Annotated in this window: 56 protein-coding genes and 3 pseudogenes; 22 read left to right on the top strand and 37 right to left on the bottom strand. The window is 36.0% G+C overall.

Translation table 11 applies throughout. The features are described 5' to 3' along the window. The first annotated feature begins 439 nt into the window (after window positions 1-439). The gene (locus QNJ66_RS21390; RefSeq protein ID WP_300510572.1) at window positions 440-1126 is read left to right on the top strand and encodes a glutathione binding-like protein; all 687 of its coding nucleotides are present in this window, start codon (window positions 440-442) and stop codon (window positions 1124-1126) included. Between the two features lie 7 nt (window positions 1127-1133). Here the strand turns inward: QNJ66_RS21390 and QNJ66_RS21385 are convergent, their stop codons facing one another. Further along, window positions 1134-1703, bottom strand: a complete 570-nt coding sequence (locus QNJ66_RS21385; RefSeq protein ID WP_300510570.1) for a DUF4126 domain-containing protein — start codon at window positions 1701-1703, stop codon at window positions 1134-1136. Window positions 1704-1983: 280 nt separating this feature from the next. On the opposite strand from QNJ66_RS21385, the gene QNJ66_RS21380 reads away from it, so the two are divergent. The 3 genes from QNJ66_RS21380 to QNJ66_RS21370 all read left to right on the top strand — a co-directional run bounded on the left by QNJ66_RS21380 (window position 1984) and on the right by QNJ66_RS21370 (window position 4882). Beyond that, window positions 1984-2724, top strand: a complete 741-nt coding sequence (locus QNJ66_RS21380; RefSeq protein ID WP_300510568.1) for a DUF1995 family protein — start codon at window positions 1984-1986, stop codon at window positions 2722-2724. Window positions 2725-2782: 58 nt separating this feature from the next. Then, window positions 2783-3502: a glutathione S-transferase family protein gene (locus QNJ66_RS21375; protein ID WP_300510567.1), complete on the top strand. Its 720-nt coding sequence runs from the start codon at window positions 2783-2785 to the stop codon at window positions 3500-3502. Between the two features lie 231 nt (window positions 3503-3733). Next, window positions 3734-4882 (top strand): alanine--glyoxylate aminotransferase family protein, encoded by a 1149-nt coding sequence (locus tag QNJ66_RS21370; RefSeq protein WP_300510565.1) that lies wholly within the window; start codon window positions 3734-3736, stop codon window positions 4880-4882. Between the two features lie 118 nt (window positions 4883-5000). On the opposite strand, the gene QNJ66_RS21365 is transcribed toward QNJ66_RS21370, so the two are convergent. The 7 genes from QNJ66_RS21365 to QNJ66_RS21335 form a co-directional block, all read right to left on the bottom strand. Then, on the bottom strand, window positions 5001-5441 hold the full coding sequence (locus QNJ66_RS21365) for a hypothetical protein (protein ID WP_300510563.1): 441 nt from the start codon (window positions 5439-5441) through the stop codon (window positions 5001-5003). An 81-nt stretch (window positions 5442-5522) separates the two neighbouring features. Next, window positions 5523-6713: a glycosyltransferase family 4 protein gene (locus QNJ66_RS21360; RefSeq protein ID WP_300510561.1), complete on the bottom strand. Its 1191-nt coding sequence runs from the start codon at window positions 6711-6713 to the stop codon at window positions 5523-5525. 49 nt (window positions 6714-6762) lie between these two features. Continuing rightward, on the bottom strand, window positions 6763-7494 hold the full coding sequence (locus QNJ66_RS21355) for a 2-phosphosulfolactate phosphatase family protein (RefSeq protein ID WP_300510559.1): 732 nt from the start codon (window positions 7492-7494) through the stop codon (window positions 6763-6765). Between the two features lie 222 nt (window positions 7495-7716). Next, entirely contained in the window at window positions 7717-7971 is a 255-nt protein-coding gene (locus QNJ66_RS21350; protein ID WP_300510557.1) for a NifU family protein, read from the bottom strand. A gap of 103 nt (window positions 7972-8074) precedes the next feature. Beyond that, window positions 8075-8719 (bottom strand): ribonuclease D, encoded by a 645-nt coding sequence (locus tag QNJ66_RS21345; protein WP_300510556.1) that lies wholly within the window; start codon window positions 8717-8719, stop codon window positions 8075-8077. A gap of 206 nt (window positions 8720-8925) precedes the next feature. Next, window positions 8926-9576, bottom strand: coding sequence for a lysophospholipid acyltransferase family protein (locus QNJ66_RS21340; protein WP_300510554.1), 651 nt, complete (start codon window positions 9574-9576; stop codon window positions 8926-8928). 73 nt (window positions 9577-9649) lie between these two features. Continuing rightward, window positions 9650-10057 carry a metalloregulator ArsR/SmtB family transcription factor gene (locus tag QNJ66_RS21335; RefSeq protein WP_300510553.1) on the bottom strand — a complete coding sequence of 136 codons (408 nt, stop codon included), beginning with the start codon at window positions 10055-10057 and terminating at the stop codon, window positions 9650-9652. 172 nt (window positions 10058-10229) lie between these two features. On the opposite strand from QNJ66_RS21335, the gene QNJ66_RS21330 reads away from it, so the two are divergent. From QNJ66_RS21330 to rpoD, 4 genes are all read left to right on the top strand, one after another. After that, entirely contained in the window at window positions 10230-10946 is a 717-nt protein-coding gene (locus tag QNJ66_RS21330; RefSeq protein ID WP_300510582.1) for a pentapeptide repeat-containing protein, read from the top strand. 94 nt (window positions 10947-11040) lie between these two features. Beyond that, window positions 11041-11415: a DUF5684 domain-containing protein gene (locus QNJ66_RS21325; protein WP_300510551.1), complete on the top strand. Its 375-nt coding sequence runs from the start codon at window positions 11041-11043 to the stop codon at window positions 11413-11415. A gap of 245 nt (window positions 11416-11660) precedes the next feature. Continuing rightward, complete coding sequence (locus QNJ66_RS21320) at window positions 11661-12176, top strand: DUF2752 domain-containing protein (protein ID WP_300510550.1); 516 nt, start codon at window positions 11661-11663, stop codon at window positions 12174-12176. Between the two features lie 509 nt (window positions 12177-12685). Beyond that, window positions 12686-13972, top strand: a complete 1287-nt coding sequence (gene rpoD / locus QNJ66_RS21315) for an RNA polymerase sigma factor RpoD (protein ID WP_300510580.1) — start codon at window positions 12686-12688, stop codon at window positions 13970-13972. A gap of 82 nt (window positions 13973-14054) precedes the next feature. On the opposite strand, the gene QNJ66_RS21310 is transcribed toward rpoD, so the two are convergent. Then, window positions 14055-14753: a DUF4079 domain-containing protein gene (locus QNJ66_RS21310; RefSeq protein WP_300510548.1), complete on the bottom strand. Its 699-nt coding sequence runs from the start codon at window positions 14751-14753 to the stop codon at window positions 14055-14057. Window positions 14754-15046: 293 nt separating this feature from the next. Here QNJ66_RS21310 and QNJ66_RS21305 point away from each other — a divergent pair, with 293 nt between their 5' ends. Beyond that, window positions 15047-15517, top strand: a complete 471-nt coding sequence (locus tag QNJ66_RS21305; protein ID WP_300510546.1) for a PAM68 family protein — start codon at window positions 15047-15049, stop codon at window positions 15515-15517. Window positions 15518-15596: 79 nt separating this feature from the next. Here QNJ66_RS21305 and QNJ66_RS21300 read toward each other — a convergent pair whose 3' ends face one another. Beyond that, entirely contained in the window at window positions 15597-15998 is a 402-nt protein-coding gene (locus tag QNJ66_RS21300; RefSeq protein ID WP_300510544.1) for a hypothetical protein, read from the bottom strand. A 37-nt stretch (window positions 15999-16035) separates the two neighbouring features. Then, window positions 16036-16218, bottom strand: coding sequence for a DUF4278 domain-containing protein (locus tag QNJ66_RS21295; RefSeq protein WP_300510542.1), 183 nt, complete (start codon window positions 16216-16218; stop codon window positions 16036-16038). Between the two features lie 218 nt (window positions 16219-16436). On the opposite strand from QNJ66_RS21295, the gene QNJ66_RS21290 reads away from it, so the two are divergent. Continuing rightward, window positions 16437-17774 (top strand): hemolysin family protein, encoded by a 1338-nt coding sequence (locus QNJ66_RS21290; protein ID WP_300510540.1) that lies wholly within the window; start codon window positions 16437-16439, stop codon window positions 17772-17774. Between the two features lie 60 nt (window positions 17775-17834). Here the strand turns inward: QNJ66_RS21290 and QNJ66_RS21285 are convergent, their stop codons facing one another. After that, complete coding sequence (locus QNJ66_RS21285; RefSeq protein WP_300510538.1) at window positions 17835-18254, bottom strand: hypothetical protein; 420 nt, start codon at window positions 18252-18254, stop codon at window positions 17835-17837. A gap of 292 nt (window positions 18255-18546) precedes the next feature. On the opposite strand from QNJ66_RS21285, the gene QNJ66_RS21280 reads away from it, so the two are divergent. Continuing rightward, on the top strand, window positions 18547-19089 hold the full coding sequence (locus QNJ66_RS21280) for a transposase (protein WP_300510578.1): 543 nt from the start codon (window positions 18547-18549) through the stop codon (window positions 19087-19089). Between the two features lie 253 nt (window positions 19090-19342). Here QNJ66_RS21280 and QNJ66_RS26275 read toward each other — a convergent pair whose 3' ends face one another. Beyond that, window positions 19343-22786, bottom strand: coding sequence for a CHAT domain-containing tetratricopeptide repeat protein (locus QNJ66_RS26275; protein ID WP_366146306.1), 3444 nt, complete (start codon window positions 22784-22786; stop codon window positions 19343-19345). Between the two features lie 389 nt (window positions 22787-23175). After that, window positions 23176-23841 carry a hypothetical protein gene (locus QNJ66_RS21265; RefSeq protein ID WP_300510536.1) on the bottom strand — a complete coding sequence of 222 codons (666 nt, stop codon included), beginning with the start codon at window positions 23839-23841 and terminating at the stop codon, window positions 23176-23178. 516 nt (window positions 23842-24357) lie between these two features. Here QNJ66_RS21265 and QNJ66_RS21260 point away from each other — a divergent pair. Continuing rightward, window positions 24358-24516, top strand: a complete 159-nt coding sequence (locus tag QNJ66_RS21260) for a hypothetical protein (protein ID WP_300510535.1) — start codon at window positions 24358-24360, stop codon at window positions 24514-24516. A 127-nt stretch (window positions 24517-24643) separates the two neighbouring features. Here QNJ66_RS21260 and QNJ66_RS21255 read toward each other — a convergent pair whose 3' ends face one another. Both QNJ66_RS21255 and QNJ66_RS21250 read right to left on the bottom strand, forming a co-directional pair. Next, window positions 24644-25417 (bottom strand): UbiA family prenyltransferase, encoded by a 774-nt coding sequence (locus QNJ66_RS21255; RefSeq protein WP_300510533.1) that lies wholly within the window; start codon window positions 25415-25417, stop codon window positions 24644-24646. 224 nt (window positions 25418-25641) lie between these two features. Beyond that, entirely contained in the window at window positions 25642-25878 is a 237-nt protein-coding gene (locus QNJ66_RS21250; protein WP_300510531.1) for a DUF2283 domain-containing protein, read from the bottom strand. A gap of 90 nt (window positions 25879-25968) precedes the next feature. On the opposite strand from QNJ66_RS21250, the gene QNJ66_RS21245 reads away from it, so the two are divergent. The 3 genes and pseudogenes from QNJ66_RS21245 to QNJ66_RS21235 all read left to right on the top strand — a co-directional run bounded on the left by QNJ66_RS21245 (window position 25969) and on the right by QNJ66_RS21235 (window position 26881). After that, on the top strand, window positions 25969-26217 hold the full coding sequence (locus tag QNJ66_RS21245; protein ID WP_300510529.1) for a hypothetical protein: 249 nt from the start codon (window positions 25969-25971) through the stop codon (window positions 26215-26217). Beyond that, window positions 26204-26620, top strand: a pseudogene (locus tag QNJ66_RS21240) (putative toxin-antitoxin system toxin component, PIN family). Before QNJ66_RS21245 ends, QNJ66_RS21240 begins: the two are co-directional and overlap by 14 nt. A gap of 36 nt (window positions 26621-26656) precedes the next feature. Continuing rightward, window positions 26657-26881 (top strand): hypothetical protein, encoded by a 225-nt coding sequence (locus tag QNJ66_RS21235; RefSeq protein ID WP_300510528.1) that lies wholly within the window; start codon window positions 26657-26659, stop codon window positions 26879-26881. A 5-nt stretch (window positions 26882-26886) separates the two neighbouring features. Here the strand turns inward: QNJ66_RS21235 and glmS are convergent, their stop codons facing one another. The 11 genes and pseudogenes from glmS to QNJ66_RS21185 form a co-directional block, all read right to left on the bottom strand. Next, window positions 26887-28773 (bottom strand): glutamine--fructose-6-phosphate transaminase (isomerizing), encoded by a 1887-nt coding sequence (glmS, locus tag QNJ66_RS21230; protein WP_300510526.1) that lies wholly within the window; start codon window positions 28771-28773, stop codon window positions 26887-26889. A 306-nt stretch (window positions 28774-29079) separates the two neighbouring features. Next, window positions 29080-29277, bottom strand: a complete 198-nt coding sequence (locus QNJ66_RS21225) for a type II toxin-antitoxin system HicA family toxin (protein WP_300510524.1) — start codon at window positions 29275-29277, stop codon at window positions 29080-29082. Beyond that, window positions 29270-29503, bottom strand: coding sequence for a type II toxin-antitoxin system HicB family antitoxin (locus QNJ66_RS21220; RefSeq protein WP_300510522.1), 234 nt, complete (start codon window positions 29501-29503; stop codon window positions 29270-29272). Before QNJ66_RS21220 ends, QNJ66_RS21225 begins: the two co-directional genes overlap by 8 nt. 202 nt (window positions 29504-29705) lie before the next feature. Then, window positions 29706-30102 (bottom strand): annotated as a pseudogene (locus QNJ66_RS21215) (VapC toxin family PIN domain ribonuclease). Between the two features lie 5 nt (window positions 30103-30107). Beyond that, window positions 30108-30392, bottom strand: coding sequence for a hypothetical protein (locus QNJ66_RS21210; protein ID WP_300510520.1), 285 nt, complete (start codon window positions 30390-30392; stop codon window positions 30108-30110). Window positions 30393-30657: 265 nt separating this feature from the next. Continuing rightward, window positions 30658-31074 (bottom strand): PIN domain-containing protein, encoded by a 417-nt coding sequence (locus QNJ66_RS21205; protein WP_300510518.1) that lies wholly within the window; start codon window positions 31072-31074, stop codon window positions 30658-30660. Further along, window positions 31075-31320 carry a hypothetical protein gene (locus QNJ66_RS21200; protein ID WP_300510516.1) on the bottom strand — a complete coding sequence of 82 codons (246 nt, stop codon included), beginning with the start codon at window positions 31318-31320 and terminating at the stop codon, window positions 31075-31077. A gap of 62 nt (window positions 31321-31382) precedes the next feature. Next, a complete protein-coding gene (locus tag QNJ66_RS26270) occupies window positions 31383-33110 on the bottom strand; it encodes a TaqI-like C-terminal specificity domain-containing protein (protein ID WP_366146305.1) in 1728 nt (575 codons plus the stop codon). A 96-nt stretch (window positions 33111-33206) separates the two neighbouring features. After that, a complete protein-coding gene (locus tag QNJ66_RS26265; RefSeq protein ID WP_366146304.1) occupies window positions 33207-35165 on the bottom strand; it encodes a hypothetical protein in 1959 nt (652 codons plus the stop codon). Window positions 35166-35169: 4 nt separating this feature from the next. Further along, window positions 35170-35586 (bottom strand): putative toxin-antitoxin system toxin component, PIN family, encoded by a 417-nt coding sequence (locus tag QNJ66_RS21190; protein ID WP_300510574.1) that lies wholly within the window; start codon window positions 35584-35586, stop codon window positions 35170-35172. Beyond that, entirely contained in the window at window positions 35576-35797 is a 222-nt protein-coding gene (locus QNJ66_RS21185) for a hypothetical protein (protein WP_300510515.1), read from the bottom strand. The genes QNJ66_RS21190 and QNJ66_RS21185 overlap by 11 nt, the downstream gene beginning before the upstream one ends. Window positions 35798-36094: 297 nt before the next feature. Here QNJ66_RS21185 and nifJ point away from each other — a divergent pair, with 297 nt between their 5' ends. From nifJ to QNJ66_RS21155, 6 genes are all read left to right on the top strand, one after another. After that, on the top strand, window positions 36095-39733 hold the full coding sequence (gene nifJ, locus QNJ66_RS21180) for a pyruvate:ferredoxin (flavodoxin) oxidoreductase (RefSeq protein ID WP_300510513.1): 3639 nt from the start codon (window positions 36095-36097) through the stop codon (window positions 39731-39733). 69 nt (window positions 39734-39802) lie between these two features. Then, window positions 39803-40081 (top strand): hypothetical protein, encoded by a 279-nt coding sequence (locus tag QNJ66_RS21175; RefSeq protein ID WP_300510511.1) that lies wholly within the window; start codon window positions 39803-39805, stop codon window positions 40079-40081. Then, a complete protein-coding gene (locus tag QNJ66_RS21170) occupies window positions 40059-40235 on the top strand; it encodes a hypothetical protein (protein ID WP_300510509.1) in 177 nt (58 codons plus the stop codon). Before QNJ66_RS21175 ends, QNJ66_RS21170 begins: the two co-directional genes overlap by 23 nt. A 150-nt stretch (window positions 40236-40385) precedes the next feature. Then, window positions 40386-40571 carry a hypothetical protein gene (locus QNJ66_RS21165; RefSeq protein WP_300510508.1) on the top strand — a complete coding sequence of 62 codons (186 nt, stop codon included), beginning with the start codon at window positions 40386-40388 and terminating at the stop codon, window positions 40569-40571. Further along, window positions 40556-40852: a type II toxin-antitoxin system RelE/ParE family toxin gene (locus tag QNJ66_RS21160; protein ID WP_300510506.1), complete on the top strand. Its 297-nt coding sequence runs from the start codon at window positions 40556-40558 to the stop codon at window positions 40850-40852. Before QNJ66_RS21165 ends, QNJ66_RS21160 begins: the two co-directional genes overlap by 16 nt. Window positions 40853-40876: 24 nt before the next feature. Beyond that, window positions 40877-41671 (top strand): Rpn family recombination-promoting nuclease/putative transposase, encoded by a 795-nt coding sequence (locus tag QNJ66_RS21155; RefSeq protein WP_300510504.1) that lies wholly within the window; start codon window positions 40877-40879, stop codon window positions 41669-41671. A 111-nt stretch (window positions 41672-41782) separates the two neighbouring features. Here QNJ66_RS21155 and QNJ66_RS21150 read toward each other — a convergent pair whose 3' ends face one another. The 4 genes and pseudogenes from QNJ66_RS21150 to QNJ66_RS21135 form a co-directional block, all read right to left on the bottom strand. Continuing rightward, a complete protein-coding gene (locus tag QNJ66_RS21150; protein ID WP_300510502.1) occupies window positions 41783-43642 on the bottom strand; it encodes a restriction endonuclease in 1860 nt (619 codons plus the stop codon). A gap of 161 nt (window positions 43643-43803) precedes the next feature. Further along, a pseudogene (locus tag QNJ66_RS21145) lies at window positions 43804-44136 on the bottom strand (XisI protein). 101 nt (window positions 44137-44237) lie between these two features. Beyond that, a complete protein-coding gene (locus QNJ66_RS21140; RefSeq protein WP_300510500.1) occupies window positions 44238-44819 on the bottom strand; it encodes an HMA2 domain-containing protein in 582 nt (193 codons plus the stop codon). A 26-nt stretch (window positions 44820-44845) separates the two neighbouring features. Further along, complete coding sequence (locus QNJ66_RS21135; protein ID WP_300510498.1) at window positions 44846-45403, bottom strand: YqeG family HAD IIIA-type phosphatase; 558 nt, start codon at window positions 45401-45403, stop codon at window positions 44846-44848. A 384-nt stretch (window positions 45404-45787) separates the two neighbouring features. Here QNJ66_RS21135 and psbA point away from each other — a divergent pair, with 384 nt between their 5' ends. Then, window positions 45788-46849 (top strand): photosystem II q(b) protein, encoded by a 1062-nt coding sequence (gene psbA / locus QNJ66_RS21130; RefSeq protein WP_300510496.1) that lies wholly within the window; start codon window positions 45788-45790, stop codon window positions 46847-46849. Window positions 46850-46941: 92 nt separating this feature from the next. On the opposite strand, the gene QNJ66_RS21125 is transcribed toward psbA, so the two are convergent. The 6 genes from QNJ66_RS21125 to QNJ66_RS21100 all read right to left on the bottom strand — a co-directional run. Beyond that, window positions 46942-47328, bottom strand: coding sequence for an SET domain-containing protein-lysine N-methyltransferase (locus QNJ66_RS21125; protein WP_300510494.1), 387 nt, complete (start codon window positions 47326-47328; stop codon window positions 46942-46944). Window positions 47329-47342: 14 nt separating this feature from the next. Then, the gene (locus tag QNJ66_RS21120) at window positions 47343-48212 is read right to left on the bottom strand and encodes a formyltransferase family protein (RefSeq protein ID WP_300510492.1); all 870 of its coding nucleotides are present in this window, start codon (window positions 48210-48212) and stop codon (window positions 47343-47345) included. A gap of 60 nt (window positions 48213-48272) precedes the next feature. After that, window positions 48273-48956 (bottom strand): LapA family protein, encoded by a 684-nt coding sequence (locus tag QNJ66_RS21115; protein WP_300510490.1) that lies wholly within the window; start codon window positions 48954-48956, stop codon window positions 48273-48275. Window positions 48957-48972: 16 nt separating this feature from the next. Continuing rightward, on the bottom strand, window positions 48973-49434 hold the full coding sequence (gene aroQ / locus QNJ66_RS21110) for a type II 3-dehydroquinate dehydratase (RefSeq protein ID WP_300510489.1): 462 nt from the start codon (window positions 49432-49434) through the stop codon (window positions 48973-48975). An 11-nt stretch (window positions 49435-49445) separates the two neighbouring features. Then, window positions 49446-49589 (bottom strand): hypothetical protein, encoded by a 144-nt coding sequence (locus QNJ66_RS21105; RefSeq protein ID WP_300510487.1) that lies wholly within the window; start codon window positions 49587-49589, stop codon window positions 49446-49448. A gap of 281 nt (window positions 49590-49870) precedes the next feature. Further along, on the bottom strand, window positions 49871-50381 hold a 511-nt coding region (locus tag QNJ66_RS21100), incomplete at its 5' end, for a transposase (RefSeq protein ID WP_300510485.1).

Genomic DNA, 50381 nt, shown 5'->3' with positions numbered 1-50381 from the left:
TGGCTCCTCTATTTTAGCACAAACCTTGATTCAACTGTCTCCCTACGGTCGATTTATTTGATTGGCAAAAATTCATCTCACCGTTAAGCTGTCGCTGTAACGGGAGTCCTCTTTTTGCATTTAAGATAGGGGTTAGGGGAGGGTAAAGCTTTGACCGTTTGGGAAACGATGGTGAGTTGTGCGCCCAAACCAAAGGAAATTAAAACTAACAGGGAAACTGTCTTAATCATCGAAATTTTAGTACAAAGTGGTGTAACCGAGACTAAAAAATAGTCCCTGTTGAGTTATCAGGAAACAGCACCCATCAATCCGTATTTCTTAACAAAACTTTACGAGGTGCTAATAACTTCAACTACAAGTTTCTGACATTGTACTATTGCGCAACAGGTAAAATCATTATATATATGTGATATTCAGTCTGCAAGAAAAATAAAAAGTTATGATTGATCTTTACTATTGGACAACCCCTAATGGTCATAAAATCACCATTTTTTTAGAGGAAGCTCAATTAAACTACAATATTAAGTTAGTTAATATTGGCAAAGGAGAGCAATTTGAACCAGAATTTCTGAAAATTTCTCCTAATAACCGTATTCCCGCTATTATTGACCGTTCACCTGTTGATGGTGGTGAACCCATTAGTATTTTTGAATCGGGGGCAATTTTACTATATTTAGCCAAGAAAACAAACAAATTTTTACCTACAGATATACGGGGTGAAATGGAGGCTATGCAGTGGTTATTTTGGCAAATGGGAGGACTCGGACCTATGTTAGGTCAAAATCATCATTTTAGTCACTATGCCCCCGAAAAAATACCCTATGCTATTAACAGATATGTGAAAGAAACAGGACGACTTTATGGGGTTCTAGATAAACGTTTACAAGATAGAGAATACATAGTAAACGATTATTCAATTGCTGATATGGCCGTTTATCCTTGGATAGTTCCTCATCAACAACAGCAGCAAAACTTAGGAGAATTTCCTAATCTTAAAAGATGGTTTGAAACTGTACAAAATCGTCCGGCTGTACAAAAAGCTTATGAAAGAGCTAAAAACTTGAAAACGGGAGCAACTATTACAGAAGAATCTAAAAAGATTTTATTTAATCAAGGCAGAAGATAAAGTTAAATCAGTTATCATTATCAGAAATTTGGCTGCTTTGGTTATACCATTTGCGCCAAGCAGTTGAACTTCTGATAGCTATCCATAACAACATCAAAGCAATTAAACCTCCATTTTGTGGGGCATCAAAAGCAAATAAAACTAATAAAATACAAATAATATCTTCAATAAAAATAACCCAAATAGGTAACCCTTTTAAACGAAAGAACCAACCCACTTGAACTAATTTTAAAACAAAAGCTAATGACCCTCCGATGACTCCAATTAACCATAAAGGACTCATTTCTAAATTAGATATTTTAACCACAGTTACTGCTAATAAACCGCCCACTAAAGGACTAAAAATTAATTGTATAATCTGTAAAATTCGCTGTCCTAATAACTTTTTTGAGCCAAATAATTCAAACAAAGACCAACTGGTTAAAACTCCAATTAAAACTGGAGGAGGAATGGCAGAAAGTAAAGGGACTTGTGACCATAAATCACTACGAAGGAAGCCAACAATTAATAAAGGTAATGCAATTCTCATGCCGGCTGCTGCAGATGCAGAAAGTATCGCTAAAATACCGATAATCATATTATTTGACTCTTACTCTCAAGTTGTCTATTTTCCATTGTCCCTCATTCTTGTACAATAATGATAGTAGCGATCGCCTTTTATCAATGGATAATTAATTAATAATTAAAACCTCGTCATTAACCACAGGGTCTTCCGTTAAAAACCTCTCCTTTTATTTAAGAATAAAAAACAATCCATTTCTTTGTTTTTAATCATCTTATGTTTTAGGAATAGCTAATTATCCATTATCCATTGTCCATTATCTATTGTCCATTATCCATTATTGAAAAACCCCATCATGGTTGAAGTTCCCGACAGTTTAGAACAAGCCGTTTCCCAAGGCAAAGAAGCAACGAAAATTGCCCTAGAATCAGGGGTAGAACGTATTTGTATAGAAATTGTTATCCCAGAAATCGCTCTACAAGCCCAAGCATTAGCTCTAGAGTTTATCAGCTTATTTGAAGGACAACAATCGGGTTTAAAAGTGATTTTTCCCGATACTGGGGCTGCGGCCTTAGCTAGAAGAGACTGGGGAGAAACTCCTTTTCAGGTAACAGACTTAGGCAGTCGAGCAACTGGGGTGGAAAGAAAGATTTCTGAAGCAGACGAAGCCTTTTTATTAGTATGTCCCTCTTCGGTGGAAGTGGAAACCGTAGAAAAATTCTGTAACCTAGCCGGCAATCGCCCCGTTATTCTACTCATTCCTCAATTAGAAGATGTGTCTATTGTGGGCATCGGTTATGCTGCTAGGCAACTGCGAGAAAGATTTATCAGTACATTAGAATCAGTTTATTATTTTCGGCCGTTGGATGGGGTGGTGGTATTCCGTTCCTATCCCTCCCCTTGGTTGGTATTTTTAGAAAAAGAAGAGGGTTACGAATTAATTGCTGAACAAGGTCAAAAACCCATGGGACAAGCCTTAGACATTTTAATTAATAATGCCTTGCAGGGGGAAGAAGATGATAGTAATCAACCTCAAGCCAAAAAGTCAGGAATTTTTGCTAGTATGCAAAGTTTCTTGAAGGCTTTAAGCCAGTAAAATTAAACGAATCAAACTCATTTGCTATTAATTTTTAGTGGCAAAAAAAGAGAGAAAAATGAACAAAAATCTGAGTCTATTTTATTTCAACGATGGTAAAGGTAGAGCCGAACTAACTCGTCTTATTTTGGTTTATGCTCAAATTCCTTTTAATGATCACAGACTTTCCTTTGCTGAATATCTTTCAATGCGAGATAAGGAAAAACTACCCTTTGATCAATTACCAGTTTTGATAGTAGATGATCAGATTATTGGTCAATCTTGTGCCATGGCTCGTTATGCGGCTAAATTGACCGGTTTGTACCCATTACATGACATTGAAGCGGCTTTATCCGATATGATTGTTGATGCTTGGCGAGACTTATTAGACCTATTTTATAGATGTTATGTTGATCGAGTGACCAAAGAAGGCAAGTTTGTCATGACTATGCGCTCTGATCAAGAAAAAATAGACAAACTTAATGAATTTTTTGCAGTTATTTTACCATCACATTTTAACACCTTTGAGCAAATAATTTCTAATAATAAAAAATTACCGTTTTTGATTAATGATTCAATCACCTGGGCAGATTTAGCTGTATTTGATCTACTAGATACTTTAGATCCTCATGCCTCCCATTGGACCGATGAATCAGTATCTTTCTACATTAAAGAACCCTTTGGTCCCTTTCAGCCGCCACAAGATATATTCAAAAATTATCTTCAATTAGAAGCATTGAAAACTATTATTAGTCAAACTCCACAAATTGCTGCTTGGCTGTCTTCTCATCCTTCGTAATTCTAAATTGTACATTCTGAATAGTTAGGGTTCTATACTAAAACTTTCTACCTTCGGAAGTAACCGAACCTCGGTGATCAAATATGAATTAATGCTTAAAAAAACCCATAAGAGACGAAGATTTTTTTAGTGTGGAAAGGAACCAGATAAATTAATTGTTCACAACAACCTATCTCTGTCGAAAAAACAGGGGTTTATCTATCGAGAAAAAAGAAGCAGGAGAAAAACTAAATGCAAGATAAACATATGCTCATGATTCCAGGGCCAACCCCTGTCCCTGAAAGTGTCCTTTTAGCCATGGCTAAACATCCCATTGGACACCGTAGTGGAGATTTTAGTCAAATTATTGGGGAAATTACCGAAAATCTCAAATGGCTGCATCAGACTAAAAACGATGTCCTCATGTTAACCGCCAGTGGTACTGGGGCCATGGAAGCCGGAATTATAAATTTCTTGAGTGCTGGCGATCGCGTTTTAGTTGGGAATAACGGTAAATTCGGGGAACGTTGGGTAAAAATTGCCCGGGCTTTTGGCTTAGAGGTAGAAGAAATCACCGCAGAATGGGGTAAACCCCTCAATCCCGAAGCCTTTAAAGCCAAGTTAGAAGCCGATACGGACAAAACCATCAAAGCGGTTATTATCACCCATTCTGAGACTTCTACAGGGGTTCTCAATGACCTTCAAACCATCAATGGCTATGTTAAGGCACACGGAGAGGCTTTGATCATGGTAGATGCTGTTACCAGTTTAGGTGCAGTCAGTGTACCAGTTGATGAATGGGGGTTAGATATGGTAGCCTCAGGCTCTCAAAAAGGCTATATGATACCTCCCGGACTAGGATTTATAGCCGTTAGTCCTAAAGCCTGGAAAGCCTACGAAACTGCTACTCTACCTAAGTTTTATTTAGATTTAGGGGCTTACAAAAAAGCCACAGATAAAAACAGTTCCCCCTTTACTCCTCCTGTTAACCTAATGTACGGGTTACAAGTAGCCTTAGAAATGATGAAAGCAGAAGGGTTAGAGGCCATGTTTACCCGTCATCAACGCTTAACCCAAGCCACCCGCGCTGCTGTGAAAGGGTTAGGGTTATCACCCTTTGCTGCCGATGAAGTGGCCAGTTGTGCTGTTACTGCCGTTATGCCTTCTACTGTTGAAGCAGAAGCGATTCGTTCTACCATGAAGAAAGAATTTGATATTGCTTTAGCTGGTGGACAAGATCATCTCAAAGGCAAAATCTTCCGCATTGGTCATTTAGGGTTTGTCCATGAGCGAGATATTTTAACTGCGATCGCTGCTCTAGAAGCGACATTACAAATTTTAGGTCATCAGGGAGCGACTTCTGGGGCTGGTGTTGCCGCTGCGTCTCAAGTTCTAGGATAACGGGAGGGGTGACTGGGGGACTGGGGGACTGGGAGAGCTAACTCCTGTCTCCTGCCCTCTGCCTCCTGCCTCAAAGCGATAACTTCTGTGGCTCACAAGTATGAGAACTGCTGTAGTTTTACCAAGTACTAAATTCATAATAAATATTACCACGGCTACTATGACGATTACCTCTTAATTCTTTGAGTTTTTCGTTTAAATATTCTTGGGCTTCATGGGAAGAGAGTTCTGTGGCTTGCATAAAGGTTAAGATACTAATTCTTCCCTGGCTTTGTTTTAATAAATCATAAAAAATAGTTTCAACATCTTTTCTTAGAGATTTTAAATAAATATAAATAGAAAGTGAGTAGATAAATGATAATAATAAACCAAAAATATGTAATAAAAAATTGCTAAAAATAGACTCAACAAAAACAAATTCAAAGACAATAAAAAAAATCAAAGTATTCCAAAAGATAGAAGCTTCTTTAACTTTTTCTCTCTGTATTTTTACTTTTAACTTAGTAATTACAATAATATAAACAATGACGGTTATGGCAAAATAGACAATCCACTTCATTGATCACACCTAAAAAGCTCCTGATAAACCCTATTCTATCTTCTCATTGCTCACTGTTCACTGCTTACTGTTCACTGTCAACTATTCCCAATGAATTTGCGATCGCTGGTCACGCACCAGTTGATAAACCTTCTCCGTTTGTTGAGCCAACTTTGGCCAACCAAAACGCAAGGCTAACTCGTGGTAGGCTTCTTCCACCAACCGTTGCCCATAGTCAGGGTTTCTTAATATTTCCAGGATGCCCCAGGCCAGAGAGTCAGAGTTATTCACCTCAGTAACAATCCCAGTTTTTTCATGATGCACAACTTCAGGTAAACCCCCTGTACTCGATACCACCACAGGGACACGGGCGGCAAAACTCTCTAGAGCGACAATACCAAAGGGTTCATATAAACTAGGAAATACGGCACAGTCAGCGATAGTTTGAAAGCGATCTAAATCTTCATCGGACATAAACCCTGTAAAACAACAACGATCAGCAATACCCAAATTATCCGCTTCTGCTTGTAAATTTTGAGTATTACCGCCACCGATGATCACTATTTTGGCATTCCTCTCTAACTCCGATAATACTTTTGCTGCTGCGTGCAAGAGAAGAGAAACCCCTTTTTCACGGGTCATTCTTCCCACATAATAGATAATTTTTTCGTGATCTAAGGCAAATTGACGACGAAAGGTTTGATAGTCAAAAGTGGGATCTTTGCGCTTTTTCTCGGCTCGGATGCCATTATAAATCACATCCATTTTATCCAAGGGTGTTTCAAAGGCTCGTTGTAACTCGTGACGCATATAATCACTACAAACAATCACTCGCCAAGCATCATAGATCAACTTTCTCTCTTTCTGAGAAATGTAGCGTTGGGTATCGTTATGAATACCGTTGTAACGACCATATTCTGTGGCGTGAATGGTAGCAATAAGGGGAATTTTAAATAAATGTTTCAGGGCGATCGCAGCATCCCCTACTAACCAGTCATGGGCGTGAATTAAATCAAATGACCCTTTTTCTTGGATTAATTGTCCGCCATAATGACCCATGCTATTATTCATGTTGACAATCCATTGAAAAAAGTCGTGAGCTTCTTGCACTGGTACACGATAAACATGAACCCCGTCGATTAATTCATAAGGGAGACTATCACCAAACTCTACGGTGATTAAATGTATTTCGTGGCCTAAATTAGCAATTTCTGGATATAATTCCGCAACATGACGGGCAATACCTCCCACAATACGGGGGGGGAATTCCCAAGTCAATACCAAAACTCTCATAAGTGTGCGTTCCTCAACGATGCAGGGAAACTAAACCAGCTTAGGATGGTTAGGAGAATTTCACCAAAACTCCTGGTTCTTTTTGTATCGGTAATATATCTATAATGTCACTTTTGGCACAGTATTGTAAATCTTCATGACCGTTTAAGCGTAACAATCTTTGACCGTGAGTCGAAAGTTTGAACATTTCTAAGAGATTATCTTGCCATTGAGTATATAAAGCTGTGGCTGCAATCACTTCGTCGTTACTCACTTCTACGGTTTGCGTGTCATCCTTCATTAAAGCATGAGCGATCGCTCCGGCACAAACGGTATCCTCTAGGGAATAACCTCCTTGCCATCCCGACCCTACTAACCAAACGGTTTCTGGTTGGGTTTTGAGGATATAGTTAACAGCAGTTTGTCGATTGATCATCGCTGCAGTGATCACCGTTGGAGCATTTTCTACTCGTTGTAGGGCGCGAGTCCCATTTGTGGTAGTTAAAAAGAAACGTTTACCGTCTACAGTTTCGGGGGTACAATCCAAAGGAGAGTTACCCAAATCAAACCCTTCTACTTTTGCCCCACCCCTTTCTCCTGCTCGAATACGTTTTTCTGGCAGCCATTTTTCACTGACTGTCATTAATTTGTCAATATCGCTGAAGGTTTGCACTGCCTCTGCACCAGCTTCCAAAACAGTGGCAATAGTAGTGGTAGCTCGCAAAACATCGATCACCACAGCACAGTCGGGTAAATGGTCTGTGGGTGTTAGTTCAGGGGTATGATAGACAAATAGCTTCACGTTTATTTTTCAGCGCAAGTTGATTATTGGGGATGACTTCTATCTTATCTGGGTGATGTCATCCTGGCAAAATTATTTCTCAATGGATAAGACCCCGTCTTTAACGACGGGGTTCAAAATTGACTTCAAGGAGAAATAAGAAGTTAGAAATGGGCAAATGTAGAATTTAGACTTGATTTTTCGGCTGATTCTACATTTTACTCCTCCATTATCCATTCTCCATTACTGCATTTGTTCTACTACTTGTTGTACCTCGTCAATTTCAGGGATCATCTCTCTTAAGCGTCTTTCAATGCCCATTTTCAGGGTCATGGTTGAGCTAGGACAAGACCCACAAGCCCCTTGTAAGCGTACTTTGACGATGGGGCCTTCTATTTCTACTAATTCAACGTTGCCTCCGTCTGCCATTAAATAGGGGCGCATTTCGTCTAGGACGTTTTCCACATTATCGGGGGTCAGAGCTAGTGCTTCTGTCATGATTTACCTCTAGGTCAAATTGATTGAAACGACTTTATTTTTATCCTACCTCGAAGTTTTGTAATTATCCATGATTAATTATCAATGGTTAATGTTCTATTATTCAATGCTCAAAAATATCTTTGTAATACATTAAGTCTAATTCTACAAAGATGGGAACGACTTTCATGCACTTTTGCGCAATTTCCCATCTTTCTTCTCTTTGCAACATGGTGATTAATTGTTCTCTCAGTTGAATTAAATATCTGACATCATTTGCTGCATAACTTAATTGTGCTTCTGATAAGTTTTGACTATTTCCCCAATCAGAACTTTGGGAACTTTTATCTAGTTCTACTCCTTCTAATTCTTGTACTAAGGACTTTAAGCCATGAGAACCTGTGTAAGTTCTCGCTAATTTACTGGCTATTTTTGTACAAAAAATGGGTGTAGTTTCAACAGAAAAATTATACTTAAATTGACCCACATCAAACCGAGCATAATGAAATATTTTGACAATATTTTCATTGGCTAATAATTGTTTTAAATTCGGGGCTTCTGTTTGTCCTCTTTCAATACGAATTGCTGTTACATAACCACTGGGATCACATAATTGTACTAAACAAAGTCGATCTCTTTGGGGAACTAATCCCATAGTTTCTGTATCAATGGCAATAGCATCGGCTTGTAAATAACGTTCAAGTGTTTCTGAAGAAAGATCGCGATCGCATACTTGAAAATTGTTACTTTTTTCTGAAGATTCGGTCATTATTCTTTTATTCTAATTGTTCGATATTAACCTACCTTATTTTGCTTAATACACTCTAAAACAAAACAATATCTTAATCTTGCAACTCTATTTCTTTGAGTTTTTTTGAATTAAACTTTTGTATTTATCAGTGATTTATACAGTCTAGAAGTTGTGTTACTATTGATATCTAAAATAATTAATCACTGGTTAAGTAATAATTAAATCTATCTTCCTAACTCATGGAGTTGATTAATAACTGTAGCGCATTTTTCGGTGACAGTTTCTAGAGCTTGACGTTTATTAGACTCAGGGGGTGGAATGACTTCCCCAATGCGAATGGTTAAGGGAACGGGACGGGGAATAGGTGAGCCTTTTTTTAAGATTTTTTCTGTTCCCCATAAGGAAACGGGTAAGAGGGGAACTTGTGCCTTAGCTGCGATCATAGCTGCCCCTAGTTTGGGATCATCAATACAACCATCAATGGTACGGGTTCCTTGTAAAAAAATGCCCACTAACCAACCATCTTTTAAGGCCGTTAAAGCGGAACGAATGGCACTGCGATCACCGGCTCCTCGTTTGACGGGATAAGCTCCATATAAGCGTATACCTTCTTTGAGTAAAGGTACTTTGAATAACTCTTCTTTGGCCATAAAAGCCACGGGACGACCGATACAAGATGCTAATAAGGGTGGATCAAAATAACTTGCATGATTACTTACTACCACTAAAGGATACTTTTTAGGTACATTTTCCTGACCATAAACCCGTCCCCGAAAGTAACCGTAACACATGGGGGCAATAATAGTCCCTTTAAATAAATAATATAGGATTAAACTAGAAATAGGTTCTCTTTCGTTGAATTCGCTATTTTCCATAATTTTTGACAAGATTACTAGATTACTATTTTAGAATATAAATGAAGAAAATTTACGAGTCTTAGAAGTTAATTTAAAATAACTTTTTAAAACTTTTTAGTGACTCTAATTGTTGATTTTGTTGTTCTAATTGTGTAGCGATAGAATTACAAACTAGATCACATAAAGAAAACACTAAAGGATTAGCGATCGCATAAAAAACATTGACACCTTCTTGAGTTCTAGTAACAATTCCTGCCTGGGTTAATACTTTTAAATGTTTAGATACATTTGCTTGTCCCAACTTAGTTATTTCAATGATTTCAGAAACATTTTTTTCCCCATCTTTTAAAGCACAAATAATTTGTAAGCGACTCATTTCTGATAACACTTTAAAAAAATCAGCAACCATGGCCAACGCAGCAGGAGATAAGTTACAAATCTCTTCGTTTGTTAATAATGTCGTCTTTATAGGGTATTTTGACGTGGTTATTTTTGCCATATTGTTATCTAGGTAACCAACTATGTGGACATATTATGATTTTTAATTATACCTTAATTAATGCTATGTTCTTATATTACGAAATAGTTGTAAATTAAATGAAGTCAAAGAAAACTCTGGTTTCAACTCGGTTAAGATTACAATCAAAAAAGAATAAAAAGGGAGATAAATGATGCAATTAAAAGAATTACTGGATAAATATCGTCTTGGGATCAGAAAATTTCAGAATATTGTTCTCAGAGAAGCAGATTTAATTGATATTAATCTTTCAGGTGTGGATTTTCAAGGAGCCGATTTACGACAATCTCGGTTAGGAAAAAGTGTTTTTTGTCAAGCAAACTTTAAAAAAGTTAACTTGAGCGAGTCTATTCTCTGGGGAACCGACCTAAGAGATGCAGACTTATCTGAGGCTATATTAAGAGATGCCGATCTCAGTGGGGCCAAACTGGTTGACGCTAACTTAACTAATGCTTATTTGAGTAAGGCTAGTTTATGTGGGGCAAATTTAACAGATGCCTTATTATTAGGGGCTATTTTATATGAAGTGGATCTGCGTCCCACTTCTGAGAGAAGAACCAATTTAGGACAAGCAAATTTAAGCCAAGCAGACTTATCTTATGCCAACTTAAGTTCAGCTTTATTGTATCAAACAAATTTATCAGGGGCAAGATTATGCCGAGCAAAATTAACACCAGAACCCTATAAATCACCCTTTCCCACTGATTTAACAGAAGCCAATTTAGAAGAGGCTGATTTGAGTTATGCTGACCTTAGTAATGCTATTTTAGTTAACAGTAATTTAAGGAATGCAGACTTAACTGGAACGATTTTAACCAATGCTGATTTAAGGGGTACAATTATGCCAGACGGAAGTATTTATAGTAAATAGGTTTTAATCTTTAAAGAAGATAAATTTTCAAGTATGTTACCAAAAACTACATTTACTATGTGTAAGTCGTCTTAATTAATGAAAAGTTAAAATAATGTTACCTTTAATTTTAGCGCAATCCTCATCGGGTTCTGATGGTTCTTCTGCATTGTCCGGTATAATTTCTATTATTATCTATTTTGCAAGTGCTTTTTTCTGTTTTAAAATTTATGAAAAATGTGGGGTTGAAAACCCGTGGTTTGCTTTTATTCCTATTCTGGGAACCTATGCAAACTTTCAGGCAGGAGATGAAGAAAATCCCCTCCTATGGACAATTTTGGCTTGTATTCCTTGTGTTAATATTGTTGCTGTCGTTAAATTAATTATCTCTTGGGTGAACATTTGTAAAAAGATAAACAAATCCCCTTGGCTATTACTACTTTTGCCTTGTTTTAGTGTATTTATCTTAGGATATTTCGCTTATGGTTAATTGTTATTCAATTATTATATCGAGGTCATTTATGATGAAATTAAAGTATAGAAAGGTCATTTTTCTTATTCTAATTGCCATCTTAGCAGGGGGATCAATGGCAGCCTATTCTCAATCTGAAGTAAACTTTTTGCTCAGAACCATTCAGTTAGTTTTCTTTCAACAATTAATGACTGTTATTATTTATTTGACTTGTTTTGGTCAGGACTTGTTTAGCAGTAGACACTAGATTATTTTTTGAGAAAATGACATCTAAAAAAACAAAAAATTATAGATGCTTATCTGCTAAAGAAAGAAGAGGAAAGGTGATTCAATTATTAGTTTTATTTATTCCAATTTTAGTCAGCTATTTAAGTAGTTTGGGCATAAAAATACCCTTGCCAGGATGTCCATTGTTATATTATTTGGGAGTTCCTTGTCCTGGTTGGGGACTAACTCGCTCATTTAAAGCAATAGTTCAAATAAATCTCTCAAAAGCTATCGAATTTAATTTATTTGGACCTATTTTTTTTATTATCTTTTTGACTTTAACTTACCATTTAATCAAAGAAATTATTAGCAATAAAGAGTTATCAAACCCTTATATAAAAATCATTAAAAACCCAAACTACCAAACATTTTTTTTGTTAATTGTATTAGGTTATCATGGAACTAGACTACAAAGCTTATGGGAAAGAGGAGAATTATCCCAACCTTTCCTGAACTCTCCTGTTATACAGTGGATTTTAACTGGTAACTGGTCACTGTTAGTTGGTAACTGATAGAAAAATTTTATATTTAACAGATCGTCATCAAACTTTGATATTTAATCCCTGTTTTTTGGATTAAAAGAGAGCGATAGCTGAAAAACTTTGCTAACGTATGAGTAAAAGGACTAAATTGCACTCTCTCTAAAAAACAAAAGTACCACTTTTGCTTAATCGACCAAACTGATCATTACTTAATGTTTGGGAGAAAATCGGCCTAGAATAGTATAAGGTTTAAACTCTGAGTTAAACTGTTTAACCCTGGATTTAGGCTGATCTCAGTCAAGATTTACAGAATCTTGATGACATTAAAGCAAAAACTGTCCCCGATTTTTAGTAATCGAGGCTACAATCGGATAAGTATTTCATTTTCTTGAGTGAGAATTGTTAGGTTTTGATGACAATGGAGTGAACAAACACCCATGGCCAAGAAACTCTACGATCTCGCACTATTCAAGAAAATTGACTCTATCCTGAAAATGGTTGGTGAAGACTCATCCAACTAAATCAACTGATAATTTACCATCACTTCTAATTTTGCATCGAAGGAGCAAGAGGAAAACGGCATGACGCAGGCTAACGACCTATTAACCCTTAATGAATCCCAGATAGAAGTACCATTCTTTATGGACGAAGACCTAGACACATCTAGCAATGATATTGTTGAACCAGAAACCAAAAAAACGCGCAAGATAAGTGCTTCTCGTCGTCGAGATCCCAGTAAGAAAAAACCTTACACCGAGGATTCAATTCGGGTTTATTTACAAGAAATAGGTCGAATTCGACTTTTAAGAGCAGAAGAAGAAATTGAACTGGCTCGAAAAATTGCTGATTTACTGCAACTTGAGCGCATCAGAGAGGCGTTATGGGAAGAATTAGATCAAGAACCCAATGACGATCAATGGGGCCAGAGAATTTTTCAATGGGAACAGATTGAGCAAATGCTTTGCGCTCAAAAAAATAAAGAGCCAAAATGGTCTGATATTGTTGCTGAGTTGAACAAGGCAGAAATTATCTCGGACTTAGAAAAGACCTGGAAACAACAGTCTAAAGCCTATCTGCCGAAGTTTAAGCGTCGATTATATCTGGGACGCAGGGCAAAGGATAAGATGGTTCATTCTAACCTCCGGTTGGTGGTGTCCATCGCCAAAAAATACATGAATCGTGGTTTATCTTTCCAAGATTTGATACAAGAAGGTTCTTTAGGTTTGATTCGCGCGGCGGAAAAATTTGACCATGAAAAGGGATATAAGTTCTCTACTTATGCCACTTGGTGGATTCGTCAAGCTATTACCAGAGCGATCGCCGATCAGTCTCGTACCATTCGCCTTCCTGTGCATCTCTACGAAACAATTTCCCGTATCAAGAAAACCACAAAACTCCTCTCTCAAGAAATGCGTCGCAAACCTACTGAGGAAGAAATTGCCACTCGCATGGAAATGACTATTGAGAAGTTACGTTTCATCGCTAAATCAGCACAACTCCCCATATCTCTAGAAACCCCCATCGGAAAAGAAGAAGATTCCCGTTTGGGGGATTTTATTGAAGCGGATGGAGAAACCCCAGAAGATGAGGTTTCTAAAAACCTGTTACGGGAAGATTTAGAGAATGTTCTTGATACTTTAAGTCCTCGGGAAAGAGATGTTTTACGGTTACGTTATGGTTTAGACGATGGACGGATGAAAACCCTAGAGGAAATCGGTCAGATTTTCAATGTTACCCGTGAACGCATTCGTCAAATCGAAGCCAAAGCGTTACGGAAGTTACGTCATCCTAACCGTAATAGTATTCTCAAAGAATATATCCGTTAGGGAGACACCGGAGACTGGGAGACTGGGAGACTGGGAGACTGGGAGAGTTATCTTATTACACCCCGTCACCCCTACCCCTGTCTTATCCTCCCAATTTATATTTGCCAATTTCCAGTAAATCCCTAGCTCCGGTTATACCCTGTCCCATAAATAGTAAAAGGGCAAAACAATTAAGAATAATATGAGCATTTCGCCAACGGTTTGACTTATCTGTATAAATTTCGTTAATAACTGCCAAGGAAATAATCATTAATAAAGAAGCAATTATCCCGTAATAATAATGGGAAACATACCATTCATTAGTCCGACGAAACACCCCATCTTGACACCCTAAAATAATAATTCCCATGCTGGTTAAAGTGGCAAAGGTTCCTCGCCATTTTGCTTCTCTAGCATTATGAAGAAAATAGAGAGAAACAGCCGTTAAAACAAACATTAAGATTAAGAAAATAATTAGGAAAACAAATTTTATAAATTGTATAAAATTAGCAGACCACATCTGATTTTCAATAATATTTGTCCCAATTTTAATAAGATTTTCCCCAATGGGACGAGCGAGTCCAAACAAGGTAACTGCTACCACTGCACTCGATAACCAACGGCCTATTTTAACGTGTTCTGGTCCGACAATAGGAGGTATTTTACTTTTCTGTTTATTAGCAACAGCTAAACGTCTTTGACGGGTTTGCCAGGAATAATAAGAAACAATTCCAATCAAAGGAAAAACAAAAATAACGGCTAATGCGGGATGAATAATGATGAGAAAATCGACAGGTGTCATAATTGATCCGACTATCAATACTTAATAATTAACTGTAGCATAAACGAGGGACTTGTACAGGTTAGAAACCTCTGTTACCGTAAAAACTACATACTCTAAACTATAAGAATATTGGCTTAAAATTTTATGAGAAAATAATAAGCAGTTGATTATATAGCTAACAGAACTAACAAGGATATTTTGAGATACCACAGCTATAGTCGCTACAGTGGGTTAAAATTAACACAGGTGTGTTGTTAATCACATTTTGATTAACAACACACCTTATAATCTATAATTTCATTTTAAAACTTATGCCAGATAATTCCTCAAGAAACACCCTTCCCTTTGAACCTGGTCAGAAAAAAAAGAAGAAACAACAGAAAACCAAAGAAACTGTTAAAAAGTCTGTTAAAAGTTCTCAAAGAACCAAAAAACGCTCCGATGATGCCAGTTTAAGTGTTATACCTGACAGCGTTAGTCAAAGAATGATCAAACGTATGGCCATTTTTTCAGGTATTCCTACTGGGTTAGGAATGTCCTCATTTTTTGTTTTCTATTGGGTTGTTAGTCATGACTTGTTAGATATTCCTAATTCTGTTGTGGGTGCAATTAGTCTAGGATTATTTGGTTTAGGAGTCTTAGGATTAAGTTATGGTATATTTTCCGCCTCTTGGGATGAAAACCAGGTTGGGAGTTTATGGGGATGGCAGGAATTTACTGAAAATTTAGGCCGTACCCTTAAAGCATGGCGTAACGCTAGACAAGAAGCTAGAAAAAATTAATTAATTAAGCATTCAGCCTTCAGTTTTCAGCATTTAGTTAATCCAGAAACTAAGCTGATAGCTGATAGCTGAATAGTTACTAAATAATACATAATTCGCCCATTTGTTCAACTTTTTTTTCTAAGAAACTAATTAACCATTCATCTCTTTTAAATTTGGCGTTTTTTAGTCTTCTTTCTAAGTTTCGACAAAGGTTTTGTAAGTGAATTTTGTTAACTTCATTAACAGTCAATTTTTCAGTAGGTTTTGCGGAAATAGGACAAATTTGACCTTCTGAAACTTGGGGAATGATAACTTGAGATTCAAGAGCATAATTAGTCATTTTTTCCTGTTTCGATAAACTAGAAAAATGGGGTCTAATATGTCTAGGATATTGATATTGCCATTTTTGCCTATTGTGTCTTTGCATTACGGTTTCATAACTGAGGTCCAAAGCATTTGATTGATTATGTTCCACAAAACCACGTTCTGAAAATTCCATATTCATCTTTCCCCAAGAAATTTAGAAAATAAAAAAATTAATTTTGTAGATAATGGATACCCCTATAGGTCATACGTTTAATTCCATGATCATGACGAGATGAAGTACAAGGATGATTTTTCCAGTGGATACCCCTATAGGTTCCTTCAAACTCTGTGTTAGTGGTTTTTAAGGTGACATGGTCATGATTATAGCTGATTCCACGAAATGACAGTTTCATAATTGATTTTCCTCCGATCGCTTTTTCTCCATCTTTCCCTAGTTGGACGAGAAAGTTGAGAAATTTTTAAATACTTTCTGTATCTATTGTTACTTTTTTTTCAGAGAAATGTCAGGACTTCATAAAAATTTAACTGAGAATCACCCTGTTTTTCGGGGATTAATAGTTAATACTAGAAATGGTCAGCTATCTTGAACCCAAGCTGAGATCAAGTGTCTATGGTTGCGATCGCAAGCGAACTTCTGGTTATCCTTCTGTTGATTTTATTAAATGCTATCTTTGCCCTGTCGGAGATAGCCCTAGTTTCCTCTCGAAAAATTCGTTTAGAACAAATGAGTCTCCAAGGCGATCGACGGGCAAAAATTGCTCTAGAATTAGCTAATGACCCCAACCAGATTTTATCGACGGTACAAATTGGTATTACCTTGATTGGTATTTTAGCAGGGGTTTATGGTGGGGCCAACCTATCGGCACAGCTAACGGTGGTTTTACAGCGTGTTCCTGGGTTAAACGTTCACAGTGAAGCCATTTCTATCACCTTGGTTGTCCTCTGTTTAACCTATTTATCCCTGGTGATCGGAGAATTAGTTCCCAAACGTTTAGCTTTGAGTAATCCGGAGAGAATTGCTAGATTAATGGCAGTTCCCTTGTTATATATCTCTCGTTTAGTTGCTCCAATTGTTAATTTATTGGGGGTGTCTACGGATTTTATTTTGTCTTTATTGGGTGTTACTACCACCATCAGTGAACCCCCTGTTACTGAAGAAGAAATTAAAGTGATGTTGAGACAGGGTAAAGAAGCAGGAATGTTTGAAGAAGTCGAACATGAGATGGTGGAGAGGGTTTTGCAATTAGGCGATCGTCGGGTTCGCAGTTTAATGACAACTCGTCCTGAAATTATTTGGTTAAATTTAGAAGATTCGGCTGAGATTAATCGTCAGAAAATTATTAATAGTACCCATACTCGTTTTCCGGTTTGTCAAGGCAGTTTAGAGGAAGTATTAGGTATTGTGAATGTAACAAATTTATTATCTAATTGTTTAGGTTGTCAGCAGTTTGATTTAACAGCATCTTTAGGACAACCTTTGTTAGTTCCTGATAGTACGTTGGGATTAAAAGTCTTAGAATTATTTCAACAAACGGGAAATCATATTGCTTTGGTAGTAGATGAATACGGGATTATTCAAGGATTAGTAACTATTAATGATATTTTAAAAGCGATCGTTGGGGATATTCCTCGCGTTGATGAAACTATTATTCCTTCTATAGTACGTCGAGAGGATGGTTCTTGGTTAATGGATGGAACCGTAGCAGTGGACGAGTTTAAAAAAGTATTTAGACTGAAAATGATTCCTGGAGAAAAACAGGGCAACTTCCATACTCTGGGGGGATTTGTTATTACTTATTTAGGTAAAATTCCAAAAGCTGCCGATAGTTTTAATTGGAAAGGTTTAAAGTTTGAGGTGATGGACATGGATGGGAATCGTGTTGATAAGGTTTTGGTTATGCCCATTAGTCAACCTTTATTTAATCAAACAACCAATGATATTTATTAATAGAAATTAGGAAGAAAGAGGTAAAAATCTTACCTCTATTTGTCCGTTTTTTGATCAATTTTAAAAGTTGCTCCCATTGGGATAGAGTCGATCAATTTCTTGTTGTTGAAGTAACCGTTGGTCAATGACAGCATCTTGTTGATTGAGGGTTTCAATGCGATCAAGATACTGATTACAGTTAGTATTAATAGCTGGGGGAGGAGTGGTCATAGTCCTCTCTAAACAAGCTCTTTCCGTGCGTTCCCGATGAAAATGTTGCAAAATCTTTTCAGGGGTCTGAAAATAGATTTGACGATTATGGCGCATATTTTCGCGGTGAATCTCTGCACCGCAGTTGACTGCCCCAGGAATACATTGTCTAGGGGGAACGGAAATATTAGGACCAATATTACGCAGTTGAGCATTAGCCTTTACAGGCATAATTAAACCGAGTCCTATGGTGGTTAAAGAGATGAAAACAAGACTGGGACTAAGCTTCATAGAATTACCTATTAATATTCCTCTCGACGCTGATATAGCTTTGTACAGCGTCGGCTTCCCTACCTCAAGATAGGACGTTTCTACTTCAATTGTATCCAATAATATTATAGTTTTACGTTTTTATACTGAGATGAGTTTCTTTAGTTTGTTTTTAGAATTTAGTTAAATATATTTGCATCAAAATGCTATGATTTCTACCAATAAACTCACTAATTATATAAAGTAGGTTGGGTTGAGGAACGAAACCCAACAATATAAATATAGCAACAAAACCCATTTCATTAATTATAATATGCAATATCGTCGGGCAAAAACACCAGGAGCGACCTATTTTTTTACTCTTGTTACTTATCGTCGCCGTCCCATTTTAGGTGAGTCGGAAAATATAGATTTGCTAAGGGAAGCGTTTAGGTATGTAATAAAACAACATCGCTTTAAAATTGATGCAATTGTTATTCTCCCTGAGCATCTTCATTGTCTTTGGACATTACCCGAAAATGACGCAAACTTTTCCACTCGGTGGCGATTAATTAAAAGTTATTTTAGTAGAAAATGTCGGGCTTATTATCAAGGGAATATGACGTTATCAAGGAGAAAAAAGGGAGAAAAAACAATTTGGCAACGTCGCTTTTGGGAGCATCAAATTAGGGATAATCGAGACTTTATTAATCATGTTGAATATATTCATTATAATCCTGTTCATCATGGATTGGTAAATGCACCGAAAGATTGGTCATATTCGAGTTTTCATCGTTATGTGGAAGCAGGGGTTTATGATGTTATGTGGGGTGCAGAAAAACGGTTAATCTTTGATAATAATATTGGACATGAATGACCTAAAATGATCCATAAATTGGGTCAAGGAGGGTGCAAATAATATATAGCACTTCTCATACTTGTGAGGTACATAGGTTATCGCTTTGAGGCAGGAGGCAGGGGGTAGGAGTTAGGTGTACCTCGTGAGTCCGAGAAACGCTATAAAACCAAATAATCCAAATGATCAAATGATAGGTATTTGTTGGGTTTCGTTCCTCAACCCAACCTACACTCTGAATTTTAGGAAGGTAAACTTAATTTAATAGCTGCATTTAATCTAACAGGTTTTGGCAGATCCATCCACTCCAAAAGTAAGGATGGGAGAGGGGATAAATTGTGTCTTGACTAATAGTATTATTTATGTTAATACGCTTAATATTAATCAATTCTTGAATTATTTGATTGCCGATTTCGCTTTGTTTCAGGTCTGTTAAGGAGAGGTTTTGAATGGTGTTTTGTGCTTTTTCTAAGGCGAGATGGGGACTCATTCTAGCCTTACGATTGTCGAAGAATAAGGTTAATAATAACACGGTGGCGTGTGCCGGAACACTCCATAAACTCATTAGAAGGGTTTTTGTTCCAGCAACAACAAAAGCACGTCTTAAACCGAAGATTCCTTCTCCTGCGTTGACGTTTCCTATTCCTGTTTGACAAGCGCAAAGAACGGTTAAATCATTCTCCCATAAGTCTAATCCAGCGACATCTTTTGCTAATAAATGACCCGTTCCTGCTTCGTTGGGAATTTGTCCCCCTTTGCGCCATGTATTTGCACCTGCGAAGGCTAAAACTGAGGTTAACATGGGGTCAGGGTTAATGTTTTGTTGAAAGCGGTCTTGGGTAAAGTCGGAAGTATGAAATCGGAGGTTGGAAGGGGGTTCTTTAGGAGGAGAAAAGAAGACTCCATGTGTTCCAATTAGTAAAACAAGGGGACATTTTTCGGGGGTTAAGTGACTGGTTAAGGCGTTTTTATCTAAGTAGGGGGTGACGTTGTAATAGGTGGCTACTTCTTTGGCTAAGATGTCTGTTCCTTCAGCACGTTTAAGTCCTTTTTCACTATCATCTAAAGTGGATAAGAAAGTATTAAGTTCACCAGAATTTGTCAGAGAAGAACTACCTATTTCTGACTTCATACTTCCGACTTCTAAATTATAGTCTGGGTCTGCAATAATTAAGGGTTCAGATGGGGTTCGGTTGGTTTTAATTTGTTTGCGTAAAATATCTCGTCCAGTAGTTAGGTAGGAGATAGAATAAATGTCTCTTAGTTTTTGGGTTTCATCTAGGGGTAAGACTTCAAAGGGTATCAGGTTTAATGCGTGGTCTGCTGCGATGAATAAACGGGGTTTGGTGTCTGTTTCAGGGGAATTTGTGACTTTTGATTTTTGACTTTTGACTTCCACGCAGTGGTTAATAGGTTTCCATAACTTTTCGCTTAACAATAACCCTCTATTTTGATGGGTTGGGGTAGGGTCTTTACCAAACCCTATTGCATAAGTAGAGACTGTTTGATGGGAAGTTTTTTCAGGGGTATAAACTTCAATGGGACAATGGGAAATTTGAACATAAAAGTCTATCAATAAGGTGTTAATATCATTTGCATTTCCTAAGTCTATCATCGTTACTTTGTCGGGTTGGCCAGCAGGTAAGACGAAAGCGAGATAACGGGGTTCTGTCCATTTATCTTGGTCAAAGTCTCGGTAGTTAATGTAAATAAACTCTACCAGAAAACTGTTATCAGGTAAGGCGTTGGCGAGTTGTTCACAGGTGACTTTTTGTTCTTTTAAAGCCATTTCGGGTATTTGTTTGGCGAGTTGTCTTTCTATGTCGTCATAGCGGTTTTGCAGTTTGGTTAAACGGGGTTTATATTCGGGTGAATAGGGAGAGTAGGACGCATCAATAATCTCTTTACTGACTTGTTGGAGTTCTTGGAAAGTGGGGAGAAGATGGCTATAGTTACCGCGATAAACGGCGAAGTTTTGGGTTGCTTGTGCAGCAAGGGTTAAACATTTACGGTTTAAGACGGTGGTTAATGCGGTTTGAATGTTACTCTTTTCTTCCCCATTAAAATAAGTGGTTACTAAGGATAAATAAGCATCTAAGGTGAAACGATTTTGGTTAATATGTTGGATGCGTTGACTTTCGGAACTAGAGGTGAAAACCCGTTGGATAATTTTCTCTTCCACTGCTAAGGAATGGAGGAAATAAGTTAAAGCGGTTTCTACTTTTCCTTGGGAGTAATAAAGTAAAGCTAAATTATTGAAACTGGTAGCGACATCAGGGTGTTCTTTCCCTAACAATTTCTTGTATAAAGCTAAAGCATCTTTGCATAAGGGTTCTGCTTCTGTGTATCTTCCTTGGGAGTAATAAAGTGCTGCTAAATTATTTAAACTGGAAGCGACATCAGGGTGTTCATCCCCTAACAATTTCTTCCTTAAAGCTAAAGCATCCTTGTATAAGGGTTCTGCTTCTGTGTATCTTCCTTGGGACTGATAAAGTAAAGCTAAATTATTGAAACTGGTAGCGACATCAGGGTGTTCATCCCCTAACAATTTCTTCAATAAAGCTAAAGCATCCTTGTATAAGGGTTCTGCTTCTGTGTATCTTCCTTGGTAACGATAAAGTTCAGCTAAATTATTGAAACTGGTAGCGACATCAGGGTGTTCATCCCCTAACAATTTCTTCCTTAAAGCTAAAGCATCTTTGAATAAGGGTTCTGCTTCTGTATATCTTCCTTGGGAACGATAAAGTTCAGCTAAATTATTTAAACTTTCTGCAACAGAAGGATGTTCATCCCCTAACAATTTCTTCCTTAAAGCTAAAGCATCTTTGAATAAGGGTTCTGCTTCTGTGTATCTTCCTTGGTCACGATAAAGTGCTGCTAAATTATTTAAACTGGTAGCGACATTAGGGTGTTCATCCCCTAACAATTTCTTTGTTAAAGCTAAAGCATCTTTGTATAAGGGTTCTGCTTCTGTGTATCTTCCTTGGGAGTAATAAAGTGCTGCTAAATTATTTAAACTGGAAGCGACATTAGGGTGTTCATCCCCTAACAATTTCTTTGTTAAAGCTAAAGCATCTTTGTATAAGGGTTCTGCTTCTGTGTATCTTCCTTGGTACTGATAAAGTAAAGCTAAATTATTTAAACTGGTAGCGACATTATTATCTTCGTCTCCATATAACCCTATTGCTACCTGTAACGCTTGTTCTGCGATGAGTATCGCTTCCTCATATTTTCCCTGTTGATATAAAGTGGTAACCCTTTGCATTAATTGTTCCCAAGGGTTAGTTAATGCTTGTTGGAAATGTTGCGATAACCCAGATAAAAAGTCTGCTTTGTCTCCTTGTCCTTGTTGTTGTAAAAACTCAGCATATTGTTCCATTACTGTGATTAAGGTTTCATTCACCAGAGATTGATTATTTTGTAGCGTTTCCATCAACTCCTCTTGGTTGGAACAATTAAGCAGCATCTTAATCAGATTAAGGTAGGGACTAACGCTTAACTGTTGCTGTAAGAATTGGACTAATTGAGTCAACTTATCTGCGGTGTCCTGTTGTCCTTGTTCAGCGAAGAATTTAGCATAGTTTTCCAGAAAGATGATAAACTCCTTATCAATAATTGCAGCATTATCTTGTAAGATTTTTTCCATTTCTTCCTCATTGTTACAGTAGAGGAATAAACCTATAAGTTGGGTGTATTGATTAATTTGTTGTTCGTTCATAGGGATTGTCCTTACAGTAAATAGTTATCAGTTATCAGTTATCAGTTGTACTAATTGATTATAGAAGAGTGTTAAGGGTGAGGGGAGTGAGACGGTTAAACAATTTGGTATCTTGTCCAGAAAACCTGTGTTTCCGATTGCATATTCACCATTGTTATCAAACTTTGTAAATGCTTCTCCGTCAAAGACAAGGGTTTATCTTGTAAAGTTGGTAACCAGTCTAACTTAGGTTTAACGGGAGTAATAACCGCTAAAACCTCTTCAATACCGGTTGACCCTTCAACGGTAAAATGATCTTTAGAATAATATAGCAGTCGCCAAAGCTATTAGGACATTTTTCTGTTCCCTGTTCCCTGTTCCCTGTTCCCTTAAAATATAATTTATGTGTCCTAACTAGCCTGTCTATTGCTATACTTTGTTTTCTGAGGTAGAATAACCTCCCCTGTATCAAACTCAAACGATGGACTCACACAAGACGGACATAAACAATATATATCCGTACTGTTACTAAACTTTTCTAAAAACAGTAAATAACCCCCTTGAGATAACTGAATTTGATAGTGAATCAAACTATTAAGGGGAATTTGCTTAATAGGGTTTTCCTTTTTTTCCCATCCCCCAATAGCTAACTCACTTAGGGGAGGTTGTTTCAAAATAATAGGATTAATTACCCTCCTATTCTCTGCTTTTTCTTGTAACCATCGCCAAGAATCTAACAAATTTAAAGACGAAACTTGTTGATTTTTCCAGATAGGATACTTAGTATTAATTAACCATTGTCTAGCTTCTTGCCATTTATTTTCCCCTTGATAACCCTCATCTTTTAGCTTGGGGAAAATACCATTACGCCAACTGTCTCTGAAAATAACTTCAGGTGGTGATTTTAGCTTACCATTATCCGTTAACTCACGTTCTAAAACCTCTGCTAACTGTTTATTATTAAGGTCAGAATTATTAGATAATAACCGTTGAATAAACGTTAATTCTATCTTACCTGAAAAATTAAATTCTATAACCATATCGTTAAGGAACGCTTTTTCATCATATTTATCCATAAGTTAATTCTCCCCTAAAAATAATCAATAACTGTTAACTATTTTTATGCTAACTATCATAATTTATTTCGTCAATAGCGATTCTACTAAATTCTACTTAATTCTACGAAGGGATGAAAGATAAAGTAGGTATAGTTAATAGTTCATAATTTCTTATAGCGTTTCCCGGACTAATGAGGTACACCTAATATCGCGCCTCCGAACTCCGAACTCCGAACTCCGAACTCCTAAAACTAGAAAACTGTGTACCTCACAAGTATGGGAACTGCTATATTTATTTTTCTACTTAATTCAACCCAACCATATATCAAAATCATTTATAACAAAAATAAGCAATTAAATGAAATATCTTAGTAGAGAATAACATTATGTGTGACCGAAACAAGACCCGTTTATTTTCAAAAGTACCCAACGTAACCGTAATTAGTGTTATTGCGATTTCATTTGTAACTCTTATTATCTTAACTGCTATAATCACCGATTTCATAGGGGTAATTGATATTAAACTGCAACCTAATGCAGTACAAATTCAAATTGATACACGAAAATGATACTAAGTCCACCTGCTACTATTTCTATTTTCTCAAAGGTTTAGAACAATTAAAAAGGGTCGATAAGGTTGATGGTGAAGTTGTTATTGCTCAATTAGAAGCAAAATTTCAGCGTATGATATAGGTATTTGTTGGGTTGAGGAACGAAACCCAACCTACAAGATCAGCGATCGCACTTTTATCCAAGTTAGAAAAACCTTGTAATTTCTGAATTCTAGAATCCTTACCCAGACACCGATGGAACTATTAATCTAACGCAGTATTTCTAAAACCTTACTACTGTTGAACAATAGCCCAATTGTGCTTGTAACACTTAACATTATCAGCACCCAATTTCCTAAAATCCCTGCTACCATTGTCGCAGCAAGAATAGTAAACAGGGAGAAAAAGAAGGCTATCCTCACACCAAAAATCACTGGAATTGTGGGAACACCGGCAACACGATCACCTTGTGCATCTCTGATGTCATTGAGATTGGCAATTGATGCTATCATGAGACTCTCATAGAGCATTCCTCCGATGATTCGGAAGCTCCAATGGACACCACTTACTGTCATTGGCACAATAAAGGTAAGAATGACCCAGAGGACGACTATAAGAGCCGTTTTAACCCCTGGTATTTTTTTAAGGCTTCTACCATTGGGAAGAATTGGCAGACTATAGGCAAATGCGAGTCCGATGGTACTCATAATAGGAAAGATTGCCGCTGGTCGTAACAGCATTGCGATGAAACTGATAACCACTGCGATCGCACACGAGTAAACCATGAAAGTATAATGCGTTCGCAACCAATTAGTCCGTTGTGGCGCATTGATGATATCTGATTCCTCATCTAAATCGTGCATACGGTCATAACTGTAAGTCAAAAACCCTAATAGACCAGTCAGGACGAGAACCACACTATCCGGCTCACATTCTGCCAAAGAGTAGAAGAGCAGAGTGTATACTACAGCCGAGACGATGACAAACCCATTGCCATATCGTAGAAAATCCCTAATAAATGTTCCACTGCTTCTAAAATTCATGAACCTTTGTGAAAACAAATTTAACCTTCGCTCAAATTTCTGAACTATTGATAATTATAATGGCTAAAAAGCTTCGGCTAAAAGTTCATAATTAATCTATTTTCCGATTCTTCCCTCCATATATCATTCAAATTCTTGCACGCGTCATCATTTAATTTTCCATCTGATAGTGCGATCGCTGATCTTGTAGGTTGGGTTGAGAAACGAAACCCAACACCGATAATCTATTGTGTCCTAACATTAAGAATACTTAATCCAATAATTTCATTTCTTTGATAACGAATAATAATATCATCATCAGTTAACTCGCTATCATCAGCAGGTAAAGCAGGTTGATGAAAATTGATATAAAGAACATCTGCTTCTGCATCATAAGCTGTCCAAAAATCTTGTTTAGGAATATCTTTAACAATTTCAACAAGTTTTAGATAAGATTGTAGATCAAGCTCAGTTACGGTCATAAACAGCGATCACATTAGAAAAAAATCTGTACACAATTTAGTATAATATATTGAGTAAGATGTATTAGACGATCTAAAGGAAATATAATTATGATTAATAATCAAGCAGAAATTTACATAAAAGTTCCCTTAGATGTTGCTGAAAATTACTGGAATGCAACCGAAGAAGAACGGCATAAAATAGAGGCAAAAATTGCCTTTTACCTTCAATCTTCAACCATATCGAGACAAGAATCCCTAGATAAATTATATAAAACAATGGATACTATTGGACAAAAAACGAAAGAGAGGGGATTAACACCAGAAATATTAGAATCTCTTTTAAATGAAGATGAATAGACGATTTGTTTTGGATACTAATATCATTATCAGTTCAGTGTTATCCACCAATAGTAAACCTTATAAGGCTTTAAAAAAAGCTCAAAAACTAGGAATTATTATCGTATCCCCTGCTACTTGGCAAGAACTAGAAACTGTCTTATTTCGTCCTAAATTTGACCAATATATTACCTTTGAAGAACGACGACAATTTTTGTTGGATTTATCTCAAACCGTTTAATTTATTCTAGAGATGAGTTTTGTTACCGATATTTGTCGAGATCCTAAAGATAATAAATATCTAGAATTAGCGGTTAATGGTCGAGCAGAATCTATCATTATAGGTGATCAAGACTTATTAATTTTACATCCCTTTCAATCAATTAATATTGTGAAGGTTAATGATTTTTTATTGGGCAATTAGGTTAAATCGTAGCATTAAACATTCAGAAAATTAACGATGAAAACTCAATCTGAAGTTATCAAAAAAGGGTATCAAGCTTTAATCGACTCTCTAGGAGTTGTTGATACCCTGTGTTTTATTCAATATTTAAAATCGGGAGAAGGTGACTATACAAAAGAACGTCATCAATGGTTAGAAAATCAGTCAGTTGATGATATCTTTAAAGAGATAAGACAACTTCCCCAAGACGATTTAAATGAATACAATGAAATAATAAAATAGCTTTATTATTCCACTGTAACACTCTTAGCTAAATTCCGAGGTTGATCGACATCTAACCCTCTTCTTGCAGCAATATGATAGGCTAATAATTGTAAGGGAATGACGGCAATAATGGGAGATAAAAGTTCATCTACATGGGGAACAAATAACAAGTCATCAAAGGTTGCTCTCGCCTCATTATCATCAACAGGAGTAACCCCAATTAACCTTGCATCCCTGGCTTTTGCTTCTTGTGCATTGGATAATACTTTATCATGAACATCTCCTGGCATGGCAATAGCAACTACAGGAACTTTAGAATCTAATAAAGCAATGGGACCGTGTTTCATTTCCCCTGCTGGATAGCCTTCTGCATGAATATAACTGATTTCTTTTAATTTTAATGCCCCTTCTAAAGCAATAGGAAAATTAATCCCTCTGCCTAAGAAAATAAAGTCTTGAGTATCAATAAATTCGTGTGCTAATTCTTCGATTTGTTTTTCTTGTTGGCTTAAAATTAGTTCGATTTGATTGGGTAATTCTCTTAACCCTTTAACTAAACTTTCTAACTTATCGAAACTTAAATGTTTACGACGATAAGCTAACTCTATTCCTAAGCAATAAAAGCCCATTAATTGTGCAATAAAACTCTTAGTTGCAGCAACTCCAATCTCAATCCCTGCTTGAGTATTAATAATCCTATCTACCATGTGAGCAAGGGTACTTTCGGGACGGTTAGTAATGCCTAAAATTCGTGCATTGTATGGAGATTCTAAGCCCATTCTGCGCTGTTTTTCCATCTCTAATGCAGCTAAAGTATCGGCGGTTTCTCCTGACTGTGTTACACCAATAGTTAGGGTATTTCTTAACATCGGTGCAGGAGAATAACGAAACTCTGAAGCATACTGTACCATTGTGGGAATACCTGCTAACTGTTCCAGCAAATATTTACCTACCATACTAGCATTCCAACTGGTCCCACAAGCAACAATTTGAATATAATCTACGTTGTCACAAAGTTCACCGGCTAAACCTAAATTAATAGGGCTTTTTTCTTCTGCTTTTTCAACACTCCAACTCGCATCTAAATAGGTTTCTAAACAACTTCTAACCACGGAAGGTTGCTCATATATTTCTTTGAGCATGAAGTGACGAAACCCTTGTTTTTCAACAGTAGTAAAGTTCCAGTCGAGGGTTCTAGGTAGCTTTCTCAGACGTTTTAGGTCAAAATCGTAAACTTCTACGCCGAGGGGGGTTAAACGGGCAATTTCACCGTTTTCCAGGGATAAAACTGCATGGGTATGAGGGACTACTGCAGTCACGTCGGAAGCGCAGAAAAATTCCCCTTGGCCAAAGCCAATAATTAAGGGTGCTTGATGTCGTGCGACAATGATTTCATCGGGGTAATCTGCACAAATAACGGCGATCGCAAAGGACCCATTGAGACGATGGATCGCTTTTTGGACAGCTTCTAATAAGCCATCATAATCGAAGGTTTCGGGTAGATATTGGGCGATTAAATGGGGTATTACTTCTGTATCGGTTTCGGAGGCAAACTCACACCCATTATTAATTAATTCCTCCCTTAATTCTTGATGATTTTCGATAATACCGTTCTGCACAACGGCCAATCTTTGGCTATTATCACGATGAGGGTGGGCGTTATGTTCTTCGGGTTTACCGTGGGTGGCCCAACGGGTGTGACCAATACCCATTTGCGAGGGGTTGACTTCTCGTTCTAATTTTTCTCGAAGGTTATAGAGTTTGCCTTTGGCTCGAGTACAGTGGATATTACCTTCTAATACTGTAGCAATACCGGCTGAGTCATAGCCTCTGTATTCTAGTCGTTCTAAACCGTCGATTAAGACATCGGTTGCTGTTTTTGTGCCAATATAGCCCACAATTCCACACATAATTTTATATATAGCTTAGATGATTAATTGATTAATTTTCGATGATGATGCTGACAATGACCAGGGTTCGATGATTAATAGATGACTTATCTGATGGTCATAGGCTACATAAGACGTGATTTATGTCTTTTCTGTTTCAATATCAAACTATTGCGCAATAGTTGGGCAAGACTGATGATAAATTAATGTTAAAAATGCTTGCTTTTGCTTGACTTGACATGATATTCTTTGCATGGTGGAAAAAGTGTGCGCTTACAAACTCTGTTTGTGAGTCAAGGAAGAGAAGAAATAAAACAGTACCCAAACTCAAGAATTTTCAATTGCATTTAAGACTTGCTTAACAATTTTGGGGTGTAATATTTTTCCTGAATGAAAAGGGATAACAACTCTGATATTGTCTTTAAAATAGATCCGATGACTTCCTTGACTTCTTATTTGGACAAAACCTGCATCTAACAACAGTTTTTCAGCTTCTTTTGCAGTTAATCTGGGAAGTTTAGGCAACTTTTACCTCCATCGTCATTGTTATAATTTCTTGACTTAATCTTTCTGTTTTTTCTTCCTCGGACAAAGTGGATAAATAAAGTTCTATTGCTTCAGTTATATTAGTTTTAACTTCTTCTATGGTGTCTCCTTGGGTTTGACACCCTTCTAGTTGTGGACAATATGCGTAATAACCATATTCATCTTTTTCGATGACAACATTTATTTTATAAGAGTCTTCAATCATGATTATTATCTCTATTTTGTTGACCTTAGTTACTTTACTATAGCGCAACAGTTAGGTAAGACTGATGATAAATTAATGTAAAAAATGCTTGCTTTTGGTTGACTTGACATGATATTCTTTACATAGTGGAAAAGGTGTTCGCTTACAACCTCTGTTTGTGAGTCAAAGAAGAGAAGAAATGAAACAGTCCCCAATTATGGAGTTATCGCTGAGGGAAAAATACTCGATTAAAAGGTTTTTTGCGATAACGTCGATAAACATCAAAGTCTTTATCTAAAGTAGCAATCTCTGATATGTTTAATCTTTCGGAGATGACAATAAGGGATAAGTCAGTAAAATTGACTAATTCTTTGATAATCTGATGGAAGTAAATGTTCACAAATAAATGCTTCTTTTTCTAATGCTAGTAAAAACTCATTTTGTACTTGAATATTAGGTGATAGTAACCACATAACTTCTGTGACACAAGCAATAGTAGTAATTAGTTGACTGTTACAAGTGTTAAAAAAATCCAGAACTTGTTGATGATAATAATCTTGAATATCATAAAAAGCAACTATAATTCCTGTATCTATTAAAATAAAAGGATAGTTATTCATTATTTTTATTTATGTCTTTTTTGGTGTTTTTCTTTGATTTTATCTGCTATTATTTTTTTACGAATATCTCTATCTGATAAATTTCCAGAACTTTCTAGTAAAAAGTTAGGATAACCTCCGATTTTTTCTAGAACTGTTTTTTGTTGTTTTTTATTTGTTTTTACTGAATTATCCATTGTTTCAGGTTCTATTTTTGATTGTATAAACTCGATAAAGTCTAAAACTTGTTGTTGTTTATCAAGGGGGAGTGTATCTATTTTTTCTGATGCGATTTCTGAGATTTTCATCATATTGACACTATTTCCTCTGTAACTACAATTTATCATATTCGTTATTGTGGGCGATCGCTGTTTGTTTTGGCAACTTTAGGGATGATGGGTTCATAATACTATAGCGCAACAGCTAGGCAAGATTGATGATAAATTAATGTTAAAAATGCTTGCTTTCGGTTGACTTGACATGATATTCTATACAGAATGGGAAAGGTGTGCGCTTGTAACCTCTGTTTTTAAGTAATAGAAGAGACGAGATGAAACAGTCCCAACAACATTGCAGTTATTTGAGTAAACGAATAAATCCAGCTTGTTCAAAATGATGATCAGTTGTTAATGCTTCAGAAAGTTTCATTTCTTGCATAAGTACAAAACTAGAACAATCTACTAAACTCCACTCTTTATCGACACGATTTATCAATAGTTCCCATGCTTTTGTATCTAAGTCACTACTAATATGAATGACTTCTATATAGGGTGATGACTTAAGACTTTGAATCAAGGAAATTGTTGTTTTTCTAGGAATGCGTAAAGGACTTGTCAATAATGCAACTAATTCAGTAATAATATAGTTAGTTGTGATTATCTTCTGCCCATTTTGACGAGCTATTTGATATAATTGTACAGCTAGAGGGTGCAATGGTTGAGAACGATCTAAAATATTTGCCCAACCAGACGTATCAGCAAAAATAGGTGTCATTTATTGATTATTATTGTTATCTAATACTGCTTGTCCTAAATATTGATCGTGTTTTTCAGACCAATCTGACCCTTGACTATCAATTATACCAATGAAGGGTTCTAAGGGGTCATTCTCTAGAGAAACGAATGAGTTTTCTACACATTCCATAATTAAGCTTTCTGAGGTTTGACCTTTATTTTTGGCAATTTTAGTTATGGTTTCATATAAGTTATCGGGAATGGTAAGACTGACTATTTTACTCATGATGTTTTTTAGCTTTTATTATCTATTATAAGCATTTTTTGTTAATTTGTCTTTGATTTTGCTTATTTTGTTAAACCACCGTCTACTATAGCAATCTCTTCGGGGGTTAATCCATATAATTCATAGACTATTTTATCTATTTCTGACTCTAAGTGACTGACATCTGTATCAGGGTTATTATTTTTTATTTTGATTATTTTATTGACTATTTCTGTAATCTCAGTGTCTTGCTTATTTGTTGCTTTTGGGATAGGAAAATGTTTCATAAAGATTCTACTGGGTTCATAAAAATCATTTTGTAATTTTGCTAATAATTGAGTAAATAACCACATAACAACATTTGAATTTAAAACTCCTAATAAATATTTTGAATCACTAGAGATAATAAATGCTTTTTGATTAACTAAATAATTATGTTCATCCCAAGCAAATTCATTTTGTTTGCAAATATTAGGATATATTATTTTGTTATTTTCAAATTCACTATAATAACTTGCTGCATATCTTTGTAAAGCATACCATTCATATCTAATACCTGTTTCTGCTTTATTTCTAGCTGATAGTTTATCTTTAAACTGATAAAGATGATTATAAATAGCAGGATATTGATATTGAAATGCTTCTTCTGCTTGCATAGAAGCACCAACAATACTATTATCTTCATGTAGTGGAAAATGCCAAGGAATAAAAATTAACCATAACTCAGGATTATTAATAACCCATCGTTTAACATCTCTTCCTCTTAAAAACGGTTTTAAAACCTCTGCGGAAGAAGAATGTTCAGTAATTAATCTATTTCTAGTTTCTTTGTTAATAACAAAAGCTTCATTAAACCCTGTTTTAATACCATAATAAAACCTCCCGTCAACATATTCCCCTAATGGTATTCCTGCATTTCTCAACTTATTTAATAACTGTAAAACGTCTGAAGATTCTAACCTCCATCCTTCTGACATTAAATCTTGTTGCTGTAGAGTAAAACTATCTTGATCTAAAATAGTCACAAAATCATCAATAGAATTATCTGTTTTCCAGTTTAAAACATTAATAGTTTGACTTTCTTTTAACAAGGTTTCAGCTTGTGTTACGATGATACTAGGATAAGCGATCGCTTCTTCAAATACTGGTGCATCACCAAAGTCTATTAAAGTATGAATAGTGGTGTTTGTTGTTAAAAATGAGCGCAATTTTTCCCCATATCCTGAGCGAAAGTATTTATTAGAAGAAATATAAGTTAATATCCCTTGTTTCTTGAGAATATTATAAGCTTTTTCATAGAAATAAACGAATAAATCAGCAACTCCTGTGTAACAGCTATATTGTTGTTTCAAATAAGGTTTAAACGCTTTAATTTCTTCTTGACGAATATAAGGAGGATTACCAATAATGATATCAAAACCAACAAAATCACCTTTATTATTTAACACTTCTGGAAATTCAAAACGCCATTCAAACGCATTTTGATATAACTTACCGCTTTCTATCTCTTCTAACTCAACGGTTAACTTATCTATGTCATTTTGTAACTTGGTCATCTTCTTTTCTTTCTTTTTCTTCTCTGTCTTTGTTTCTTCAAATAATGCAGTTTGATTCTGTAATAAATATAAATCAGATTCTAACTTTCTCAGTTTAACCTTTTTAGGATCAGTACCATATAAAGTTGTTTTAAAATTCTCCTTTATTTTTGTAATCAATCCTTCCATTTCTCGCTTTTCTTGCTTACTTTTTGCACTGCGATAAGTTTGTACAGCATTTTGATAAGTATTAATGTCTGACTTACTCTTACTCAATGCTACTTTTAAATCTGAATCTAAAGGAAAACGACTAATTAAAGAATTACCGCATTTAATATTAATGTCAATATTAGGTAAAGTTTCTAACTCATTTTACCCTTTATAATAAGCATTTTTCAATAACTCTATCCATAACCGTAACCGACAAATTTTAACCGAGTTGGGATTAATATCTACCCCAAATAAACAATTTTCGATAATAGTCTGTTTCTCATGAAATAAAGTTTCTTGTACCCGTTGACTTTCCTTATTCTTAGGATTATATTCAAACAAACTTTCGTTATCATCTTCAATGACTAACTCATCATTAACCACTTCTATCCTATAGTCTCGTAAAGTCTTACCCTCTTTATCTTGTAATATTTTCAATTCACTTTTTATTGCAATAATTTCATTCAAAGCAGACACCAAAAAATGACCGGAACCCACCGCAGGGTCACAAATTTTTAGACTATTTATAATCTCGTTTGCTTCTGCTTTATCATCAATCCTATTATAAAGATCATTAATGGTGTTACAGTTCCATTTTTTCACCTCATTAAACTTGTCAACAACTCCCCGTCTTATGGTTTCTCGACACATATACATAGTGATGAAACCAGGAGTAAAAAATGAACCATCTTTATAACCGTTTATCTTCTCAAAAATTAAACCCAAAACCGACGCATTAATTAACCGTTTATTATCTTCCTGTATTGCTTCGGAACCCTCACTACTAAAATCATAAGCATCTAAAAACTCAAATAAATATTGTAGTGCATTTAAGTTTCCTGTGCGTTTTTTTCCTGCCTTATCTTTTAATACTGTCCCCGAAAAAATAGGTAAATTTTCTTGTTGAAGATTACTAATAACAATGGTTTCGTGTTCTAAGTTTGTTGGTTCAAATAAAGAACTATTGAGATAGGGAACCTTACCAAAATTTTTCTTGATATCATCATTTCTTTGACTATTTTCGCAAGCTAAGACATTAAAAAAGAGAAAATTTAAGTCAGAATAGTCTTTAATCTTCTCTAAACTTAAAAAAGCAAATGACTTATCTCCTTGATGATAATTAATAAGTTGTGCTTCTAATAACTTTAAAAAGAGAATACGGTTAACCCAAGTAATCACCAACTCTAAACTAACATTAAAAAGTTGTTCGTCTGTACCGTCTCCAAACTGTTCAAGATCACTAATTCTTGAGAGTTTATCTAACCCTTGTAGTTGAGTGATTGTATTTTCTATTAATGATCCACTGTTTCTTTTTGCTGCTTTATTTCGTTTAATTAACTTCTTATTTTTCTCCTTAACCTCGATCAAACCAATAATATATAGTAACTCGTTATAAAATTCTTTGTCTAAACTATTACTATCATTGAGAAAGGGTAACTTTAATAAATGTTCAGGAGAGAATAACTTATATAAGTCCCGTAACTGTTTCTCATTGTCTATACCTTCCCGTAGATTAACATAAACAAATTTTAATTCTTTTTCTTTTTCACTGATAGCAGGTTTAGCAATATCTTTATAGAAAAAGTCCGTACTTGTACCGCTTAACTTTTTATCGATAAACTCATTAAACTGTTTAACTAAAGCTTTATCATCATAAAATAATTTTTCAAACTCTTGTGCATCAAAAATGAACCACTCATAAACATTAGTAATAATTAAATGTTTGACATGAATATTATTTCCTGTAATTCTTTCTCGAAAGAAATATAAAACCAACTGCTGTAATGCTTTGACATTAAGCTGCTCTAAATTTGGCATTTCATTGATATTATTGGTTTTCTTACACTCTATAATAACCCCAACTGTACTGGTATCACTTTTATCAGTGTGAATCACTAAATCATTACTAAATTTAGTATTAATAAAATAATTATCTTGATAATAAGTATCTTTGAGAAAGTCTCGCAGTAAATTTTTATTATATTCTTCTGATTCTGTGTCCTTGATATTATCTAGTAATTGGTTTAAATTACGTTTAAACTGCTCGAAATGTTGACGAGTGGGTTTAACTTTGAGGAATGCTTTATTTAATGATTGATGGGGGGATAAGAAGTTAGACATCGGGTTACTCATCATAAAGTTTCAAGAAGTGGTTAACAGTAATAATAGGAATGCTTCTAAAAGGATTTAAGATCAATAAATCTTCATCTCCTGTTATTATACAATTAGCTTTACCACTTACAGCCAATTCTAAAAATTGATTATCTTTTGAGTCTCGACAAATATTAATAGAGTCTGTGACTGTAACTAATTCTGATTTTTCTATAAATTTAAGAATAAACTCTTGTCTTTCTTCTATGGTGAGATATTTATCAAACTTCTTTCTTTGTAAAACTTGGGTTATTTCGTCTAATGTTTGCTCAGAATATAGAGTAATTCCAATATTTTCTACTATTTTAATAACTTTAAAAGCAGAAGATTTTTTAATCAGTAATGCACTGACTAAGACATTAGTATCGATCACAAAACGTTTATAATTCATCATTTAAAATATTTTCTAAAATTTCAGGAGTCAAGCCTCGTTTTTCTGCTTGGTCAGCGATTTCTTCCATTACTTCACTAAGACTTTTTTGAGAAAAATCCTTATTCAAAAATAGTTTAATAATTGTACTTATTTGTTCTTGCTTTTTACTATCAGACTCCCGATAAGCTTTAGCGATTTCTTGATCAACCTTAATATTAATTGTTTCCATAATGGGCTTCTTAATTTTAGATGATTTTTGTACTTATTATTATAACAAAACTAATGGCTAAAATAACTGTATTAAAAAAAGATAATAAATTGTTCTTTCTCTTGGATTATGTTCGATCATAAAAGTAGAAGTCTCATCATTAACCCCCATGACAAAACCCGTTCAAAAATAACCACTATGTTGTATTAATCATCCCCCAGAAATTAATCGTTTTCTGATATTTCTTCCCAAACTTGTCAAGTCTTTGCAACAAAAATTACCACTTCAACTGATCGATCGCTAAATAGAGAGAACACCATGAACAGTAAAACCTACGCTACCATCGATGGCAACGAAGCAGTTGCCAGAGTTGCCTATCGTCTCAACGAAGTGATCGCCATTTATCCCATCACACCCTCATCACCTATGGGAGAATGGGCAGACGCTTGGGCCTCTACAGACAAACCCAACCTTTGGGGAACTGTCCCTTCCATCGTGGAAATGCAAAGCGAAGGAGGGGCAGCCGGGGCAGTCCACGGATCGTTGCAAACAGGGGCCTTAACGACCACATTTACGGCCTCTCAGGGCTTATTATTGATGATCCCCAACCTCTACAAAATAGCCGGGGAACTAACCGCAACAGTGATCCATGTAGCAGCGCGATCGCTCGCATCTCAAGCCTTATCTATTTTCGGAGATCATGGAGACGTAATGGCCGCCCGGAGTACCGGTTTAGCCTTGATCGCCTCTGCATCCGTGCAAGAAGCCCAAGACTTCGCAGCCATCACCACCGCAGCCAGTTATGAGTCAAGAGTAGCTGGAATACACTTTTTTGATGGGTTTAGGACATCCCACGAAGTACAGAAAGTAGAATTATTAGATGATGGGGTACTGCGATCGCTGATCAAAGACGAATGGGTGATCGCCCACCGCAATAGGGCCTTAACCCCCGATCGCCCCGTTATTCGGGGAACAGCACAAAACCCTGATGTTTACTTCCAGGCCAGGGAAACAGTAAACCCCTTCTATGCAGCTTATCCCGACATTTTACAGACAGCTATGGATAAGTTTGCCCAACTCACAGGAAGGCAGTATAAGTTATATGAATATTATGGAGATCCTGAAGCAGAAAGAGTAATAATTTTAATGGGTTCCGGTTGTGAAACAGTCCACGAAACCGTAGATTATTTATTGAGTCAAGGGGAAAAAATAGGAGTCTTAAAAGTTCGCTTATATCGTCCCTTCGCTGCTGAAAAATTAATTGCAGAGTTACCCAAAACAGTAAAAAAAATTGCTGTATTAGATCGTACAAAAGAACCTGGAGCAGCAGGAGAACCTTTATACGTAGATGTCATAACAGGGTTCATGGAAAATTGTCAACAAATGCCCCTACCAAAAATTGTTGGAGGTAGATATGGTTTATCCTCCAAAGAGTTTACCTCAGCTATGGTTAAAGGAGTATTTGATAACCTAGCATTAGATAACCCAAAAAATCATTTTACTGTTGGTATTAAAGACGATCTAAGCAATACCAGTATTGATTACGATCCTAACTTCTCCACAGAACCAGATAACGTTGTCCGAGCAATCTTTTATGGTTTAGGATCAGATGGAACAGTCGGTGCTAATAAAAACTCAATTAAAATTATTGGAGAAGAAACCGATAACTATGCTCAAGGATATTTCGTTTACGACTCCAAAAAATCAGGCTCAGTTACCGTATCTCACCTAAGGTTTGGAAGCGATCCCATTCGTTCAACCTACTTAGTTAATAAAGCCAACTTTGTTGCTTGTCATCAGTGGGAATTTTTAGATAAATTTGATCTCTTAGAACCTGCCATAGAAGGATCAACCTTTCTCATTAATAGTCCCTACAAACCCGAATACGTCTGGCAACAGTTACCCCGTCCTGTGCAAGAACATATTATTAACAAAAACATCAAAGTTTATGTTATAAACGCCTACGAAGTAGCCAAAAATGCAGGGATGGGAGGCAGAATAAACACAGTAATGCAAGTATGCTTCTTTGCCCTTGCTAATATCCTCCCCAGGGAAGAAGCGATCGCACAGATCAAAAAATATATCCGCAAAACCTACGGCAAAAAAGGAGAACATATCGTCGAGATGAACATGAAAGCAGTTGACGCTGCCTTAGACCATCTCCATCAAGTAACTATTCCCATCACCGTAGATAATAACGCCCCCAATATCGATCATCCCATCCCAGACACAGCCCCCGCTTTTGTCCGAGATGTCTTAGGTAAAATGATGGCCCGACAAGGAGAAGACATCCCCGTAAGTGCCTTACCCTGCGATGGAACTTACCCTAGTGGCACCGCAAAATGGGAAAAACGTAATGTTGCCCAAGAGATACCCGTCTGGGAGGAAGATGTCTGCGTTCAATGTGGTAAATGTGTTTTAGTTTGTCCCCATGCCGTTATTCGTTCTAAAGTGTATGAAGAAACAGCCCTTACTAATGCCCCGGCCAGCTTCAAAAGCGCGCCAGCTAAAGACTTAGACTGGAAGAAAACAGAACTCAAGTTTACCATCCAAGTCGCTGCCGAAGACTGTACCGGTTGCGGTGTTTGCGTTGATGTCTGTCCCGCCAAAAATAAATCCCAACCCAAACTAAAAGCCATTAATATGGCTCCACAGTTACCTATCAGGGAACAAGAACGGGAAAACTGGGACTATTTCCTATCTATAGCCAATCCAGACCGCAATACCCTGAAACTCAATAAAATAAGCCATCAACAGATGCAAGAACCCTTATTTGAGTTTTCTGGTGCCTGTGCAGGATGTGGTGAAACCCCTTATCTGAAGTTAGCCACTCAGTTATTCGGCGATCGCATGGTAGTGGCCAACGCAACGGGATGTTCTTCTATTTATGGCGGTAACTTACCCACCACTCCCTGGACTCATAACCAAGAAGGAAGGGGTCCAGCATGGTCTAACTCTCTATTTGAGGATAACGCAGAATTCGGTTTAGGGTTCCGAGTTTCCATTGATAAACAGGCAGAGTTTGCTATGGAGTTGGTGAAAAGTTTAGCCTCTGATATTGGAGAAACCCTAGCGCAAGAGTTATTGGAAGCAAAACAGAGAGATGAAGCAGACATCTTTGAACAACGGGGACGGGTTGCTATCCTTAAACAACGGTTATTAGAACTGTTGCGCAACAGTAACTTAGATGAGTCTGGCCAAGCTAAAATAACCATGTTGCAGTCCGTAGCAGACTATTTAGTTAAAAAGAGTGTTTGGATCATCGGTGGTGACGGTTGGGCCTATGATATTGGTTACGGTGGGTTAGACCATGTGTTAGCCAGTGGACGCAACGTTAACATTTTGGTCATGGACACCGAAGTTTATTCCAATACAGGGGGACAAGCTTCTAAAGCCACACCTCGCGCTGCTGTTGCCAAGTTTGCTGCTGGAGGTAAACCGGCACCCAAGAAAGACTTAGGGTTAATGGCCATGACCTACGGTAACGTTTATGTTGCCAGTGTTGCTATGGGTGCAAAGAATGAGCATAGTATCAAAGCCTTTTTAGAAGCAGAAGCTTATGAGGGTGTATCCTTGATTATTGCCTATTCTCACTGTATCGCCCACGGTATCAATATGACCACTGCTATGAGTTATCAGAAGGAGATTGTAGATAGTGGACGCTGGTTATTGTATCGTTATCATCCCGACTTAATAGGAGAAGGAAAGAACCCCTTACAGTTAGATATGAGAAGTCCCAAGATTCCCATTGAACGAACAATGTATCAAGAAAACCGTTTCAAAATGTTAGCCAGAAGTAAACCAGATGCTGCCAAAAAACTACTAAAAGAAGCGCAAGCAGATGTTAATACTCGTTGGCAAATGTATCAATATTTAGCTGCCAGGCAGTTAGAAATAAGTAACGGGAATGGACACAGTAAGGCCGCCAATATTGAGGCTGAAACTTCTGTCAAGTAGGTTTCGTTTCTGATGGTTTAGGGTGGGTTTTTATAACTCACCCTATTATTAACTATTTTTCGGTAAATTATGCGTTTCGACTGGGATGATCGAAAAAGTAAACTTTTGGAACAAACAAGAGGCTATGCTTTAGAAGACATTATCAGCCTCTTTACAGGTTACTATATTGAAAGAATAAAAAATGATAATCCTGAACAATTTATCGCTATTGGTTATCTAGGAAATACCCTCTTGTCTGTTATCTATGAGATTCGCTATGATGAGGAGGGAGAATATATTTGGTTAATTACCTATTGGAAAAGTACCAAACAGGAGAGAAAGCTTTATGAAAAAGATTTCAATCGATGAACTTGAACAAAAAATTGAAGCAGGAGAGGAAGTCATTGATCGTTATTTTGATGCTTCAACTACTAGAGTAGGAAAAGTTTATACAAAAGTTTCTAGGAGAAAACACAGTCAAAACAAACAAGAAAATAAAGTCAAAGTGAATGATCTTAAATGATTTATGATTTAGCTGATCTTGTAGGTTGGGTTGAGAGACGAAACCCAACATAACTTATTCTTGTCTTTTATATTTATAGGTTGGGTTGTACTTCTTTTTGAATTTAATGCTAGAATAAAGTTCATACTGTTACCTAATGTGTAAAGTGTCATGAGTAACAAAGAAGCCGTTATCGAACTGGTAAAACGTTTACCATCAGATGTTTCCTTAAGAGAAATTGCTCAAGAAATTGAATTTATTGCAGCAGTACAAGAAGGACTGGAGCAAATTGATCAAGGAAAAGGTATTCCCATAGAAGACGTTGAAAAAATGATAGATTCATGGACTACCAAGTAATTTTTTCCCCCAAAGCAGTTAATGATTTAGAGAAAATTGTTGGTTATATTTCGATTAATAATCCTGAAGCAGCAAAAAGAATAGGCCAGCAATTACTCAGTAAAGCTAAAGAACTAAGTAACTTTCCATTGAGAGGTCAAATAGTACCTGAATTGAATAATCCTAACCTACGTCAATTAATTCTTAAACCCTATCGTATTATTTATCGAGTCGAAGAATCTAAGAAACAGATTAGTATCGCTAGATTTTGGCACTCATCAAGAGAAAGTTTAGAATTATGATAAAGTGCGATCGCTTGTAAAACTATGTACGACAATATTTGTAAATTTATAGTTGAAGAATTTTCCGAAGATATCGCCACTTGGCTATTAGGAGAACCTATTGAGTTAGTAGAATTAAGTCCTAAAGAACTATCTCTCGAACCAATACGGGCCGATTCTATTATTTTACGTCAATCTAATGATCTTGTACTACACACAGAATTTCAAACTAATACTGATGTTAATATCCCCTTTAGAATGGCAGATTATCGGTTAAGAGTCCATCGTCGTTATCCTAACAAAATAATGACTCAAGTAGTCATTTATCTCAGAAAAACAGCCTCAGAATTAGTGTATCAAGATACTTTTTCCTTAGAGAAAACAACCCATCAATTTAATGTAATTCGTTTATGGGAACAACCAACAGAATTATTCTTTTCATCTCAGGGTTTATTACCCTTTGCTGTCTTGAGTCAAACCGAAAATAAACTAGACACTTTAGAAGATGTAGCTAATCAATTACAAAAAATTAACAATAGTCGAGTTCAAGCTAATTTGTCAGCATCAACTGCTATTCTATCTGGGTTAGTATTAGAAGAGAAGGACATTCAACGAATTTTAAGGAGTGACATCATGAAAGAGTCAACCATGTATCAAGCCATTTTACGAGAAGGTAAGGAAGAAGGAATGCAAGAAGGTATTAAAGAAGGTATCAAAGAAGGTGTAGAGAAAGTTGCCTGTAATATGATAGAAAATGGCTTAAATATCGAACTAATTTCTCAATTAACGGGTTTATCTCTTGAGCAAATTCAACAATTACAAGCAACTCAAAAAGAATAATGTATAACAGGAGTGGACATAAGGCTTAAAAAACCGTTAAGTAGGTTGAGCTTGTAATTATTAAGGGTAAGTTTTTAATCACTTACTCTATGCTTCTATAAATTCAGGAAGTCAAGTTTTGGATAAAACTGCTTTACTAAAATAAATTTCAACATCTATTAAATCATTATCAGATAAGTTTTGAATATTATTTTCTAATTCTTTAATCTTGGTGATAGCAGATGATTTAATTTCTAAATAATGGTTTTCTAGGTTAATTAAGATTTCCTTTTCTTGAATTTCATATTGAGTATTGCCATAAGACATATCTAATCTTAGTATTCCTTGTGATGAATTTTCAAGAATTCTTATGTTTTTACGAGTAGTATTTTTTATATTTAAAGAGCTGTTAGTAATTGTCATTTTTCCTGTCTCCAGATAGTCAAAAAGTTCGTTTATATACCGCAAATCATTATCGGAAGTAGGAAAATGAATGTTTAAATTTAGTTCTTTATTAATTTTCTGAATTTTTCTAAAGATATTTAATGTATTGTCAGCTTTTTCTATGTCGTCAAATTTTTCCATTGCTTTTCCACGATCAAACAAAGCACTTTCAGCATACTCTAGTGAAAAAATACTTAATTCTGCTCCTTTGTTTATCAAAGTGATTAGTTCAAAAAAATTAATAACTTTTTGGATATCGTGATGTGAGGAGATAGAAGTAAGATCAAAGTAATCAACATTATAAATATTAACTTTGTTATTTAAAAAACTAACAATCATTCCTATTTCACAAAGTAAGAATGTGCTACTTATTTTAAACTCCAATTCTAATTTTCCCATTCTTACTATTGATAAATTGGCAAAATCAATAGAAAAAACTTCAACATTGTCTTGAGTTAAGATTATTTTAACAGGAACTTTTTTATCTGGAATATTAGGAATAATTTGTAAATTACCATCCATTTCAGGGAGAGAAATTTGATCATCCCAAACCCATTTATATTCTCCTGGTAGTAATTCTATATTTCGACCTTCATTAATTAAAGATAAATATTTATTTTGACCCTTAATTCCACCTGGAGATTTATCAAAAGTAAGAGTTCCTATCGGTACAGTTTGTTTAGCTTGTATTACAATTCTTGTTATCTCAGAATTGGCAGATAGATTAATTTTTAAAAGTGGATTTTTGCTTTCTATATCATTAATTATCTTTTGGAAAAGTTCAGGAGCATTATCTAAAGTTGGTGATACTAAAAGTTGATGTTGACTTAGTTGCTTTGATAGTTGTTTAATTAATTCATTAGTTTTATCTAATTTTTCATCATGTTTATCTAATTTATTTTCTAAAGGTTTGAGAGATTCCGTATCTATAACTTTTTTGAATCCAAAAAACTCTTCAATGAGTTCTGGAAAAAATTTAATTCTTTGAGTTAAATCTACACCAATTTGTTTTTCTCTAGGGGGATACCATTGTCGAGCAAATTCTAGCAAATTATAATCAATTTCAGGGTTTTTCTGAATCTTAAGATGCTTTTTTATAATTTCCTCTACATTTTGTAACCAATGACTTTCAGTATCTATAAAATCTTGAGCAGGTGCTGTAATATCTGGAACTACAAAAAATATAATTTTATCTGGTTTAATAGGTATTTTATCATAAAAAACATTACAATAAAGTTTAGCCAGTTCTGCTTTAATTTGAGTTAAACCTACATTATTTGAGTAACATTTACATTGTATTAACTCTTTTGTTCCATCAGTTTTTTCTATAACAATATCTCGTCCTGCATCTCCAGTTTTTCCGTAGTAAAAAACCTTTGCATCAGGATTTTCTTTACAAAGAAGTAAATATGACAAGATTTCAAACTCATCAGAAGACAAACTATTAAAAGGTAAAGAATGTTGATTTTCTAACCAAGCAGGATATGTCCGATTATCTGATATTTCTTTTCTTGCTTCTTCTGTACTTAAAACTATGTTTCTTGTCATATAATTTTCTTTGATGTGATTACTAAGACTTTAATATAGTTAAAATTTACTGTAGTTTTTTATATTATAGCCAATTTTTGGGAATTTGCCCACGATTTTAGTGCGATCGCTGATCTTGTAGGTTGAATTAAGAGACGAAACCTAACATAAAACATAACTCTTTAATTAACTGCATATTCGGTAAATTGTCGCTTAAAAGGAGGATGAAAACCAATAACAATATCTGATTTAGGAACACCATATTTAACTAATTATTCCCCTATTTCTATTTCTGTTCCATTATGTTGAATCCATATTTTATCATTCTTAATATCTAAATGTAAAATACAACCATAAATCCAATTATCATTTTTCCAACCCACATTAACAATTTGATAATGATGTCTAATGGTATCAAAAATCAATTCAGTTTCAATATCTTTATCTTGGCTAAATTGAGCATACTCTTGCAATATTTTTTGTATAATAGAGCTATATTTTTCTAATTTATCCATTGTTTAATAACCTCCTCAGTTGGCTTATAGATAATCAGTTTTAATTGATAATATCATTCACCTAATTCACGGTAAAAGATTGACTAACTAAAATGAATTATTTAGATATCTTGAGAATTTTGTTCGGTATTTTGTAACTTTATAAAACTATCAAAAGCATACCAAGCTAACACATACCAAGGAATTGTTTCTAATTGCCATCCTTTTAAAATTAATTGTCGCCAAGCTAATAAACCAAAACCTAAAGGTACAATCACCCCTAAATCAACCATATTATTACTCCCTTGTTTAATAACCTGGTTAACCTTATTACCCATTTGATTGATGTGGATAGCAGTTTTTGAAGAACTAGGTATAAAAGGTGAGGAAGTTATGGATTTTTCAGAAAAAGTTAACCCCAATTTTTTGAGTTGCTCAATAATTTCTACAGTATTAATTGAGTGAGAATCATAAAAAATAGTAAGACTACCAATCTCAATATTGATCCTCACTTTTTCAATAGCTAAGTGATTGTCAAGACTAACAACCATTAAATTGACTTCCTCCCTAGAATGTCCAGATAAATCCACTCGTAGGCGAATTCGACCTGGAGTAAGACTGAGAATCTGAGTAACCATCAAATCATCAGTCTCAGATGATGGGACTAAACCAAAAGAATTAGAAGCTAATTGTGAGTTATTCATATCTAGTCTCCTTTGTTTTCTTATATTTACTTTTTTCTCTTTTTATGTCGTTTCATAAACTTATGTTGCGAAGACATCAGAGAAATCCCAAGTTTTTGAGACAGCCAAACTTCAAAATTATGGATAGGATAGGAACGAGCAGCGATCGCAGGATCAACCATTGGTTCAACGAGAATAGTAAACATTCCCAGACGGTTTCCGGCCAAGACATCCGTAAATAAGCGATCGCCCACCATGGCCACTTGAGGAATGGGTAACTCCATAGCGCGGATAGCTTTTCTCAGTTTCCGTCGAGAGGGTTTTACAGCCCCTAATAAATAGGGTAACTCTAAAGAGTTAGCAATACGGCCAATACGATTTTCACTGAGATTATTACTCACTAACCAAATAGGAGTTTGTTGGTGAATGTGCTGTATCCATTGTTTCAAGTCTTCAGATACGTGGGCTTTTTTGAGGGGAACCAGGGTTTCATCTACATCTAAGACTAACCCTTTAATGTGATAATGATCCAAAACGTCTTGGCTTAAACCAAGGATGGTATCCCCTAAAATCAAATCAGGCTGTAAAAGTTTGGCCTTAGACATAAATTTTTAATTAACAGTAAAGATAATGGGCTGAATAAGTGTCTCTTTGTCTACTTGTTAGAGGTTAAGTTGATATAATGAGCCTTAACCTCTTCGTTTAAATAACTATTGACCCCTACTATTTCCTATTTTACTGGATTTTCCTACCCGACAATCAATCATTGTCCCTGGACTTTTGCGATTGTTAAATTATTTACATTTATTTAATAACTCGTTGTTTATCTTTACAAAAAACAATAAAACTTCATTTTTAGGAAATAAAAATATACAAAAAAAAGTGGATCATTGTCAACGAATGTAAATATACTTGTACATAACAAGGTCAGGTAATCATTGATACAATCTGTCCTCAAATTATTGTTGTTATTTCGTTATTATTCAGCCATGACAACTACTATACAAAGCCAAAATCTTTCCCCATGGGAGCGGTTTTGTCAGTGGATAACTAGCACCAATAACCGTCTATATATAGGTTGGTTCGGTGTTATTCTTATCCCGACATTATTAAGCGCCACCATCTGTTTTATCATTGCTTTCATTGCTGCACCTCCCGTTGATATCGACGGCATTCGTGAGCCGGTAGCCGGATCATTACTGTATGGAAATAATATTATTTCTGGAGCAGTAGTTCCTTCTTCCAATGCCATCGGTTTACATTTTTATCCCATTTGGGAAGCAGCATCCCTCGATGAATGGTTGTATAATGGCGGTCCTTATCAATTAGTCATTTTCCATTTTCTCATTGGTATTTTCTGCTGGATGGGAAGACAATGGGAACTGTCTTATCGTTTAGGAATGCGTCCTTGGATCTGCGTTGCTTATAGCGCGCCTGTATCCGCAGCTACTGCTGTCTTCTTAATCTATCCCATTGGACAAGGTTCTTTCTCCGATGGTATGCCTTTAGGCATCAGTGGGACATTTAACTTTATGTTCGTTTTCCAAGCTGAGCATAATATTTTAATGCACCCCTTCCATATGTTAGGAGTTGCCGGTGTGTTTGGTGGTGCGTTATTCTCCGCTATGCACGGTTCCTTAGTCACCTCTAGTTTAGTTCGAGAAACCACAGAAACCGAATCCCAAAACCGCGGTTATAAGTTTGGACAAGAAGAAGAAACCTATAATATTGTGGCTGCTCATGGTTACTTTGGTCGCTTAATCTTCCAATATGCCTCTTTTAACAATAGTCGTGCCTTACACTTCTTCTTAGGTGCTTGGCCAGTTATTGGTATTTGGTTCACTGCGATGGGAGTTAGTACCATGGCCTTTAACCTTAACGGATTTAACTTTAATCAGTCTGTGTTAGATTCTCAAGGTCGTGTAATTGGCACCTGGGCCGATGTTCTCAACCGTGCTGGTATTGGGATGGAAGTGATGCACGAGCGCAATGCTCATAACTTCCCCTTAGACTTAGCTAGTGGAGAGCTAACTTTAATCGCTCGCAAATAAATATTGATTGATTGAAACCCTTATCTAACCCCATCTAAAATATTGAGATGGGGTTAATTTTTTCTTGATAGGCCAATAATCTGAGTTAGATTTTAGTCAGTGGAATGTATGTCAAGATATTCCTCAAAATTTGCATAGCATAATGTTACCTCTTCACCAGGTTCAATATTTTTTGTAGCTATCCAATGACACCACAAACCAACCTCATTTTCAACCCAAGAGACTTCAGAATTAGGATCTTCACTATGATTAGATAATGATACTAAACCAAAAACAAGATATGCTTTGTAAACAGAACTATCAGCATACTCATCAACCTGGACAAAATAGTATTTGAATACTTCTGTTCCGTCTATCTTGCATATTTGTTCATGGGGAATAACACTAACAGGAGCTATTTCAATCACTGTCCCTTTTAGTATTTGTTGGGTGCATATAACACCTCGTCCTTTGTCAAGGATCTTTTGAATCTCAATCATTGGTCATTTTTTCCCTATAAAGAGTTTTTCATCGATAAATAAGATTGTTCTGCCTGTCTTTGTTTTTCTGGGGTAAAATCCTTGATTAAGAAATTTGGCCCCAATAATTCAGGGTTAGGAGAAATTCCAACTTGAATAGTTTCACTGTCAGCTAAAATATCTTGAGCAGTTTTCACATATAAGTCAAAACCAAGCAAGTAGCTGTAAGCTTTGAGATCCCAGATAGAGTCAAATTGAAATGGATTCATAATTCTCTGCGCTCTAATAATTTTTCCTGTATCTACACCTTCGTCGATGTAGTGAATAGTAGTGCCAGCAGCTTTTTTAAATTCAGATACATTTTCTTGAATAGCAATATTTTCTATAGCATACATTCCTCGGGCAAAAGGTAAGACAGCAGAATGACAATTAAAAACTTGAGAATTCGTCAGTTCTATCCACCATGACTTCAGTATTTGAGTCGCACAAACAAATATAAAGGTAGAAGATTTTTCGGAGACTTCAATCAGCCACTCTTTCACATTATTTCCATTCAAATTATCCCCCAAACAAAAAGTTTTATCATACCCAGTTACAGAATACTTAGCAACCCCATAATTCGTGATCATAGATTTTTCTGTTTGATCAAAAGATGGATATAAATCAGCAATTTCTTGAGATAAATCAGCAATTTTTTGAGGACTATCAACTATAAAATTGTTTAAGTCAAAGTACCGATTATGAAAATCTTGTCTAGCTTTGAGTACATTTTGGGATTGAGGTTCTTCTTTGACAATTACTCCTTGAAATTCTGGCATATTTCCGAAAGCATCAACCCACTTGGATACTAAATAAGAACAAATAATACTTGCATCAGTTACAAGATAAAACTTTTTAGAATTCATAAAAAAGTAAAAACCCAGAATTTCCACTAACAATCATAGTAGGACAAGAGTGAAAGATATTCAAATCCAATTTTCTTCATTGTCCTCATCTTCATCATTAGGCTCTTGAGAAGCTCTATAAGGAGGGGTGATAACACGATACTGAGCATCATAAACTTCCTTACGAGGTTGAGGAGATGGGGGCTTTTCTTTCGGTTTCGGGGGTTCGGGAGATGGTTGAGAGGAGGCGCGCGAGCTTAATTCTCCATAGGTGTAGGAATAGACGGTTCCTTCTTGAGAGACTGCTTTGGGGGGTTTTTGTACTTCAAACTCTGAACGTATATCTTCAACTTTATCTGGTTGACGGGGAATTGTATTTTCTATAGGTGGTTCTTCAATATCCCACTCATCTTCCTCTTCTTCTATGCTCTGTTCCCATTCTGGTGGTGGAGAAGTTTCCCAATCAGATTTTTTAGTTTCAGGTCTAGAATATGGGGTTTCAGGGGGTTCTGGGGTACGGGGACGACGGTTACGGGGTGGTTTAGGGGACAAAGAAACAGGCGATCGCGTTAAAAATTGAATCAGTAAACTGGTAATGATTCCTGCTACAGTAAATAGAATGATCCAAATGCCCAATGGAAGTTGCAGTGAAAATAAAGCTGTGTTACTGTCAGTTCCCAAAAAATAAAGGGTAATGGGTTGCTGATTTTGTAACAGACTAACAACTGTCCCAATTAACATTAATGCTAATACAATTAACCGCATCGTCTCTTCAATATGGTTATTCTTGGTTAAGATAATGGTGCAAAGCTTCTAGTCCTAAGAGATAACTATTTGCTCCAAAACCGCTAATTTGTCCTACTGCAATAGGAGCAATATAGGAATGATGACGGAAGCTTTCTCTTTGATAAATATTACTTAAATGAACCTCTACTGTTGGTATTTTAACGGCTGATAGAGCATCTCGAATAGCCACGCTAGTATGAGTATAAGCTGCTGCATTAATCACTATCCCTTGATGTTGCCCCAAGGCGGTTTGAATGGCATCCACTAAGATTCCTTCTTGGTTAGATTGGACTATGGATAACCTATAACCCAAAGATTCCGCCTTCTCAGTTAGAAGACGGTTAATGGTTTCTAAGGTCACAGAACCATAGATTCCTGGTTCACGAACACCCAACATATTAAGGTTTGGCCCGTGAATGACCAGGAGACTTAATTTTTTGAAAGATTGATTGGACACACCAAACCCACTTATCGATGACGGCGACGCTGGGGGTCGTTAACTGGAATGGGGATCAGTTCGGGTTCGGGTTCGGCTTGAGGGCCTAATAACGTTTCAATTAGCTTTTGTGCTAATTCTTTTAACTTTTCTAGAACTTTATCTAAATAGTCCATCAGGCACAAGGCTCCTGTGATATAGTTGCTTCCCTTGAATCGTTTGTCAACTGTTTAACAGACCGTTAGGCTTTGATTTTGTTTACAGGTCTTGGTGCAGTTAAGGACAAACATGGGTGATTGACAAGTTTATATTTATATTAAGCATAACATAAAATTTTTCAAGATGGGCTATTCACATCTTTCAGCTTCGCTCAAACTAGCTACCTGAGTTCGGTGTTAGGAGTTCGGAGTTCGGAGGTTGCTAAGCATCTAAATTACTATATTGACATACTCCCCCGTTAAACTGCGTTGTAACGGGGGATTCTTTCCACATCACTGCTAGAAATTCCTTGTTCAACGAGACGACTTAAATGCTCAATGTTACCATTGAGAACCCAGAGGTCGGACTCTCCCAAGGCGTTTGGGTCGGTTTCTGTATGCCCTACAGTACCGTTGAGATGTTCTCCCAAGTATTTCAAACCCTTTTTAAGAATATTAATTGCTGCATTATGATCCCTATCTAAGACTGTTTTACAGTTTGGACATTGATGAGTTCTGGTACTTAATGATTTCTGAACTCTTGTGCTACAAACTGAACAGTCTTGAGTGGTGAAATGGGGAGGCACAGCAACACAAACGATGCGATAAATCTTAGCAAAATAATTCAACCATTCAGTGAATTGATACCAAGAAGCATCAGAAATAGATTTAGCAAGTTTACGGTTTTTAACCAAGTTTCTAACTTTTAAAGCTTCATAGACCACCAGATCATTAGACTGGACTAACGCCAAAGCATCTTTAATTGCTCTG

Source organism: Crocosphaera sp., assembly GCF_030064895.1.
Lineage (GTDB): Bacteria > Cyanobacteriota > Cyanobacteriia > Cyanobacteriales > Microcystaceae > Crocosphaera.
The sequence above is the reverse complement of the archived record's forward strand: the minus strand, read 5'-3'. Positions and strand labels throughout refer to the sequence as shown.

Bases quoted from the DNA above. Each gene is read 5' to 3' on its own strand.
- QNJ66_RS21305 (WP_300510546.1), top strand. From the start codon at position 15,047: ATGCCAGATAATTCCTCAAGAAACACCCTTCCCTTTGAACCTGGTCAG.
- QNJ66_RS21265 (WP_300510536.1), bottom strand. From the start codon at position 23,841: ATGGATAAATATGATGAAAAAGCGTTCCTTAACGATATGGTTATAGAA.
- QNJ66_RS21170 (WP_300510509.1), top strand. From the start codon at position 40,059: ATGAAAAAGATTTCAATCGATGAACTTGAACAAAAAATTGAAGCAGGA.
- QNJ66_RS21325 (WP_300510551.1), top strand. From the start codon at position 11,041: ATGTTACCTTTAATTTTAGCGCAATCCTCATCGGGTTCTGATGGTTCT.
- QNJ66_RS21380 (WP_300510568.1), top strand. From the start codon at position 1,984: ATGGTTGAAGTTCCCGACAGTTTAGAACAAGCCGTTTCCCAAGGCAAA.
- QNJ66_RS21150 (WP_300510502.1), bottom strand. From the start codon at position 43,642: ATGACAAGAAACATAGTTTTAAGTACAGAAGAAGCAAGAAAAGAAATA.
- QNJ66_RS21295 (WP_300510542.1), bottom strand. From the start codon at position 16,218: ATGAAACTGTCATTTCGTGGAATCAGCTATAATCATGACCATGTCACC.
- QNJ66_RS21360 (WP_300510561.1), bottom strand. From the start codon at position 6,713: ATGAGAGTTTTGGTATTGACTTGGGAATTCCCCCCCCGTATTGTGGGA.
- QNJ66_RS21105 (WP_300510487.1), bottom strand. From the start codon at position 49,589: ATGGACTATTTAGATAAAGTTCTAGAAAAGTTAAAAGAATTAGCACAA.
- QNJ66_RS21300 (WP_300510544.1), bottom strand. From the start codon at position 15,998: ATGGAATTTTCAGAACGTGGTTTTGTGGAACATAATCAATCAAATGCT.
- QNJ66_RS21285 (WP_300510538.1), bottom strand. From the start codon at position 18,254: ATGAAGCTTAGTCCCAGTCTTGTTTTCATCTCTTTAACCACCATAGGA.
- QNJ66_RS21335 (WP_300510553.1), bottom strand. From the start codon at position 10,057: ATGGCAAAAATAACCACGTCAAAATACCCTATAAAGACGACATTATTA.
- QNJ66_RS26265 (WP_366146304.1), bottom strand. From the start codon at position 35,165: ATGTCTAACTTCTTATCCCCCCATCAATCATTAAATAAAGCATTCCTC.
- QNJ66_RS21290 (WP_300510540.1), top strand. From the start codon at position 16,437: ATGGTTGCGATCGCAAGCGAACTTCTGGTTATCCTTCTGTTGATTTTA.
- nifJ (WP_300510513.1), top strand. From the start codon at position 36,095: ATGAACAGTAAAACCTACGCTACCATCGATGGCAACGAAGCAGTTGCC.
- QNJ66_RS21255 (WP_300510533.1), bottom strand. From the start codon at position 25,417: ATGAATTTTAGAAGCAGTGGAACATTTATTAGGGATTTTCTACGATAT.
- QNJ66_RS21370 (WP_300510565.1), top strand. From the start codon at position 3,734: ATGCAAGATAAACATATGCTCATGATTCCAGGGCCAACCCCTGTCCCT.
- QNJ66_RS21125 (WP_300510494.1), bottom strand. From the start codon at position 47,328: ATGATTGAGATTCAAAAGATCCTTGACAAAGGACGAGGTGTTATATGC.
- QNJ66_RS21310 (WP_300510548.1), bottom strand. From the start codon at position 14,753: ATGACACCTGTCGATTTTCTCATCATTATTCATCCCGCATTAGCCGTT.
- QNJ66_RS21245 (WP_300510529.1), top strand. From the start codon at position 25,969: ATGATTAATAATCAAGCAGAAATTTACATAAAAGTTCCCTTAGATGTT.
- QNJ66_RS21165 (WP_300510508.1), top strand. From the start codon at position 40,386: ATGAGTAACAAAGAAGCCGTTATCGAACTGGTAAAACGTTTACCATCA.
- QNJ66_RS21220 (WP_300510522.1), bottom strand. From the start codon at position 29,503: ATGATTGAAGACTCTTATAAAATAAATGTTGTCATCGAAAAAGATGAA.
- QNJ66_RS21250 (WP_300510531.1), bottom strand. From the start codon at position 25,878: ATGACCGTAACTGAGCTTGATCTACAATCTTATCTAAAACTTGTTGAA.
- QNJ66_RS21140 (WP_300510500.1), bottom strand. From the start codon at position 44,819: ATGAATAACTCACAATTAGCTTCTAATTCTTTTGGTTTAGTCCCATCA.
- QNJ66_RS21280 (WP_300510578.1), top strand. From the start codon at position 18,547: ATGCAATATCGTCGGGCAAAAACACCAGGAGCGACCTATTTTTTTACT.
- QNJ66_RS21185 (WP_300510515.1), bottom strand. From the start codon at position 35,797: ATGGAAACAATTAATATTAAGGTTGATCAAGAAATCGCTAAAGCTTAT.
- glmS (WP_300510526.1), bottom strand. From the start codon at position 28,773: ATGTGTGGAATTGTGGGCTATATTGGCACAAAAACAGCAACCGATGTC.
- QNJ66_RS21175 (WP_300510511.1), top strand. From the start codon at position 39,803: ATGCGTTTCGACTGGGATGATCGAAAAAGTAAACTTTTGGAACAAACA.
- QNJ66_RS21330 (WP_300510582.1), top strand. From the start codon at position 10,230: ATGCAATTAAAAGAATTACTGGATAAATATCGTCTTGGGATCAGAAAA.
- QNJ66_RS21385 (WP_300510570.1), bottom strand. From the start codon at position 1,703: ATGATTATCGGTATTTTAGCGATACTTTCTGCATCTGCAGCAGCCGGC.
- QNJ66_RS26275 (WP_366146306.1), bottom strand. From the start codon at position 22,786: ATGAACGAACAACAAATTAATCAATACACCCAACTTATAGGTTTATTC.
- psbA (WP_300510496.1), top strand. From the start codon at position 45,788: ATGACAACTACTATACAAAGCCAAAATCTTTCCCCATGGGAGCGGTTT.
- QNJ66_RS21155 (WP_300510504.1), top strand. From the start codon at position 40,877: ATGTACGACAATATTTGTAAATTTATAGTTGAAGAATTTTCCGAAGAT.
- QNJ66_RS21365 (WP_300510563.1), bottom strand. From the start codon at position 5,441: ATGAAGTGGATTGTCTATTTTGCCATAACCGTCATTGTTTATATTATT.
- QNJ66_RS21235 (WP_300510528.1), top strand. From the start codon at position 26,657: ATGAAAACTCAATCTGAAGTTATCAAAAAAGGGTATCAAGCTTTAATC.
- QNJ66_RS21210 (WP_300510520.1), bottom strand. From the start codon at position 30,392: ATGATGAAAATCTCAGAAATCGCATCAGAAAAAATAGATACACTCCCC.
- QNJ66_RS21160 (WP_300510506.1), top strand. From the start codon at position 40,556: ATGGACTACCAAGTAATTTTTTCCCCCAAAGCAGTTAATGATTTAGAG.
- QNJ66_RS21190 (WP_300510574.1), bottom strand. From the start codon at position 35,586: ATGAATTATAAACGTTTTGTGATCGATACTAATGTCTTAGTCAGTGCA.
- QNJ66_RS21350 (WP_300510557.1), bottom strand. From the start codon at position 7,971: ATGACAGAAGCACTAGCTCTGACCCCCGATAATGTGGAAAACGTCCTA.
- QNJ66_RS21390 (WP_300510572.1), top strand. From the start codon at position 440: ATGATTGATCTTTACTATTGGACAACCCCTAATGGTCATAAAATCACC.
- QNJ66_RS21340 (WP_300510554.1), bottom strand. From the start codon at position 9,576: ATGGAAAATAGCGAATTCAACGAAAGAGAACCTATTTCTAGTTTAATC.
- QNJ66_RS21205 (WP_300510518.1), bottom strand. From the start codon at position 31,074: ATGACACCTATTTTTGCTGATACGTCTGGTTGGGCAAATATTTTAGAT.
- QNJ66_RS21120 (WP_300510492.1), bottom strand. From the start codon at position 48,212: ATGAATTCTAAAAAGTTTTATCTTGTAACTGATGCAAGTATTATTTGT.
- QNJ66_RS21260 (WP_300510535.1), top strand. From the start codon at position 24,358: ATGCAGTACAAATTCAAATTGATACACGAAAATGATACTAAGTCCACC.
- QNJ66_RS21115 (WP_300510490.1), bottom strand. From the start codon at position 48,956: ATGCGGTTAATTGTATTAGCATTAATGTTAATTGGGACAGTTGTTAGT.
- QNJ66_RS21320 (WP_300510550.1), top strand. From the start codon at position 11,661: ATGACATCTAAAAAAACAAAAAATTATAGATGCTTATCTGCTAAAGAA.
- QNJ66_RS21345 (WP_300510556.1), bottom strand. From the start codon at position 8,719: ATGACCGAATCTTCAGAAAAAAGTAACAATTTTCAAGTATGCGATCGC.
- QNJ66_RS21375 (WP_300510567.1), top strand. From the start codon at position 2,783: ATGAACAAAAATCTGAGTCTATTTTATTTCAACGATGGTAAAGGTAGA.
- QNJ66_RS21135 (WP_300510498.1), bottom strand. From the start codon at position 45,403: ATGTCTAAGGCCAAACTTTTACAGCCTGATTTGATTTTAGGGGATACC.
- QNJ66_RS21200 (WP_300510516.1), bottom strand. From the start codon at position 31,320: ATGAGTAAAATAGTCAGTCTTACCATTCCCGATAACTTATATGAAACC.